This is a genomic window from Streptomyces sp. NPDC101110 (assembly GCF_044759525.1).
Lineage (GTDB): Bacteria > Actinomycetota > Actinomycetes > Streptomycetales > Streptomycetaceae > Streptomyces.
Genome location: NZ_JBIVZM010000012.1, coordinates 227,624 through 285,294, shown reverse-complemented (window position 1 = coordinate 285,294; position 57,671 = coordinate 227,624). Strand labels below are relative to the sequence as shown.

The window sequence follows — 57,671 nt, the reverse complement described above, 5'->3', positions numbered from 1 at the left end:
CCCCGGAGCCGGAGAACGGCGATCTGGAGAGCGGCGCCACCATGCGCTTCTCCGCCGTCGCCCTGAAGCGGGAGATCGAGGAGCATGCCGCCGCGGAGGCGGTCGCCAGTCTTGAAGCTCCCGAGGAGGCCGAGGCTCCTGAGGCGGTGGACTCCGACGGCGCTGTCGGCGCCGACAGCAGTGCCCGCGCCGACGTCACGGAGGATGACGGCCCCGGTGCGGAGGCAGACGACTCCGTCGGGGCTTCGGAGTACGCGCTGGACGCGGACGCCTTCACCGACGTGCCGCCGGTCGGGGAGACCGAGCCGGAGGACACCCGTCCGGAGCCCGAGGACGTGCGGCCCGAGGACGTGGCTCCCGAGGTCCCCCAGCCGGAGGTCGCCGCACCCGAGGCCACCGAGCCCGACGAGGCCGGGCCGGAAGCCGTCGAGTCCAAGGACGCAGAGGCCGACGGCACCGAGTCCGAGCAGGCAGAGCCCGAGAACGCCCGGCCCGAGGACAGCCGGCCCGAGGACAGCCAGCCCGAAGAAGCACTGCCCGAGGAAGCACTGCCCGAGGAAGCACTGCCCGAGGAAGCACTGCCCGAAGAGGCGCAGCCCGAAGAGGCGCAGCCCCACTCCGACGAGCCGGTGGACGCGGTGCCGGCCGGGGCCGGACACCAGGGTGAGGATTCGGCGGCCCCTGCTGCCGCGCCGGCTGACACGCCGCCCGCCGACACGCCCCCCACCGACAGCGCTCCCGCGCAGATCGAGCCGGAGGACGCCGTACCGGCTTCCCCCGAGGCCCCGCAGAGCACGGCGGCCGACTCCACTCCCCCGCCCCCGCAGGGGGTGCCGCCGCTGCCGCCGTCGTACCAGCCGGCCGCTCCGGCACCGGCGAGCGAGTGGCCCGCCCAGCCGCAGCAGCCCCCGGCGCAGCCGTCGGACCCGAACGCCGTACCCGCTCAGCCGCAGCCGACGGCCGCACAGGGGCAGCCCCCGGTGCCACCGCAGCCCCACATCCCGGCGCAGCAGCCGCCGTTCCAGCCGCAGGCGCCGCAGCCCGCGCCCGCCGCGTGGCACCAGCCCGCCGCACCGACGTCGCCCCACCAGCCGCCCGCCCAGCCCGCCCCGCGGCCCGGCGGCTACGGCTTCCCGCAGCAGGGCAACCCGCCCGCTGCACCGCCCGCCCCCCAGGGCGGCTACGCGTACCCGCACACCGCAGCCCCCGCCCCGAACGCCCAGCAGCCGCAGAGCCCGCCGGCTCCCACACCGAACGCGCAGGGCGGCTACGGCTTCCCGCAGCAAGGCAACGCGCCCGCCCCGCAGGCCGGCTACGGCTTCCCCCAGCCGGGCGCTCCGGCCCCGGACGCCCAGCAGCCCCCCGTCCAGCAGGCCCAGAACGCACCGGCCCCCGCGCCCGACGCCCAGGGCGGCTACGGCTTCCCGCACCCCGGCGCACCGGCCCCGGTCGCGCCCGGCCCTCAAGGTGGCTACGGCTTCCCGCACCCGGGCGCCCAGCCGCCGCACGCGCAGGCCCAGCCGCAGCCCCACATCCCGCCGCAGAGCCGGCCCCACCCCGAAGGCCGGTCCCCGCAGGCCGAGCAGCCCGGGCAGTCCGGCCCGGCGGCGCAGCAGCAGCAGCCCGGGCAACTCCCGCCGCAGCAGCAGCCCGTCGATCCCCGTACCGGAGCTGCCTGGCCGCAGCCCATCCAGCACGACCAGCGGCAGCCGACCAACCCCGGCGCCGCACCGCTCGGTTACACCGCTGCCGTCGAGCTGTCGTCGGACCGGCTGCTCAACAGCAAGAAGCAGAAGGCGAAGAGCAGCCGTCCGGCGGCCGGGGGCGGGCGCTTCAAGCTCGGCGGGAAGAAGGAGGAGGCCGAGCGGCAGCGGAAGCTCGACCTGATCCGCACGCCCGTGCTCTCCTGCTACCGGATCGCGGTGATCAGCCTCAAGGGCGGTGTCGGCAAGACGACCACGACCACCGCGCTGGGCTCCACGCTCGCCACCGAGCGGCAGGACAAGATCCTCGCGATCGACGCCAACCCGGACGCGGGCACCCTCGGACGCCGCGTGCGGCGTGAGACCGGGGCCACCATCCGTGACCTCGTCCAGGCGATCCCGTACCTCAACTCGTACATGGACATCAGGCGGTTCACGTCGCAGGCGTCCTCCGGGCTGGAGATCATCGCCAACGACGTCGACCCGGCCGTGTCCACGACGTTCAACGACGAGGACTACCGGCGCGCGATCGACGTGCTCGGCAAGCAGTATCCGGTGATCCTCACCGACTCGGGTACCGGTCTGCTGTACAGCGCCATGCGCGGTGTGCTGGACCTCGCCGACCAGCTCATCATCATCTCCACGCCGTCGGTGGACGGGGCGAGTAGTGCGAGCACGACCCTGGACTGGCTGTCGGCGCACGGGTACGCCGATCTCGTCTCGAGGTCCATCACCGTCATCTCCGGTGTGCGCGAGACCGGCAAGATGATCAAGGTCGAGGACATCGTGTCGCACTTCGAGACGCGCTGCCGTGGGGTCGTCGTCGTGCCCTTCGACGAGCACCTCGCCGCCGGTGCCGAGGTCGACCTCGACATGATGCGGCCGAAGGTGCGGGAGGCGTACTTCAACCTGGCCGCAATGGTCGCCGAGGACTTCGTCCGGCACCAGCAGTCGCACGGGCTGTGGACCTCCGACGGCAACCCGCCGCCGGTCGCGGCCCCGCCGATGCCGGGCCAGGCCGTGCCGGGCCAGCCCTACGCCCAGCCGGGACAGGCTCCGTACCCGCAGCAGCCGGCTCCCGGTCAGCCGGGCCCGTACCCGCAGCAGCCGCAGCCCCAGCCGGGCCAGCCGTACCCGCAGCCCGGTCAGCCCTATGCCCAGCCGGGCCGGCCCCCGGCCCAGCCCGGCCAGCCGTACCCGCAGGCCGCAGCCCAGCCGCCCTATCCGCAGCCCGGGCAGTCGGGTCAGCCGGAGCAGCCCGGTCAGCAGCCCGGTCAGCAGGCCGGGCCGCCGCAGGCCCACCCCGGACAGCCGTACGCCCAGCCCGGTCAGCCCTACCCGCAGCCCGTACAACCTCCGGCCGCTCCCCCGCAGCAGCCCGGCTACGGCTACCCCCAGCCCGGTGAGCCGGGTCAGCCCGGCCACTCGGCCCAGCCCGACGGGCAGACTCCGCCGCCCCCGCCTCCGACGCAGTAATCGCCTCACCCGATCGGCCCCTTCTCAGGGGCCGATCCCCGCCCGGCCCGCGCCGTTCCGACTCGGCGCGGGCCTCGGTGCGTTCAGGGGCGAATTCCGTTGCCAGGCCCTGGCCAGGGGCGCGTCAGTGGTCTCGACCAATGGGTGCGGAAAGCTCGCCAATTCGTTATTTCCGCAGGCCACAAGGGGTGAACGCGCCGTTGACGGGTGGAGACGGCCGCTGGTACACACACATCACGCATCTGACTGCTGATCAACCCGTCCTTCCCGTCCGAGCGATGACGCGAGGTCCGACCATGGGCACGAACGATCAGAAACGCAGCCTCCCGCACGGCCTCCGGCTCGTCGCCCTGGCCGGGGCCGCCGCGCTCACCCTCACCGCCGGCCTCGCGACGCCGCTGGCCCCGGCGCCCCAGCAGGCCCGGGCGGCCGACGACGGCAAGAAGGTGCTGACCGTCGCAGTGGCGCAGAGCGTGGACTCGCTCAGTCCGTTCCTGGCGGTCCGGCTGCTCAGCACGAGCATCCACCGGCTCATGTACGAGTACCTGACCAACTACGACCCCAAGGACAACCACGCCATCCCGGGCCTGGCGACCAAGTGGGAGCCGTCGGCGGACAAGCTGACGTGGACGTACACGATCCGCGACAACTCCACGTGGTCGGACGGCGAGCAGGCCACCGCCGAGGACGCGGCGTGGACCTTCAACAAGATGATGACCGACACCGGCGCGGCCACGGCGAACGGCAGCTACGTCGGCAACTTCCGGAAGGTGACGGCCCCGAGCCCCACCAAGCTCGTCATCGAGCTGAAGAAGCCGCAGGCCACGATGGCCGCGCTGGACGTGCCGATCGTGCCGAAGCACGTGTGGGAGAAGGTCTCGGACTTCTCCGAGTTCAACAACGACAAGAACTTCCCCGTCGTGGGGAACGGGCCGTTCGTGCTGAGCGGCTACAAGGCCGACAGCTACGTCCGGCTCAAGGCCAACAAGGACTTCTGGCGCGGGTCTCCCAAGTTCGACGAGCTGGTCTTCCGCTACTACAAGGACCAGGACGCGGCCGTGTCGGCGCTGCGCAAGGGCGAGGTGTCGTTCGTCGCCGGGTCGCCGTCCCTGACGCCCGCTCAGGCGGAGTCGTTGAAGGGCGCGGACGACATCCAGGTCAACGACGCCCCCGGCCGCCGCTTCTACGCCCTCGCCACCAACCCGGGCGCGAAGGCGAAGAACGGCGAGAAGTTCGGCGACGGCCACCCCTCCCTGCTGGACCAGCGGGTGCGCAACGCGCTGTTCCGGGCCGTCGACCGCGAGGCCATCATCGACAAGGTGTTCCGCGGCCACGCCGTCGAGGGCGAGGGCTACATCCCGCCGCGCTTCCAGGACTACTTCTGGAAGCCGTCCGCGGACCGGAAGCTGGCGTACGACCCGGCCGAGGCGGCCCGGCTGCTCGACCAGGCGGGGTACAAGAAGAACGGCGACGGCAAACGCGTCGGCAAGGACGGCAGGCCGATCACCTACCGCGTGCTGTGCCACGCCACCGACCCGAACGACAAGGCCGTCGGCAAGTACCTCCAGGAGTGGTGGGGCGACCTCGGCATCGGCGTGCAGCTCAACTGCCTGGACAACGTCACCGACCCGTGGCTGGCCGGCAAGTACGACCTGGCGTTCGACGGCTGGTCGGTCAACCCCGACCCGGACTTCGTGCTGTCGATCCACACCTGCGGCGCGCTCCCGGCGACCCCGAAGGACACCGGCGCGACGGACAACTTCATCTGTGACAAGAAGTACGACGAGCTGTACGCCCGCCAGCTCACCGAGTACGACCCCGCCAAACGGGCGGACATCGTCAAGCAGATGGAGTCGCGGCTGTACGACCTCGGGTACATGAACGTCATGGCGTACCCGAACGCGGTCGAGGCCTTCCGGACGGACCAGATCAAGTCGATCACGACCATGCCGGCGAAGGCGGGCAACATCTATGGGCAGGACGGTTACTGGAGCTGGTGGTCGGCGGTCCCGGCGGACTCCGGCGGCTCCTCGGACAACGCGTCGTCGACCGGGGTCGTGGTCGGGATCGTCGCGGGTGTCGTGATCCTCGCGGGGCTCGGCGCCTTCGCGGCGATGCGGCGGCGGGCCACCGCCGAGGAACGCGAGTAGGCGGCGAGCGGGTACTCATGACCGCTGACGCGACTCCCGCGCTGGTCGAGGACAAGCAGCGGACGGCGGCCGGGCCGCGGGTACGCAAGAGCTCCGCGTACCCGCGGTACCTGGCCGGCAAGGTGGCCGGGGCCGCCGTATCACTGCTGGCCGTCCTCGTGACCAGCTTCTTCCTCTTCCGGCTGATCCCCGGCGACCCGGTGAAGACCATGACCGGCGGCCGTCAGGTGTCCGCGGAGCAACTTGCCGCCTATCGTGAGGAATTCGGGCTCGGCCTGCCGCTGTGGCGGCAGTTCACCGACTACTGCGGCAAGGCGCTCACGGGTGACTTCGGGACCTCGTACCAGTTCCGCGCCCCCGTCGTCGACAAGATCACCGAGGCACTGCCGAACACCCTGCTGCTCACCGGGACCGCGTTCGTCCTCTACACGGCACTGGGCATCTTCCTCGGCACCCGGTCGGCCTGGCGGCACGGCAAGCTCGGCGACCGCCTGAACACGGGCCTCGCGCTGACGCTGTACTCCATCCCGTCCTTCTGGCTGGGACTGCTGCTGATCATCGTGCTGTCGGTGGGCATCGGCCCGCTGCCCGGCATGTTCCCGACCGGCGGCATGGAGTCGGGCGGCGAGGAGGGCTTCGCGTACGTCCTCGACGTGGCGCACCACCTGGTGCTGCCGGTGGTGACGCTGGTGGCCGTGGAGTACGGGCAGACTCTGCTGGTCACGCGGTCGGCGCTGCTGGACGAGATGGGCAGTGACTATCTGACGACCGCGCGGGCCAAGGGGCTGCGCGACGACCTCGTACGGCGCCGGCACGCGGTGCCGAACGCGCTGCTGCCGACGGTGACGCTGATCTTCATCAACCTCGGCCGGACGGTGGCGGGCGTGATCCTCGTGGAGACGGTGTTCTCCTGGCCCGGCCTCGGCGGGCTGTTCTACCAGGCGTTGAGCGTGCCGGACCTGCCCCTCGTGCAGGGGCTGTTCTTCGTGTTCGCCACCGCGGTGATCCTGATGAACACCCTCGCCGACCTGGTCTATCCGCTGCTTGACCCCCGGGTGGCCCGATGACGACGTCGACCGGAACGGCCCCGAGCCCGCGCTCCCTCGCCCGGCAGCGCCGCCGGGCGTCCGTCGCCCGCTTCTGGCGGCAGTACCGCGCCGAACGGGCGGGGCTGTACGGCCTGGCCGTGCTCGCCCTGTGCGCGTTGCTGGCGCTGTTCGCACCGCTGTTCGTCGGGTCCGACGTGAGCAGCGTGACCGACGCGCCGGGGCGTCCGATGCAGAGCCCGAGCGCCGAGTTCCCGCTCGGCACGGACCAGTTCGGGCGTGACCTGCTGGGCCTGGTGATCTGGGGGGCGCGGGTGTCGCTGCTGGTCGGGCTGCTCGCGGCCGTGCTGTCGGTGGCGATCGGCACCTTGATCGGTGTGACTGCGGGGCACTTCAAGGGCTGGTACGCGACGGTGATGATGCGGATCACCGACTGGTTCCTGGTCATGCCGACGCTGGTGCTGGCCATCGCGCTGGCGACCGTGATGTCCCGCTCGCTGACCACAACCGTCGTCGCGATCGGCGTCACCACGTGGCCCACCACAGCCCGGTTGGTGCGCGCGCAGACCCTCGCAGTGGAGACCCGGCCGTACATCGAGCGGGCGCAGGCGCTCGGCGGCGGGCACCGGCACATCATGTCCCGGCACGTCCTGCCCAATGTGATGCCGCTGGTGCTGGCCCAGACGACCCTGATCATCTCCTCGGCCATCCTCGCCGAGGCGACCCTCGCCTTCCTCGGCCTGGGCGACCCGACGGTCGTGTCGTGGGGCGGGCTGCTCCAGGACGCACGGGAAGCGGGCGCGGTCAGTGCCGGGGACTGGTGGTACCTGGTGCCGCCGGGCATCGCCATCGCCGTGGTGGCGCTGGCGTTCACGCTGTGCGGGCGGGCCGTGGAGTCCGTCCTCAACCCCAGGCTGGGGGTGTCGCGTTGACTCTGCTCGACGTCAGGAACCTGACCGTGACGTACGCGGGCGGGGCGGCCGCCGTGCGCGGGGTGGATCTGCGCCTGGACGCGGGCCGGAAGCTCGGCCTGGCCGGGGAGTCCGGCTGCGGCAAGTCCACGCTGGCGCTGGCCCTGCTGCGCCTGCTGCCTGCGGGCGCCCGGATCACCGGGGAGGTGCTCCTCGACGGCGAGGACGTGCTGGCCATGAAGTGGGGACGGGTCCGGGCGGTCCGCTGGGCCGGGGCCTCCGTCGTCTTCCAGGGCGCGATGCACTCCCTCAACGCCGTGCACCGCGTCGGCGACCAGATCGCCGAGCCGATCCTGCTGCACCGGAAGGCGACCGCAGCCGGGGCCAGGAAGAAGACCGGGGAGCTGCTGGAGCAGGTCGGCCTGCCGGCCGCGCGCGCGGACGCCTACCCGCACGAGCTGTCCGGCGGTCAGCGCCAGCGGGTCATGATCGCCATGGCCCTGGCCTGCGACCCGCGGCTGATCATCGCCGACGAGCCGACCACCGCGCTCGACGTGATGATCCAGGCGCAGATCCTCCGTCTCATCGAGCAGCTGGTCGCGGACCAGGACCTGGGCCTGATCATGATCAGTCACGACCTGGCGGTCCTGGCCGACACCTGCGACCGGCTGGCGGTGATGTACGCGGGCCGGGTGGTCGAGGAGGGGCCCGCCCGGCAGGTGTACGAGGACGCCCGGCACCCGTACGCCCGGGCCCTGTCGGCCGCGTTCCCGCGTATCGGCGACCCGGCGTCCCGGTTCGCCCCGCGGGGACTGGCCGGCGACCCGCCCGACCCGGCCGACCTGCCGTCCGGGTGCACGTTCCATCCGCGCTGTCCGGTGGCGCTGGACTCGTGCCCGGAGGAGGACCCGGTGCTGCGCGCGGCGGGGCCGGAACGGCGGGCGGCGTGTGTGCTGGCCGGACCTCCGGGAGCGGAAGCCGGTGCGAAGCGAGCGGCGGCGGACCAGGAGGCCCGGGGGAAGCCGGCCGGGGAACCGGGAGCCCCGGAGCAGCGGCCGGCCGGGGAGCCGGAAGCGCTGGAGGAAGCGAGGCCCAGTACGCCATGACGACGCCCCCCACGGCCCCCGAGGTCACCACGGCCCCGCTGCTGAGCGCCCAGGGCCTGCACGTCACGTTCCCCGGACGGCACGGCGGCCCCCGGGCCCGGGCCGTGGACGGTGTCGATCTCGACATCCGCCCCGGCGAGATCGTCGCGCTGGTCGGCGAGTCCGGGTGCGGCAAGACGACGCTGGCCCGCAGTCTGCTCGGGCTGGTCGAACCGACGGCGGGCCGGGTCACCTTCGACGGCCGCCCGCTGGAGTACTCCGGCCGGTCCCTCAAGGCCTATCGCAAACGCGTCCAGTTGGTCCTCCAGGACCCGAGCGGCTCCCTCAACCCCCGGCACACGGTGTACGACGCGGTCGCCGAGGGCCTGCGCATCCACGGCCACGGCGGCGACGAGCGCACCGCGGTCGCCGACGCCCTGTCCCGGGCCGGTCTGCGCCCCCCGGAGCGTTTCTTCCTGCGCTACCCGCACGAACTGTCCGGCGGGCAGCGCCAGCGGGTGGTCATTGCGGGCGCCCTGGTCCTGGAACCCGAACTCCTCGTCGCGGACGAGCCGGTGGCCTCACTCGACGCCTCGGTACGCGGCGAGATCCTCGCCCTGCTGCTCCGGCTGCGCACCGAACTGGGCCTGTCCGCTCTGGTGGTCACGCACGACCTGGGCCTGGCGTGGAACATCGCCGACCGGGTCGCCGTGATGTACCTGGGCCGGATCGTGGAGACGGGGCCGGTGGAGCAGGTCCTGACGGCACCCCGGCATCCCTATACGCAGGCACTGCTGTCCGTGCTGCCCGAGGCGCCCGGGGCACCGGTGGTCCTCACGGGCGAGCCCCCGGACCCGACCGGCGTCCCGTCGGGCTGCCGCTTCCATGCCCGCTGCCAGATCCTGGCCGGTGGAGAGGCGGAGGCAGCGGGCGTGGCGAGCGCGTGCAGAGGCCGGGACTTGCCGGTGCTGAACGGGGGCGGGGACGCGCAGGTGGCCTGCCACTGGGCAGGTGCACACGCACCTGAAAGGGGCGCGGGGAACTGCGCGACAAGCCCCGACGCACCCGCGGACGGCCGGCAAGAAGGCTAGCCGGCCCCTCAGCCGCCGGCCACCAACTCCCTGCACTTCTCGACGTCATGCCCCATCTGAACCAACAGCGCGTCCAGCGTCTCGAACTTCGCCTGCCCCCGCACGAACGCCAGGAAGTCGACCGCGACATGCAGCCCGTACAGGTCGAGCCCGACACGGTCGATGGCGTACGCCTCCACCGTCCGCTCGGTGCCCTCGAACTGCGGGTTCGTGCCGACGGAGATCGCCGCGGGCATCGCCTCGCCCTGGGCGTGCAGCCAGCCGGCGTACACGCCGTCGGCCGGAATGGCCGTGTGCGGCAGCGTCTCCACGTTCGCCGTGGGGAAACCGAGTTCGCGCCCGCGCTGGGCGCCCCGGACGACGACGCCCTCGACCCGGTGCGGCCGCCCCAGGATCTCCGCGGCGCCCCGGACGTCACCCTCGGCGACCAGCCGTCGCGTCAGGGTGGAGGAGAACGGCTCGCCGCCGCCCGCCTCGCCCGTCACGTACAGGTCGACGACCTCGACCTCGAAGTCGTAGGTCTTGCCCTGCGTGGACAGGAACTCCACATTGCCGGCGGCCTTGTGGCCGAAGCGGAAGTTGGGGCCCTCGACGACGGCCTTGGCGTGCAGCTTGTCGACCAGGACCTTGACGACGAAGTCGGCCGGGGACAGCTTCGAGAACTCGGTCGTGAAGGGGAGGATGAGCACCGCGTCCACGCCGAGGTCCGCCATGAGTTCGGCGCGGCGGTGGTGCGCGGCGAGCAGCGGCGGGTGGCTGCCGGGGCGGACGACCTCGCTCGGGTGCGGGTCGAAGGTGACGACGACGGCGGGCACGCCCAGTTCCCGGGCTCGGTCCACGGCATGCCGGATGATCAGCTGGTGTCCGCGGTGGACTCCGTCGTAGGAGCCGATGGTGACGACGCTGCGCCCCCAGTCCTGGGGGATGTCCTCCAAGCCACGCCAGCGCTGCACTGTGCCTGCTCCTTGTCGAAAGCTCGTCGAACCCGTGTCCGGTCGGTTGTCCGTGGTGCCTCGTACGCAGGTCTAAGGGTGCCATGCCGGGTGCTTCCCGCCCGCATCGGCATGGGGGCTGTGACCGGGCGCACGGCACCCGGCGGCGCGGGCCGTCGGGCCGGGGCGGTGCCGGGCCCGATCACCCCGGCCCCGCGCGGCCGGTCACACGGGCACGCCCGCGCCCGCCAGGTTCTCGATCGTCCGGTGGGAGCTGGGCCCGACCAGCGCCGCCCAGTCCCCCGGTGCGTCGGCCAGCCAGGCTGCGACGCGGGCGGCGAAGCCGGGCACGTGCCGGCCCAGGTCGACCAGGGCGCGGTCGAAGCGGGTGGCGCCCTGGGGGGTGCGTACGAGGAGCAGTCCGATCCGGTGGACGAGGTCGCGCAGGTCGTCGCCGCCGTTGCGGGCGGCGGCGTGCAGCAGCGCGTCCAGGACGTCCGTGTCGTGCTCGCGGGCCAGGAGAGCGTCGCGCAGTTCGCGGCGGAGCGGACGCGACGCGGGGATGCCGGGCGGGGTGAGGACCGCGGCGAGGGCGCAGCGCAGCCGCACGTCACCGTCCTCCAGCAGGCCGGTGACCAGGGGCAGGAGCGCGGGCCGGGCCGCGGGCCCCCGGTCGAGCCGCTGGTCCGCGTACGCCGCCACCTCCCCCGCGAGTTCCGGCCGCCCGCGTGCCGCCCGGCACAGCAGCGCGGCGATCCGCCGGGCCAGGCCCGGCGGCGCCGCGTCGGCGAGCGCCCGTAGCGCCTCCTCCGCGTCCGGTCGCTCCAGCCGCGCCGCGAAGGCCCCGAGGACCGGCTCGGGATCACTCAGCAGCGCTCCGGCCAGGGCGTCCGGCGCGAACCGGGGGTCGCCCGCCGCGAAGTGCTCCAGCGCGCGTGCGAGGTAGCGGGCCCGGGTGTGGGGGTCCTGGACGAGGAGGGCGAGTGCACCGCCGTGCAGGGCGCGGTCGGTGGGGCGGGCGAGCAGGGTGAGGGCCGCGTAGCGCAGCAGGGCACGGTCGCCCGCCGTGCCGGCGTGCGGCGCGACGCGCAGTGCGTGGGCCGCAGCGGCGCTCCGCCGTGCGGGGCGTTCGTCGCGCGCCCACCGGTCGGCGGCCCGGCACATCGCCGACGGCTCCTCCTCGGCGAGCACCGCGAGCAGTTCGTCGGCCCGTGGGTGCGCGCGGTCGACGAGCACATCCGTCAGTTCGTCCAGGGCACGGTGGCGGTGGGTGTGCAGCAGGACTTGCGCAGCCGTGGCCACGGTGGCGTCCGGTGTGGCGGGCAGCGGCTCCTCGTCGTCGAACCAGCGGACGAGCTGCGGTTGCACGGCGGTGGGGTCGGCGGCGAGGAGTTCGGCGACGGCGTCCAGGAATCTGGGACCGGCCGCGCACGGCGGCCCGTCGGCGTGGACGAGCCGCCGCAGCAGCGCACAGCGCGTGTCCAGCGGGAGCCGTACGGCGGTCCAGAAGGAGGGCCCGATCTCCTCCGGCAGGGGCCGCTCCTGCCGCCGCCAGGCCACGATCCGGTCGGCGAGCAGCCGCAGCACCTCGGTGTAAGGCGCTGCGTCGGGCAGCGCCGACAGTGTCCCGGCGAGCAGCCGGGCGGCCCACCAGGACCCTGGGTCGGCGTCCAGGGCGTGCACCAGGTCGGCCAGGCGGGAGGCCAGGGGACCGGCGCCGTGCTGGCGGCCGAGGTACAGCAGGGCCTGGACGACCGGTCCGATGCGGTGGTGCGGCACGGGGTCGGAGGGGGTGTCGGCGCCGCAGTGGACGAGGGCGTGCAGGGCTTCGTCGAGGTCGAGGTGCATGCCCTGGAGCCAGTCGGCGAGCCCGTCGTGGGCGAAACGGTAGCCGGGTCCGGCGGGCACGAGCAGGCCTTCGGCGAGCACGGCCGACGCCCAGCCCGTGCAGCCGCCGAGCCGCTGCGGGGCGGTCCCCCAGGGGAACACCGCCGCGAACGCCTCCCGGTCCAGGTCTCCCGGCCCGGGGCAGAGGCCGCGGCGGGCCGCCTCGTGCACCTGCCCCGCGGCCTTGGCCGCCAGCCGGCGTACGGCCGTGCCGCGCAGGCCGTTGCCGGCGGCCAGCCGGGTGGCGACGCGCAGCGCCATCAGGTCCAGGTAGGCGGAGAAGACCTGGTCCCGGTCGACGGGGCCGGTCGGCGGCATGGGTGTTTCGGCGGGGTCGGTGAACTCGTCCCTGATCTCGCCCAGGAGGCGCAGGGTGAGGGGGTGGCGGGCGTCGGCATCGCCGAGGGCGCCCTCGGCGATGCCGTACCGCAGCCGGGCCTCCCGGGCCTCATCCTCGGTGAGGTCGCCGAGGACGACGCATCGGGGACGGTGCAGCAGGCCCGACACCTCCTCCCAGTACTCCGGCCGGCAGGCCACCACCAGCCGCGCGCCCGTCTCGCCGAGCCACCGCACGGTCTCGTCCGTCCAGTCGGACAGGCGGCGGGCCACCGCGGGCGGCATCTCCTCGGGACCGTCCAACAGGAGCAGCAGGGGCCGGCCGAGGGAACCGGCGAGGCGGGCGAGGCGCTCGGGGGTCATGTCCCCCGGGCCGGCCGTGGAGGACGGTGAGAGCGGGGTGAGCGGGGAGTGCGGGGCCGTGGCCCGCGCGGCGGCCACGACGGGGGCGGCCCGAGTGAGTGCCCTGCGGACCGCGTCCGCCACCGACTTGTCGTCGTCCCGCAGATCGCAGCCACGCAGCCGGAGGGTGGGGTGCCCGCTGCGGCCGCGGCGCTCGGCGAGCGCGGCGAGTTCCGTCGTACGACCGCTGCCGGGCGCCCCGACGAGGCCGAGGACGGCCGCCTCGCCCGCCGCGAAGGCGTCGAACTCGGCTGCCACACCGGCCCGTTCGACCGGTTCCGGGACGTCGGTCCGGCCGGGCGGGCCGTCCGGGCCCCGCGATGTGCCGGTCAGTTCGAGCACTCCGGCGAGGTTCAGATCGGCACCGTAGGCGGGGACCGTCGCGGCGTTCTCGGCGAGCAGCCCGGCGAGGGGGCCCGCCGTTCCGGCGACCCGCGCCCGCAGCGGCACGGCGAACCCGACGTCGCGGTGGCCGGAGCTGAGGGCGGTGCCGAGGACTCCGACGACGGCGCCGGTCACGGCGTCGAGCACGGGGCCCCCGGCCGCTCCGCCGCCCGGCCGCAGCGCGTCCCGCCCTGCCGTGCCGACCGCCAGCTCCAGTGCGTCGTCGAGACGGTGGAGGCGGTCCGTGGCCGCGTAGGTCACACAGGCCGGGCCCAGCACCCGCGCCTCGCGCCAGCCACCGGCGGCGATCCGCACATATGCGCCGGTCACGGCCCCGTCCCGGACGGTGACGGGCAGCGGCGGCACGCCGAGCCCCTCGGTCCGTACGAGGGCCAGATCCAGCGCGGGCAGCGGGGTGACCGCGTCCGCGGCCACGACCAGGCGGCAGTCACCGGCCCCGCACAGCACGAGCCGGGACAGGCCGTCGACGGCCTCGTGGCTGGTGATCAGTGTGCCGTGGTGGTCGGCCAGGAAGCCGGTGCCTCGGGGGCGGCCGGCCAGATCCTGGATACGGACGAGACAGTCACCGGGGACCGCCCCCGCCCCGGACCAGGCCGTCCCGCGGTCGTCAAGGGCCGCCCGGCTCTCCTGCCCGGCCTTCCCGGGGTCGTCGAGAACCGCCCGGCTCTCCTGCCCGGCCGTCCCGAGGCCGGGGGCCGCCGTGCCCTGCTGCCCCGCTCTTCCTGGGCGGTCCGGGGAGTCCTGTGCGCTGCCGCCCGTCTCCCGGGACCGGTTCCGCGACGCCATCGTCGAGCCTCCCCGCCGTACACCCGTGCCCTTGTGTTCGACGGTAGGGGCGAGTTGATCAGCGGGACAGATCCCTTGGCGAAAGCGCCCCCTTCCGCTCCCCCGGTTCACTCCGAGCGCCCGCACGGACGGGTGAAGAAGCTGGGGCGGCTGGATACACCCTAGGGGTGGGGGAACCGAGGGGGGACCGTGGAGCGGCGGAAGTGGAGGTACCCCGTGGCCGCCGCTCCACGGGCGAACTCCCGCCCCTGGGAATGTCAGGCGAAAACGGCGAGGCTCCCGGCCTTGCCCCGCTGCTCCTTCACGGGCCCCCAGGGATGTCAGGCGAAGACGGCGAGGCTCTTCGCCTTGCCCCGCTGCTCCTCGACGAGCGCGAGGAAGCGGCCCTCGGGGTCGAAGACGGCGACGGGGCCGGAGCCCGCATACGTCTCGGGCATCTCCAGCCGCACGCCGTTGGTGATCAGCTTGGCTCGCCGGGCGTCGACGTCCCACCGGGGGAACGCGGCCGTGGCGGCCTCGGCCATCGGCATCACCGTCAGCTCCTGCTGGAGCTGGTCCAGCGTGCGGGCCGTGTCCAGCTTGTAGGGGCCGACGCGGGTGCGGCGCAGCGCGGTGAGGTGTCCGCCCACACCGAGGCCGGCGCCGAGGTCGCGGGCCAGGGCCCGGATGTAGGTGCCGGAGGAGCAGACGACCGAGACGACCAGGTCGAGCACGGCCGTGCCGTCGTCGGCGAGGGCGTCCCGGACGTCGTACACGCTGAATGAGGAGACCGTGACGGGCCGGGCCGGGATCTCGAACTCCTCGCCCTCGCGGGCCCGCTTGTAGGACCGCACGCCGTTGATCTTGATGGCGCTGACCTTGGACGGCACCTGCATGATGTCGCCGGTCAGCTCGGCGATGCCGGTGTCGATCGCGTCGCGGGTGACCTTGGAGGCGTCCGTGGAGGAGGTGATCTCCCCCTCGGCGTCGTCCGTGAGGGTGTTCTGCCCGAGCCGGATGGTGCCCAGGTACTCCTTCTCGGTCAGCGCGAGGTGGCCGAGGAGCTTGGTGGCCTTCTCGACGCCGAGGACGAGGACACCCGTCGCCATGGGGTCGAGGGTGCCGGCGTGCCCGACGCGTCGCGTTCTGGCGATGCCGCGCATCTTGGCGACCACGTCGTGCGAAGTGAAGCCCGACGGCTTGTCGACGATGACAAGGCCGTCGGGCGTGGTGTGCTTCTGGGTCATTCGGCGCCGTCGTCCGTCTCGTCGTCCTCGTCGGGCTTGCGGTACGGGTCGGCTTCGCCCGCGTACTTCGCGCCCGCGGACGCCTCGCGCACCTTCTCGTCGGACTGGCGCGCCTTGTCGAGGAGGTCCTCGATGGTGCGGGCGTTGTCCGGGAGGGCGTCCATGACGAAGGTCAGGGTCGGCGTGAACTTCACACCGGCCGCGCGGCCCACCTCGGAGCGCAGGACACCCTTGGCGCTCTCCAGGCCGGCGGCGGCCGCCGCGCGCTCCTCGTCGTCCCCGTAGACCGTGTAGAAGACGGTCGCCTCCCTGAGGTCACCCGTGACCCGGGTGTCCGTGATGGTGACGTGGGAGCCGAGCCGCGGGTCCTTGATCCCCCGCTGCAGCTTCTGGGCCACCACCTCTCGGATGAGGTCCGCCAGCCTTTTAGCCCGCGCGTTGTCGGCCACTGGTCCGTCTCCTTAAGTGCTTACTTGTTGCTTCAGTCTTCGTCGCTGTGGAGCCTGCGTCGAACCGAGAGCAGTTCGACCTCCGGCCGGCCGGCGACGAGCCGCTCACAGCGGTCCAGGACGTCGCTGAGGTGTCCTGTCTCCCCCGAGACCACCGCGAGCCCGATCTCGGCCCTGCGGTGGAGGTCCTGGTTACCCGTCTCGGCCGCGCTCACCCCGTACTTGCGCTGGAGTTCGGCCACGATCGGGCGGACGAGAGAGCGTTTCTCCTTGAGCGAGTGGACATCGCCGAGGAGCAGATCGAAGGACAGAGTCCCCACATACATGTGTGTATCCGGATGTCCCGCCGGTTCGGGGTACGGGCGCCACGCTTCGACGCCGATACGGGAACCGTACACGCAACGGCCGGGGCCGATCGACGGAATAAGTCCCGCCGACCGGCCCCGATCGTGACTCAGGTCAGACGCGCGGCTTCTCGCGCATCTCGTACGTCGCGATGACGTCGTCGACCTTGATGTCGTTGAAGTTGCCGAGGTTGATACCGCCCTCGAACCCTTCGCGGATCTCGGTGACGTCGTCCTTGAAGCGGCGCAGGCCCTCGATGTTGAGGTTCTCCGCGACCACCTTGCCGTCGCGGATGAGGCGCGCCTTGGTGTTGCGCTTGACCTCGCCGGAGCGGATGAGAACACCCGCGATGTTGCCCAGCTTGGACGACTTGAAGACCTCGCGGATCTCCGCCGTACCGAGCTCGACCTCTTCGTACTCCGGCTTGAGCATGCCCTTGAGGGCCGCCTCGATCTCCTCGATCGCCTGGTAGATGACCGAGTAGTACCGGACGTCGACACCCTCGCGCTCGGCCATCTGCTGCGCACGCCCGGCGGCGCGCACGTTGAAGCCGATGACGATGGCGTCGGAGCCCATGGCCAGGTCGATGTCGGACTCCGTGACCGCACCGACACCGCGGTGCAGGACGCGGATGTCGACCTCTTCGCCGACGTCCAGCTGGAGCAGCGAGGACTCGAGCGCCTCGACGGATCCGGAAGCGTCACCCTTGATGATCAGGTTCAGCTGCTGGACCTCGCCGGCCTTCAGCACCTTGTCCAGGTCCTCCAGCGACACGCGGCGCGTGCGCTTGGCGAACGCGGCGTTGCGCTCACGGGCGGCGCGCTTCTCGGCGATCTGACGGGCCGTACGGTCCTCGTCGACCACCAGGAAGTTGTCGCCCGCACCCGGGACGTTGGTCAGGCCGAGGACCTGGACCGGCGTCGAGGGACCGGCCTCGGCGACGCTGTTGCCGTTGTCGTCGTGCATCGCCCGGACGCGGCCGTACGCGTCGCCAACCACCATGGTGTCGCCGACCCGCAGCGTGCCTCGCTGGACGAGGACCGTCGACACGGCACCGCGGCCGCGGTCGAGGCGGGACTCGATCGAGATGCCCTGCGCGTCCTGGTTCGGGTTGGCCCGCAGGTCGAGCGAGGCGTCGGCGGTGAGGATCACGGCCTCCAGCAAGGAGTCGATGTGCAGCCCCTGCTTGGCGGAGATGTCGACGAACATCGTGTCGCCGCCGTACTCCTCGGCCACCAGGCCGTACTCGGTCAGCTGGCCGCGCACCTTGGTCGGGTCCGCACCCTCGACGTCGATCTTGTTGACCGCGACGACGATCGGGACCTCGGCCGCCTTGGCGTGGTTGAGCGCCTCGACCGTCTGCGGCATGACGCCGTCGTTGGCCGCGACGACCAGGATCGCGATGTCGGTCGACCGGGCACCACGGGCACGCATGGCGGTGAACGCCTCGTGACCCGGGGTGTCGATGAAGGTGATCTTGCGCTCTTCGTCGTTGACCTCGGTCGCGACCTGGTAGGCACCGATGTGCTGGGTGATGCCGCCGGCCTCGCCCGCGATGACGTTCGTCTTGCGGATGGCGTCGAGGAGCCGGGTCTTACCGTGGTCGACGTGACCCATGACGGTGACGACCGGCGGGCGGACCATCAGGTCCTCCTCGTCGCCCTCGTCCTCGCCGAACTCGATGTCGAAGGACTCGAGGAGCTCGCGGTCCTCCTCCTCCGGGCTGACGATCTGAACCGTGTAGTTCATCTCGTCGGCGAGGAGCTGCAGCGTCTCGTCGGAGACGGACTGCGTGGCCGTGACCATCTCGCCGAGGTTCATCATGACCGCGACGAGCGACGCCGGGTTGGCGTTGATCTTCTCCGCGAAGTCGGTGAGCGAGGCACCGCGCGACAGGCGAACGGTCTCGCCGTTGCCGCGAGGCAGCATCACACCGCCGACCGACGGGGCCTGCATGGCCTCGTACTCCTGGCGCCTCTGCCGCTTCGACTTGCGGCCACGACGCGCCGGACCGCCGGGACGGCCGAACGCACCCTGCGTGCCACCACGGCCACCGGGACCGCCGGGACGGCCACCGAAGCCGGGACGGCCGCCGCCGCCGGGACCACCGGGACGGCCGGCGAAACCGCCACCGCCGCCGCCGGGACCACCGGGACGACCGGCGAAACCGCCACCGCCGCCACCGGGACGACCGGCGAAACCGCCGCCCGGACGACCGCCGCCGCCCCCGGGGCGACCGCCGCCGCCGGGACCGCGGCCGCCGGGGCCACCGCCACCGGGACGCGGGCCGGCAGCCGGACGCTGCGGCATCATGCCGGGGTTCGGACGGGGACCGCCGCCGGGACGGGGGCCGCCGCCCTGCGGACGGGGCATGCCGCCCGGGGTCGGACGCGCGCCGCCCGGAGCCTGCGGACGAGGACCGCCGCCGGCACCCTGCGGGCGGGGACCGCCCTGGCCGCCCTGGCCCTGCGGACGCGGAGCACCACCGGGCGCACCGGGGCCGCCCGGACGCGGGGCACCACCCGGACGGGGCGCCTGCGGGCGCGCCATGCCGGTGGAGCCACCGGAGGTGAAGGGGTTGTTGCCCGGACGGGGACCCGCCGGACGGGCACCGGGACGCGGGGCACCGCCACCCGGACGCGGGGCGCCGGGACGGTCGCCGCGCTCACCACGGCCCTGGCCGCCCTGGCCGGGGCCACCCGGGCGCGGGGCACCCGGACGCGGGGTCTGGCCGGCCGGACGCGGGGCGCCCGGACGCGGGCCGGAGCCCTGGGGCGAGGACGGGGCGGCGGGAGCCGACGGCGGTGCCGTGAACTCGGGCGTCGTCGGCGCCGGGGACGCCGGGGCGGGCCGCGGCGCGGGCTTCGGGCCCGGGGTGGGACGGGGGCCGGGAGTGGCCGGCGCGGCGGGGGCCGCGGGCTTCTCGGCGGCCGGCTTGGGGGCCGGCGGGCGCGGGGCGGCCGGACGGGCGGCCTGCGCGGGAGAGGGGGCGCCCGGCTTCGCCGGGGCAGCCTTGCGGGCGGGGGCGGGCTTGCCGCCACCGCTGCCCTGCTGGAGGGCGTCCGTCAGCTTGCGTACAACGGGCGCTTCGATCGTCGAAGACGCCGAACGGACGAATTCACCGAGTTCCTGGAGCTTGGCCATGACGACCTTGCTCTCGACGCCGAACTCCTTGGCGAGTTCGTAGACCCGGACCTTAGCCACTTCGCTCCTTTGAGGTCCGGGTTGCGTCCGGACCGTCGCTAGTTCATGGGCGTACTCATCGCGTACTCATCGAGTGCTCATCGCAATCTCGACCTGCTTTCGACTCGCGAGGTACCTAGCCGCACGGGGTTCCGTACGGCACGTCTTACCGTGTTGCCTGCTCGGCAACTGTCGTCTGCTCGACGTACTGGCGCAACGCCTTTGTGTCGAGCGGTCCCGGGACGCGCAGTGCCCTCGGGAACGCCCGGCGGCGTACCGCCTGGTCGAGACAGACCGGTGCGGGGTGCACGTAAGCACCCCGGCCGGGCAGCGTACCGCGTGGATCAGGGACGCACGCGTCCTTGATCGCTACGATCCGCAGCAGTTCGGCCTTGGCCGCTCGCTCCCGACACCCCACACAGGTGCGTTCAGGGCATGCGCGGGCGCGCGTCCGGCCAGACACCGTTAAGTCTACCTCCCCGTAGGCGCCTCACCCCTTTGGGGCAGGATTCGAACAGTTCCGCGCACGAACCTGTCGTGATCTGAACGGCGCGCGGCTTGGATCTATTCCCCGGAGCCGTTCCCGGCCGGTTCCGTGTCCGGACGGATGTCGATCCGCCAGCCGGTCAGCCTTGCCGCGAGGCGGGCGTTCTGCCCCTCCTTGCCGATGGCCAGGGACAGCTGGTAGTCGGGCACGGTCACACGGGCCGACCGGGTCGCCATGTCCACGATCTCCACCTTGGAGACCCGGGCCGGGGACAGCGCGTTCGCCACCATCTCCCCCGGGTCCTCCGACCAGTCGACGATGTCGATCTTCTCGCCGTTCAGCTCGCCCATGACGTTGCGCACGCGGCCACCCATGGGGCCGATGCAGGCGCCCTTGGCGTTCAGGCCGGAGCGGGTGGACCGGACGGCGATCTTCGTGCGGTGACCGGCCTCACGGGCGATCGCGGCGATCTCCACCGAACCGTCGGCGATCTCCGGCACCTCCAGGGCGAAGAGCTTCTTCACCAGGCTGGGGTGCGTGCGCGAAAGGGTGACGGAGGGCCCGCGTACGCCCTTGGCCACGCGGACGACGTAGGAGCGCAGGCGCATGCCGTGCGGGTAGGTCTCCCCCGGCACCTGCTCCTGCACGGGCAGGATCGCCTCGAGCTTGCCGATGTCGACGAGCACGTTCTTCGGGTCGCGGCCCTGCTGGACCACACCGGTGACGATGTCGCCCTCACGGCCGGCGTACTCGCCGAGCGTCGCGTCGTCCTCGGCGTCGCGCAGGCGCTGCAGGATGACCTGCTTGGCCGTGGTGGCGGCGATACGGCCGAAGCCGGACGGGGTGTCGTCGAACTCGCGGGCCTCCTGGCCCTCCTCGAGGTCGTCGGGGTCCTCCTTCGCCCACACGGTCACATGGCCGGTCTCCCGGTTGAGCTCCACGCGCGCGTGGCGGCGGCTTCCCTCGGTGCGGTGGTAGGCGATGAGGAGGGCCGACTCGATCGCCTCGACCAGCAGGTCGAAGGAGATCTCCTTCTCCCGAACCAAGCCCCGCAGGGCGCTCATGTCGATGTCCACGGCTACGCCTCCTCTTCCTTCTTGTCCTTGCGGCTGAATTCGACCTGGACACGCGCCCGGACGATGTCGTCGAAGGCGATTCGGCGTGCGGTGGCCTTGCGGCCCTTCACTCCGGGCACCTCGGTGTCGACACCGTCGTCGTCGACCTTCAGGATCCTGGCGACCAGCTCACCGGTCTCGGCCAGCTGGAACTTCACCAGCCGGTCCGTGGCGCGGACGTAGTGCCGGTGTTCCGTGAGGGGGCGCTCCGCGCCCGGGGTGCCGACCTCGAGGGTGTACTCGCCCTCGCCCATCGCGTCCGTCTCGTCGAGCTTCGCCGAGAGCGCGCGGCTCACATCGGCGATCTGGTCCAGGTCGGCGCCCGTGTCCGAGTCGACGACGACGCGCAGCACACGCTTGCGTCCGACGGAGTCCACCTCGATCTCCTCGAGATCCAGGCCCTGGGAGCTGACGAGCGGTTCCAGTAGCTCTCGCAGCCTCTCGCTCTGGGTGGTGCTCATCCGGGTGACTCCTCGGCCGCGTGTGCTGTTGTGGGATGGGTCGCGTGTCTGGTCAAAGGGTATCCGGTCGCGGGGAGTGTTGCCGTCCACCCGGTCACGAACGGTGCCGCTGAGTGATGCCGGGCGGGGGCCCGGGTACCGTGATCACGGGCGTGCGGCCCTCGCAGTGCCGTTTTCCCGAACACCCCTCGCACGCCCCTCGACCACCTGTTGTACCCCTCCCCATCATTCGAGTCGTTCGCGAATGTTTCCCGCACGAGCCCCGAGGACGTCTGACGTGCCGTTCCCGCCATCGCCGCGTGCCCGCTCGGGGCCGCGCAGAAGGAGTCTGCTCGCCGTCACCCCGGCGGCCCTCGCCCTGACGGGCTGTACCGGCGGGGACTCCGGCGGCCCGGCCGGGGACGGCCCGTCGGCCGCCGACCGGGTACGCGCGCGTGCGGCCCGGGACAGCGAGGGGCTGGTGGAGCGCTACGACGCGGTGATCTCCGCCCGGCCGGGGCTCGCGGGCCGGCTGCGGCCGCTGCGCGAGGAGGTCGTGCGGCACGCGCAGGCGTTCGGCGGTGACCCGACGGCATCGCCTTCGGGGTCCCCTTCGGTGTCGCCGTCCGCATCCGCCTCTGGTTCGCCGTCCGCGTCCGCCTCGGGTTCCGCGACGGTCTCGCCGTCACCGGCCACGACGGTGCCGGGGAACGACAAGGACGCGCTCGCCGGGCTCGCCGCTGCGGAGCGGGACCTCGCCGACCGGCGGGTCAAGGCGCTGGGCGGGGTTCCGGGTGAGCTGGCGCGTTTGCTGGCGTCGGTTGCGGCGGCCGGGGCCGCGCACGTGTATCTGCTGACGGAGGGTGCCGCGTGAGCGAGCAGAAGGACCGGGAGCTGCGGGCCCTGCAGGCGGCGCTGGCGGCCGAGCACGCGGCGGTCTACGGGTACGGCGTCGTCGGCGGGAGGATCGGCGACGGCAAGCGTGGGGAGGCGGTCACGGCGTACGACGCGCACCGGGCGCGCAGGGACGCGCTGGTGCGTGAGGTGAAGGACCTGGGGGGCCGGCCGGTGGCCGCGTCCGCCGGTTACGCGCTGCCCTTCCCGGTGCCGGACTCCGCGGCGGCCGTGCGGCTCGCCGCCGAGCTCGAGGACAGGGTGGCCGGGGTGTACGCCGATCTGGTGCGCGCCGCGGGCGGCGGGCGCCGGGCCCTGGCGGTCGAAGCGCTGCGCGAGGCCGCGGTGCGGGCGGTGCGCTGGCGCGGCGAGAGCGTAGCCTTCCCTGGGCTCGCCGAGCGGGCCGGCACGGCCCCGCCCTCGGCGGCGCCGACGGCGTGACCCGCGCAGGGCGCGCACCGCGGACAGCATGAAGGGAACAACTCGCGCATGGTTTTCGAACCGCCGAAGCGTCTGGTCAGGGCGCTCGGTGAGACGGCGCCGGACGGTGACGACTGGCTGGAGAAGCTGCCCGAGGCGGCGCAGCGGGCCGTCGCGCTGAGCGAGTTGACCGTGGAGCGGGTGCAGGTGCCCGGCGGGCGCAGCAGCCTGGTGCTGCTGGTGCGAACGGCCGACGGGACACCCGCCGTGCTCAAGCTGGCGCCGGGCCGGGCCCGCCCCGAGGCGGAGCGCGCCGCACTCGCGCACTGGGCCGGGCGGGGTGCCGTGCAGCTGCTCGCGTCCTTGCCGACCGAGGGCGTGCTGCTGCTGGAGCGGCTGCACCCGGATGTGTCGGTGCGGTCGCTGCCGGAGGCGAAGGCGTTGCTGGAGGCCGCGGGGACGCTGCGGCGGCTGTGGGTGGAGCCGCCCGCCGGGTTCCCCTTCGAAACCGTGGCGGAGCGGACCGGGCGGCAGGCCGAGGCGATGCGCGCCCGGGCCAGGACCGAGCCCGAGGTGGCCCCGCTGGTGGACATGGCGCTCGCGGCGCGCGAGGAGCTGGTGGCGGCGCCGCCGGAGCACCGGCTGCTGCACGGCACGTTCCGGCAGAGCAAGGTGCTCGGCGGGGAGCGGATGCCGTGGCTGGCCGTGGGGCCCGACCCGGTGGTCGGCGAGTGCGCCTTCGATCTGGCCCGGCTGGTCCGGGACCGGGTGGAGGACCTGATCGCCCAGCCGTCCGGCGCGGCAACGACCCGGCGCCGGGTGAAGCGGCTCGCCGAGTCCCTGGACGTGGACCAGGAGCGGCTGCGGGGCTGGACGCTGTTCCGGGCCGTGGAGTCGGGCGTGCGGGCGGGACGGGTCGGGCGGCCGCGCGACGCGGAGCTGCTGCTGGAGTTCGCGACCTGGCTGTGAGCGCTCCGCCTGCGGAACGCTCACAGCGGCGTCGATGCCGGTCGCGGGCCGTTGCCGCACGGCAACGGCCCTTTCCCTGCTACGCCGTGAGGCGGGCGACGGCCTCCTCGACCGTCAGTTCCTCGCGCTCGCCGGTGCGGCGGTCCTTCAGCTCCACGACGCCGTCGGCCGCGCGCCGGCCCGCCACCAGGATCTGCGGTACGCCGATCAGCTCGGAGTCGGTGAACTTGACGCCCGGGGAGACGCCGGGGCGGTCGTCGACCAGGACGCGGACACCGGCGGCGGCCAGCTTCTGGGAGATGTCCAGGGCCAGTTCCGTCTGGAGGGCCTTGCCGGCGGCGACCACGTGGACGTCGGCCGGGGCGACCTCGGCGGGCCAGCACAGGCCCTTGTCGTCGGCGCTCTGCTCGGCGAGGGCGGCCACCGCGCGGGAGACGCCGATGCCGTAGGAGCCCATGGTGACGCGGACCGGCTTGCCGTTCTGGCCGAGGACGTCGAGCTTGAGGGCGTCGGCGTACTTGCGGCCCAGCTGGAAGATATGGCCGATCTCGATGGCCCGGTCGAGGACGAGGCCGGTGCCGCACTTGGGGCAGGGGTCGCCCTCCTGGACGACCACGACGTCGACGTACTCGTCGACCTCGAAGTCGCGGCCCGAGACAACGTTCCTGGTGTGCGTGCCGGCCTTGTTGGCGCCGGTGATCCAGGCCGTGCCCGGGGCGACGCGCGGGTCGGCGATGTACGTGACCTTGTCCAGGCCCTGCGGTCCCACGTAGCCGCGGACCAGGTCGGGGCGGGCGGCGAAGTCGGTCTCGGTGACCAGCTCGACGGCGGCCGGGGCGAAGTGCGCCTCGACCTTGTCCATGTCGACCTCGCGGTCCCCGGGGACGCCGACGGCGACGATCTCGCCGTCGACCTTCACGAGGAGGTTCTTCAGCGTGGCCGAGGCCGGGACGCCGAGGTGGGCGGCGAGCGTCTCGATGGTCGGGGTGTCGGGGGTGGGGATGTCCTCGGCGGCGGGCACGCCCGAGCCGTCGACGGGCTTCAGCTCGTACGTGATCGCCTCGGTGTTGGCGGCGAAGTCGCAGTTCGGGCAGTCGGCGAAGGTGTCCTCGCCGGCCTCGGCCGGGGCGAGGAACTCCTCGGACTTGGAGCCGCCCATCGCGCCGGCCGTGGCGGCGCAGATGCGGTAGTCGAGGCCGAGGCGCGCGAAGATCTTCTGGTACGCCTCGCGGTGCAGGGCGTAGGACTGGGCGAGGCCCTCGTCCTCGGTGTCGAAGGAGTAGGAGTCCTTCATCAGGAACTCGCGGCCGCGCAGGATGCCGGCGCGGGGGCGGGCCTCGTCGCGGTACTTGTTCTGGATCTGGTAGAGGATGACCGGCAGGTCCTTGTAGGAGGACGCCTGGTCCTTCACCAGGAGGGTGAAGATCTCCTCGTGGGTGGGGCCGAGGAGGTAGTCGCCGCCCTTGCGGTCCTGGAGGCGGAACAGCTCGGGGCCGTACTCCTCCCAGCGGCCGGTGACCTCGTAGGGCTCGCGCGGGAGGATGGCGGGGAGCAGGACCTCCTGGGCGCCGACGGCGTCCATCTCCTCACGGACGATCCGCTCGACGTTGGCGAGCACCTTCTTGCCGAGGGGCAGCCAGCTCCAGATGCCGGCGGCGGTGCGGCGCACGTAGCCGGCGCGGACGAGGAGCTTGTGGCTGAGGACCTCGGCGTCCGCCGGGTCGTCGCGCAACGTCTTCGCCAACAACTGGGACATGCGCTGGACCGGTGCGTTTGCCATGGTTCCTCTGCTCCTGCTGCTGGGTGTCCCCCCGCTCGAGCGGAGCCGAGAGCGGGGGAGGGTGATGGCAGGAGGTTATCCGGGGGGTGCGCGGGGGTGGAAATCGGTTAACGGCGCAGGAGCGGGAGCGGGGCTCCCATCACCGCGTACGGCTTGGGGGCGCTGGGGAAGAGGACCTGGCGGGCGAGGTCCTGGTAGCCGAGGGAGCGGTAGAGGGCGCGTGCGGGGCTCTCGGTGTCGATCGCGGAGAGGATCGAACGGGGTTCGTCGGCGCCGTCGGTGATCGTGGTGATCAGGGAGCGTCCGAGGCCGCGGTTCTGGTACGCGGGGTGGACGTGCAGCTCGGTGATCACGAAGGAGTCGTCGAGCCAGTGGTCGTTGTGCTGGGCGCGGAGGTAGGGCTCCACGACGGTGGACCACCAGTGGGTGCGGTCGTTGGGCATGCCGTAGACGAAGCCGACCAGGCGTTCGGCGGTGCTGGCGCCGAGGGCCCTCGCTCCTGGGTAGGTCATGTGGCGGAGGACGATCTGGCGGCGGACTGCGACTTCGTCGGGGCCGAGACCGAAGGCCACGGCTTGGACGGCCAGGGCCTCGTCGACGTGGGCGGAGAGGTCGAGTGGGCCGATCACGAGGTCCATGCGGGGAGCCTACAGGGGGATTTCGGTTATCAGCCGGGTGCGGGTTGTGCGGGGTTGCCCGCGCAGTTCCCCGCGCCCCTGAGAGTGCTTCAGAACAGGACGCTCATGAAGGCGCCGACCTCTTGGAAGCCCACGCGTGTGTACGCCCGCCTGGCCGCCGTGTTGAAGTCGTTGACGTACAGGCTGACGACCGGGGCGACGTCGGCGAGGGCGTAGCGCAGGACGGCCGCCATGCCGGGGGCCGCCATGCCGGTGCCGCGGTATTCGGGGGCCACCCACACGCCCTGGATCTGGCAGGCGCGGTCCGTCGCGGCGCCGATCTCGGCCTTGAAGACGACCTTGCCGTCGGAGTCGAAGCGGGCGAAGGCGCGGCCGGAGCCGACGAGTTCGGCGACGCGGGCCTGGTAGAGCAGGCCGCCGTCGCCGGCCAGCGGGGAGACGCCGACCTCTTCGGTGAACATCGCCACGCAGGCCGGCATGATCTTCTCCATCTCGTCCTTGCGGACGCGACGGACGTAGGGGTCCGGGGTGACGCCGTCCGGGAGCCGGTCGGTGATCATGAGCGGCTGGTGGCGGCGGATGTCGCGGGCCGGCCCCCACTGGGGTTCCAGCAGCCGCCACAGGTCGGAGGTGGGGCCGGAGGGGCCGACGATGGAGGAGCAGCGGCGACCGGCCCGGCGGGCGCGGTCGGCGAAGGCGCGGACGGCGCGCGGGCCGGCGCAGATCGGGACCAGGTTGGCACCGGCGTAGCAGAGGGAGGTGAGTATGCCGTCCTCGTACCAGCCCCACATCTCGCCGCCGAGCCGCCACGGGTCGAGGCCGGCGACCTGCACGCGGGACGTCACGAAGGCGTTCGCGACGGGCTCGCGGTCGAGGACGGCGAGCGCGGCGTCCAGGTCGCTCGGTTCGAGGACCCGTGAGGTGGTCTGCGTCAACACGTGCGGGGCCTCACGAACTGGGGTTGCTGGTCTCCGCACTATAGCTGCGCTGCCTGGGTGGGACGCCCCGGAGCTCGGGGCGTCCGGTTGCCGGGCGGGTGCGGGACGTCTGTGGCTGGTCGCCCGGTTCCCCGCACCCCTTGCGGGCGCGGGGAGCCGGCCTTCAGCCCGCGACCGCCACCGACGGTTCGCCCGAGGTCACGCCGTCCTTCTCCATCTGCTCGGCCAGCTTCATGGCCTCCTCGATGAGGGTCTCGACGATCTTGGACTCGGGGACGGTCTTGATGACCTCGCCCTTGACGAAGATCTGGCCCTTGCCGTTGCCGGAGGCGACGCCGAGGTCGGCCTCGCGGGCCTCGCCGGGGCCGTTGACGACGCAGCCCATGACGGCGACGCGCAGCGGCACGTCCATGCCGGTGAGGCCGGCCGTGACCTCTTCGGCGAGCTTGTAGACGTCGACCTGGGCGCGGCCGCAGGACGGGCAGGAAACGATCTCCAGGCCGCGCTCCTTGAGGTTCAGGGACTCCAGGATCTGGAGGCCGACCTTGACCTCCTCGGCGGGGGGCGCCGAGAGCGAGACCCGGATCGTGTCGCCGATGCCCTGGGAGAGGAGCGCGCCGAACGCGACCGCAGACTTGATGGTGCCCTGGAAGGCCGGGCCCGCCTCCGTGACGCCGAGGTGCAGCGGGTAGTCGCACTGGGCGGCGAGCTGCTTGTAGGCCTCGATCATGACGACCGGGTCGTTGTGCTTGACGGAGATCTTGATGTCGCGGAAGTCGTGCTCCTCGAAGAGGGACGCCTCCCACAGGGCCGATTCGACGAGGGCCTCGGGGGTGGCCTTGCCGTACTTCTGGAGCAGGCGCCGGTCGAGGGAGCCGGCGTTGACGCCGATGCGGATCGGGGTGCCGTGGTCGCGGGCCGCCTTGGCGATCTCCTTGACCTTGTCGTCGAACTGCTTGATGTTGCCCGGGTTGACGCGGACCGCCGCGCAGCCGGCCTCGATGGCCGCGAACACGTACTTCGGCTGGAAGTGGATGTCGGCGATGACCGGGATCTGCGACTTGCGGGCGATGGTCGCCAGCGCGTCGGCGTCGTCCTGGGTCGGGCAGGCGACGCGGACGATCTGGCAGCCGGACGCGGTCAGTTCGGCGATCTGCTGGAGGGTCGCGCCGATGTCCGAGGTGCGCGTCGTGGTCATCGACTGCACCGACACGGGGGCGTCCCCGCCGACGGCCACGGACCCGACCTGGATCTGGCGGCTCTTCCGGCGCTCGGCGAGCTTGGTCGGAACGGACGGCATGCCGAGAGAAATCGCAGTCATCTGCTGTGCAACCCCAAGTCGTGGATCAAGGTCCGGTCCCGTGAGCAGCGGGCTCCGAGCTTCGAGATTACGGCACGTGCCTCGGCGCGGGCACATCCCACCCGCCGTGCCACTCGATGGGACGCGGCCCGGCGGAAAGCATGCCGGGCCGCCGTGAACGCCGTATGACTAGGAGATTTTCACCGGGTTCACCACGTCGGCGATGAGGACCAGGATCGTGAAGCAGATGAAGATCCCGGCGACGACGTAGGCCACCGGCATGAGCTTCGCCACGTCGAAGGGGCCCGGGTCGGGCCGGCGCAGCACCTTGGCCGTGTTGCGGCGCAGCGACTCCCACAGCGCGCCCGCGATGTGGCCGCCGTCGAGCGGCAGCAGCGGGAGCATGTTGAACAGGAACAGGGAGAGGTTGAATCCCGCGACCAGCATCAGGGCCATGGCCAGCTGCTGGGTGGGCGGGATGTCGAGGGTGAAGATCTCACCGCCGACACGGGCCGCTCCGACCACGCCCATCGGGGAGTCCGCCTCGCGCGGGGCGCCGTCGAAGGCCGCGTTCCACAGGGCCGGGATCTTGCCGGGGAGTGCGGCGAGGGAGTCGACGGCCTCGCCGATGCGGTCGCCCATCCAGGTCACGGACTCGCCGAAGTCCTGCTTGACCACGCCGGTGGCGGCGCTGAAACCGAGGAATCCGGCCTGGACGTACTGCCCCTCGACGATCTGGCCGCCGGAGTCCTTCTTGGCGACCTGGTTGGTGGCGATCTTCGCTTGCAGGGTGACGTCCTTGCCGTCCCGCTCGACGACGATCGGCACCTCCTTGCCGGGGGTGGCGCGGATCAGGTCGGACAGCTTGTTCCAGTCGTCGGTCCGCGCCCCGTCGAAGGAGACGATCTTGTCGCCCGCCTTGAGGCCCGCCGCGGCGGCGGGGGCGGCCGGGTCGCCCTTCTCGCACTTGTCGCGGTTCTCGCTCTGCGCGATGACGCACTGGGAGACCGAGCTGACCGTGGTGGTCTGCTGGGTGATGCCGAAGCCCATCAGGACGGTGAGGAACAGCGCCACCGCCAGGATCAGGTTCATGAAGGGGCCCGCGAACATCACGATCACGCGCTTCCAGGGGGCGCGCGTGTAGAACATGCGGTTCTCGTCGCCCGGCTTGAGCTCTTCGTAGGCGGCGGTGCGGGCGTCCTCGATCATGCCGCGCCACGGGGAGGTGGAGCGGGCCTCCATCCGGCCGTCGGGGCCGGGCGGGAACATGCCGATCATGCGGATGTAGCCGCCGAACGGGATGGCCTTGATGCCGTACTCCGTCTCGCCCTTGTTGCGCGAGAAGAGGGTGGGGCCGAAGCCGACCATGTACTGCGGCACGCGGATGCCGAAGAGCTTGGCGGTCGAGAGGTGCCCCAGCTCGTGCCACGCGATCGAGACGAGCAGGCCGACCGCGAAGAGGAGTATGCCGAGGATGAACATCAGGGTCGTCATGCACGGGCCTCCGCCGTCTGTGCCGCCAGTTCCCGGGCCCGGGTCCGCGCCCAGGTCTCCGCTTCGAGGACGTCCGACACGGTGAGCGAGGTTCCCGTACGCGGGGTGCCGTGCTCCTCGACGACCCGGGTGACGGTGTCCATGATCCCGTCGAAGGGCAGCGCGCCCTGGCGGAACGCCTCCACGCACTCCTCGTTGGCCGCGTTGAACACGGCCGGGGCCGTGCCCGCGAGCTCACCCACGTGCCGGGCGAGGTTCACCGAGGGGAAGGCCTCGTTGTCGAGCGGGAAGAACTCCCAGGTCGAGGCCTTGCTCCAGTCGAAGGTGGGGGCGGCGTCGGGCACGCGCTCGGGCCAGCCGAGGCCGATGGCGATGGGCCCGCGCATGTCGGGCGGGGTCGCCTGGGCCAGTGTCGATCCATCCGTGAACTCAACCATCGAGTGGACATACGACTGGGGATGCACGACGACCTCAATGCGGTCGAAGGGAATGTCGTAGAGGAGGTGTGCCTCGATGACCTCCAGGCCCTTGTTGACGAGGGTCGCGGAGTTGATCGTGATGACCGGGCCCATGGCCCAGGTGGGGTGGGCGAGGGCGTCCTCGACGGTGACGCTCGCCAGCTCGGCCTTGCTGCGGCCGCGGAAGGGGCCGCCGGAGGCGGTGACGACCAGCTTGCGGACGTCGGCGCGGGTGCCGGCGGCCAGGGCCTGGAAGAGGGCGGCGTGCTCGGAGTCGACCGGGATGATCTGCCCGGGCTTGGCGAGTGCCTTGACCAGCGGGCCGCCGACGATGAGCGACTCCTTGTTGGCGAGCGCGAGGGTGCGGCCCGCCTCCAGGGCGGCCAGGGTCGGAGCGAGTCCGATGGAGCCGGTGATGCCGTTCAGGACGGTGTGGCAGTCGGACGCCGCGAGCCGGGTGGCCGCTTCCGGGCCGGCGAGGATCTCGGGGAGCGGCTCGCCCGTGCCGTACTGCGCGGTGAGCGCGTCGCGCAGGGCCGGCACGACGTCCTCGCGGGCGACCGCGACCGTCCGCACCCGCAGCCGGTACGCCTGCTCGGCCAGGAGGGCGACCCGGCCGCCGTTGGCCGACAGCCCGGTGACCCGGAACCGGTCGGGGTTGCGCAGCACGAGGTCGATGGCCTGGGTGCCGATGGACCCGGTGGAGCCGAGGATCACCACGTCCTTGGGGCCGTCGCCCGCGAGGGGGTCGTAGACGAGGTGCGGGTCGGCGAGGGGGGCTGGACTGTCGCTCATTGCTCCATTGTTGCCGCAAGGCCGGTGTGTGAGGACAGCGCATCCCCTTCATGGGGGCGCGCGCCTTGACTATGCACGCCCCCATGAGGGCCTCGGCTACCGGATCGGCCGGTGGACGTTCTCCTTCTGCGACGGTCCCGGTGTCGCGTCCGCGATCCAGGGGCCCTCGCCGGAGGGGTCCACGATGCCCTGCTCCAGCCACTCGTACGTGCCGGACAGGACGCCCTTGACGACCTTGCGGTCGAGGTCGTCGGTGTTGGTCCACAGCCGGGTGAAGAGTTCCTCGATCCGGATGCGGGCCTGGCGGCAGAAGACGTCGGCGAGCTGGTAGGCCTCGCGGCCGTGATCGCCCTGGCTGCGCAGCAGCTCGGCCCGCACACAGGACGCGCTCATGGCGAACAGCTCGGCGCCGATGTCGACGATCCGGCCGAGGAAGCCCTGCTTGGACTCCATCCGGCCCTGCCAGCGGGACATGGCGTAGAAGGTGGACCGGGCGAGCTTGCGGGCGGTCCGCTCGACGTACCGCAGATGGCCGGAGAGGTCCACTTCGTGCTTGAACTCGCCGTAGGAGGCCGGGAGCTGGCCGGGGCCGGCGACCAGTTTGGGCAGCCACTTGGCGTAGAAGACGCCCGCGTTCGCACCCGCCCTGGCCTTGTCGCCGAGGGACTTCTCGGGGTCGATGAGATCACCGGCGACCGAGAGGTGGGCGTCGACGGCCTCGCGCGCGATCAGCAGGTGCATGATCTCGGTCGAGCCCTCGAAGATGCGGTTGATGCGCAGGTCGCGCAGGAGCTGTTCGGCCGGGACGCCGCGCTCGCCGCGGGCCCGCAGGGAATCCGCCGTCTCGAAGCCGCGGCCGCCGCGGATCTGGACGAGCTCGTCGGCCATCGTCCACGCCATCTCGGAGGCGTACAGCTTGGCGAGTGCGCCTTCGATGCGGATGTCGTTGCGGTCCTCGTCGGCCATCTGCGAGGCCAGGTCCGTGACGGCCTCCAGGGCGAAGGTGGTGGCCGCGATGAAGGAGATCTTGGAGCCGACCGCCTCGTGGTGCGCGACGGGCTTGCCCCACTGCTCGCGGGCCGCCGACCACTCCCTGGCGATCTTCAGGCACCACTTGCCGGCCGCCACGCAGGAGGCCGGCAGCGACAGCCGCCCGGTGTTGAGGGTGGTCAGGGCGATCTTCAGGCCCTGGCCCTCCTCGCCGACTCGGTTGGCGGCGGGGACGCGGACCTGGTGGAAGCGGGTGACACCGTTCTCGATGCCGCGCAGACCCATGAAGGCGTTGCGGTTCTCGACCGTGACGCCCGGCGAGTTGGTCTCCACGACGAAGGCGGTGATGCCGCCGCGGTGGCCCTCGGACTTCGGCACCCGGGCCATGACCACCAGCAGGTCGGCGACGACGCCGTTGGTGGTCCAGAGCTTCACACCGTCGAGGACGTAGTCGTCCCCGTCGGGCACGGCCGTGGTGGCCAGGCGGGCCGGGTCGGAGCCGACGTCGGGCTCGGTGAGCAGGAAGGCGCTGATGTCCGTGCGGGCGCAGCGCGGCAGGAAGCGCTCCCGCTGCTCCTGGGTGCCGAACAGTTTCAGGGGCTGGGGCACGCCGATCGACTGGTGCGCGGAGAGCAGGACGCCGATGGCGGGGCTCGCGGAGCCGACCAGGGCGAGTGCCTTGTTGTAGTACACCTGCCCGAGCCCGAGACCGCCGTACTTGGTGTCGATCTTCATGCCGAAGGCGCCGAGCTCCTTGAGCCCGTCGATCACCTCGTCGGGGATCCGGGCCTCGCGCTCGATGAGGGCCCCGTCGACCTTCGTCTCGACGAAGTCGCGGAGCTTGGCGAGGAACTCCTCGCCGCGCTGGGCCGCCTCGTCGGCCGGGAGGGGGTGGGGGTGGATGAGGTCGAGCCGGAAGCGGCCGAGGAACAGCTCCTTGGCGAAGCTGGGCTTGCGCCAGTGCTGTTCCCGGGCGGCCTCCGCCACCTCACGGGCCTCCCGCTCGGTGACGGCGGGACGGGAAGAAGGGGTGGTTGAAGCGGACATGAGGGGCACCTCGCCGCAACTAGGAAGATGGCGGACCGTTTCGTTACCGACCAGTGCTACTGGATCGTTGGTACCCGAATCCGGACCCTCCCACCAGTCCTCGCGCGTCCGTTCGGCCGAAGGGGACGGAGCGTCCCCGATACTTGTCGGGCGCCTGACGAGGGGGGCGCATCGGGGCGCCCTCCCGGTGGTGGCCCGGCCTGAGAGCACTTCGGGAAATCCGCATCGAAGCGCTTCGACAACCTATGGACACCCACCCCTGCTGGGGCTACTGTCGAGCCACCCTCACCCACCCGTATCGGCTACGCGCATTGTCGAAGCGCTTCACAAGCTTGGAGAGCTGGATGGTCACCCTTGCCGAGGTCGCCCAGCACGCCGGAGTCTCGGCGAGCACGGTGAGCTATGTCCTCAGCGGCAAGCGGTCCATCTCCGCGAACACCCGGGAGCGGGTCGAGCGGAGCATCCGCGAGCTCGGGTACCACCCGAACGCCGGGGCCCGCGCCCTGGCCAGCAGCAAGTCGAACATCATCGCGCTCATGGTCCCGCTGCGCACGGACATGTACGTGCCGGTGATGATGGAGATCGCCATCGCCGTGGCGACCTCGGCCCGCGCCCACGGGTACGACGTGCTGCTGCTCACCGGTGAGGAGGGCCCCGACGCGGTGCGCCGGGTGGCGGGCAGCGGGCTCGCCGACGGAATGATCCTCATGGACGTCGAACTCGACGACGAGCGGCTGCCGTTGCTGCGCGCGTCGGACCAGCCGTCCGTGCTGATCGGTCTGCCCGCCGACACCGCGGGACTGACCTGCGTCGACCTGGACTTCCGGGCGACGGGCGCGCTGTGCGTGGAGCACCTGGCCGAGCAGGGGCACCGGGACGTCGCCGTCATCGGCGAGGCCCCGGCCGTCTACGAGCGGCACACGGGCTTCGCCGAGCGCACCCTCGACGGGCTCAGGTCCCGCTCCCGGGAGCTCGGCGTGCGGCTGCTGCACCGGCCGTGCGAGGGCGGATACGACGCGATGGCGGTCACCCTCGCCAGGATCCTCGACGAACGCCCGGGCACCTCGGGGCTCATCGTGCAGAACGAGTCGGCCGTCGAGCCGCTGCTCGCGCTGCTGCGGCAGCAGGGCCGGGCGGTGCCGGAGGACATGTCGGTGGTCGCGATCTGCCCCGATCAGGTCGCGCTGCAGGCCTCGGTGCGGCTCACGTCGGTGGCCATCCCCGCCCAGGAGATGGGCCGGCACGCCGTGGACCACCTGGTCGCCAAGCTCGGCGGACGCGGCAGCGACGAGGTCGTGCTGATCGCGCCCGAGCTGACGGTAAGGGGCAGCACGGGGCCGGCGCCGAGCCGGTCGTAGTCACCCGCCCGATGAACAACGCCCTTTCCGGGGCACCCCCATGTCTGCTTCCGCACAGGAGCCCGCCTCGTGAATCAGCCTGCTGAAACCCAGCCCCAGGTGAGTCTTGCGCAGTCCTCCCCTACCGTCGGCACGTTCCGCGAGCGGGGCCGTGCACTGGAGTGGAGCGGTCGCCAGGAGACCGTCCGGATCGAGCCCTGGGGGCCGGACGCGGTCCGGGTGCGGGCCCGGCTCGGCGGCCCCGTCCTCGAAGGGCTGCCGGGCGCCCTGCTCGACGAGGCTCCGGCGACGCCGGCCACGGTGAAGATCGAGGACGGCCGGGGACTGCTGACCGTCGGCGCCCTCACCGTCGAGGTGAACGCCGAGGGCCTGATCCGCTTCCTGCGCACCAAGGACTCGGCCGAGATCCTCGCCGAGGACCGCGCCCACTTCTGGTGGCCCGGCCCCCGCCTCTACACGGCCGTCGGCAACGGCCACCACCGCCTGGAGCAGCGCTTCACCGCCTACGACGACGAGAAGCTGTACGGCCTCGGCCAGCACCAGCACGGGCGGCTGGACCAGAAGGGCCTGGTGCTGGACCTGATCCAGCGCAACGCCGAGGTGGGCATCCCGGTGCTGACCTCCAGCCGCGGCTACACCCTGCTGTGGAACAACCCGGCGATCGGCCGGGTGGAGCTGGCGCACAACGGCACCCGGTGGGTCGCGGACTCGGCGCGGCAGATCGACTACTGGATCACGGCGGGCGATCCGGCCGGCGCCCAGCGCCGCTACAGCGCGGTGACCGGCCGCAGCCCGATGCTGCCGGAGTGGGCGGCGGGTTTCTGGCAGTGCAAGCTGCGCTACCGCACCCAGGACGAGCTGATGGCGGTGGCCCGGGAGTACAAGCGGCGGGGGCTGCCCATCTCGGCGATCGTCTGCGACTTCTTCCACTGGACGCACCTCGGCGACTGGAGGTTCGACCCGAAGCAGTGGCCGGACCCGGCGGCGATGGTGCGGGAGCTGGAGGAACTCGGCATCAAGCTGGTGGTGAGCGTCTGGCCGTCGGTGTCGCCGCTCAGCGAGAACCACCCGGTCCTGGAGCAGCGCGGCTGGTTCATCGGCACCCAGTACGGCCCGACGGCGCACGCCGACTGGCCCGACAAGGAGGTCGCCTCCACGGTCCAGGTGGCCTTCTACGACGCGACCAACCCGGAGGCCCGGGAGTTCGTGTGGTCGAAGGTGAAGGAGAACTACCTCGACCCGTACGGCATCACGGCGTTCTGGCTGGACGCCTGCGAGCCGGAGCTGAAGCCGGGCTTCCAGGAGAACCTTCGCTACTGGGCGGGTCCGGGCCTTGAGGTCGGCAACGCCTATCCGGCTGAGAACGCGCGCACGTTCTACGAGGGTCTGCTCGCGACCGGCGAGGAGGAGATCGTCACCCTCAACCGCTCGGCGTGGGCGGGCAGCCAGCGCTACGGCGCCGCCCTGTGGTCGGGTGACATCGGCACCGACTTCCCCACGCTGCGGCGGCAGATCGCGGCCGGGCTGAACACGGCCCTGTCGGGCATCCCGTGGTGGAACACGGACATCGGCGGCTTCCACGGCGGCGACCCGGACGACCCGGCGTACCGGGAGGTGATGGTCCGCTGGTTCCAGTTCGGCGCGCTGTCCCCGTTGATGCGGCTGCACGGTTTCCGCGACCCGGGCATGCCGCTGGGCCCGGAGATGACCGGCGGCCCCAACGAGGTGTGGTCGTACGGGGAGGAGGCCGGGGCCGTCCTGGAGAAGTACCTGCGGCTGCGCGAGCGGCTGAAGCCGTATGTGCTGGACGTCATGCGGGCCGCCCACGAGGAGGGGCTGCCGGTGATGCGGCCGCTGTTCCTGGAGTTCCCGGACGATCCGGCGGCCTGGACCGTCGACGACTCCTACCTCTTCGGCCCGGACCTGCTGGTCGCGCCGGTGCTGACGGCCGGCGCCACGGCCCGTACGGCGTATCTGCCGGCGGGGGCGTCGTGGACGGACGCGTGGACGGGTGAGACCTACGGGGGCGGCCGGGACGTGACGGTCGACGCCCCGCTGGACCGGATCCCGCTGTTCCTGAGGGACGGGGCGCGGCTGCCGGTGGCGGAGTAGCCGCGCCGAAGGGGACGGCCGGATCGACGGAGGTCCTCCGGCCGTCCCCTTCGGCCTGCTCGGCGGCCTTCGGCTCACCGTGGGTTCAGCGGCTGCCGACCGTCAGGTTGTTGGTGGTGAAGTCGAGCCCGCCGGAGGACGAGGTGATCTCGAAGCCGAACTGCACGTCACCGATGGTCTCGTTGCCCATCCACTTCTTGGTGTCCTTGATCCACTTCAGGATCGGCAGGATGTTCACGGTGCCGGCGCTGGAGTTGGAGGTGCGGATGAACGAGAACACCTCGTTGGCGCCGTTGGTGCCCTTGAAGACGTTCCAGGAGTGGCCGCCGAGGCTGACCGTGCCCTGCGAGGTGCCGAGCGGGCCCACGGCTCCGGTCTTGTTGACCCAGAGCATGATCTCGTAGTCGTGGTCCGTGTCCCAGATGTCGTACGACGTGTTGTACGCGCCGGACGACGGGACGCTGACGTTGTAGCTGCTGGTCAGCGAGGTCAGTGAGGTGATCGACTTGTTGATCGCCTTCGTCTGGTTCGGGTACGACTTGATGCCGCCGGTGTTGGGGTGGTTGGCCCAGACGCCCCAGTTCGTACCGGAGTTGGCCCAGATGCACTGGCTGCCGGCGCCGCCGCCCCAGATGTTGTTGTAGAGCGTGTAGCCGTTCAGGTCGGTCCGGCCCCACTGGTCGCAGGAGTTCCAGATGGCGGCGGAGGCGGGGGCGGAGGCGAGGCCGACGGTGGCGCCGAGCGCCAGGGCGGGGGCCAGCAGGGCCTTGGTGACCCTGCTCAGCGTGCTTGATGCCATGGTGTCCCTTCCATGGGTGGGGGTGGAGGAACTACCACGCCCTCAGGGTGAGGACGAGGTCTTCTCCGGCGACCAGGTGGAGGGATCTCGTGCCGGAGGAAGTCCGCAGTTCGACGCGGCGGGTGCGGCCGGGTCTGATGACGGCGGTGGCGCGCTCCCGCGTCCAGGTGAGGTCGAGTTCGGCTCCGAAGCGGGTGCGCACCCCGCGCAGGGCGCCCTCGGGGTGGGCCGCCGGCAGCGCGGGCAGCAGGACCAGCCGGTCGGGGGCCGACTGGACGAGCATCTCGATCAGTACGGCGGGCAGGGTGTGCGCGGCGTCGGCGTTGTAGACATCGCGGCCGGGGTAGTGCGCGCTCATCAGGGACGCGTGGAAGAAGTCGCCCTCCAGGACCCGGCCGAGGGCATGGGCGACGCGGTCCGCGTCGCGGAGCCGGGCCGCGATGAGGGCGTGGTGCAGATGGCCGTGCGCGGAGTCGTTCTCGGCGCCGCGCAGTTCGAGGGCCCGGTGGGCGGCTGTCGCGAGTCCGGGGGTGTCGTAGGGGTTGATCTCGTCGAGCGGCCAGACGCCGTAGAGGTGGCTGAGGTGGCGGTGGTCGTAGGAGTCGGTGAGGCCGGGCCGGGCCCATTCGGCCAGGGCTCCGTCCTCGTTGACCCGGTGCGGCGGCAGGCGGTCGGCGAGGGCGTGCCAGCGGGCGGCGTCCGGGATGCCCGGGTGGTGGGCGGCGGCCGTGCGCAGGGCGTGGCGGGCCGCGGAGAGGTCCATGGCGGCGTTGATCGTGCCCCAGCCGGCGTTCGCGGGCCGGTTCTCGGGCGAGTAGGAAGGCACGACCACGAGGTGGCCGTCCTCGTCGGTCCTGGTGAGGAAGTCCTCGTAGAACAGGGCGGCTTCGGCGAGGGCGGCGGCGGTGCGGGGATCGCGGGTGCCGTGGGTCTCGTCGTGGTCGACGAGCGGCTTGAGCAGCCAGTCGGCGCCGGCGGTCCACAGGTGCAGCGGGTACTCGCGGTTGAAGTGGTACGAGTGGCCGGACTCGCCGTCGGTGTGCGCGGGGGCGACGACGCCCCGGGTGCCGAAGATGGCGCGGGCGTTGTCGCGCCAGTCGGGGAGCAGGCGGTGGACCAGGTTCGCGTGCGCCTCGGTGACCTCGGGCAGGGCGGCGGCGGGAGCCGAGGAGATCTGGAGGTTGAGGTTGGCGTCGTTGGTGAACCCCCCGGACCAGGCGGTGTTCCAGTCGCCGGTCCACAGGCCGGACAGGCGGGGCGGGAAGAGCCCGCTGGCGGAGAGCAGGTGGTAGCGCCCGGCGGCGAAGAGGCGCTCCAGCAGGGCGGCGCTGTGCGGCCGCTTGAGCAACTCCGATCCCGGCAGGCTCCGTTCGCCGGGGTCTGCGGCGAGGTCGAGGGTGACGCGCTCGTAGGCGGTGCGGTGGAGGGCCGCGTGGCGGTCGAGGAGATCGTCGTAGGCGGTCGGCAGCTCGCGCAGGGCACGGCCCTCGGCGGCCACGTCGAGTTCGCCGTGGTGCCGGCGTACCCGGGTGAGGAGCAGTACGGACCGGGCGCCCTCGATGTGCAGGCCCGGCGGCGCGAGGGTGGTGGTGCCCCCGGTGACGACGACCTGGGTGACGCCGGTGCAGGCGCGGTCGCTGTCCGGGTAGCGGGCGCGCAGGCTGAGCAGGGCGCCCTCGGGGGTGAGGACCGCTCCGTGGCCGACGCCCAGTCCGGCGGGGGCGCCGGGCAGCCGGGGGTCCAGGTCGATGTCGAGGGTGAGGCCGGGTCCGTCGACGTGCTGGACGACGACGTGCTGGACGACGACGTGCTGGACGACGACGTCGTCGGCGCGGGAGACGAAGACGCGGGAGGTCCGGCCTGCGCAGGTGGTGCTCACCACTCCGGTGGTGAAGTCGACGTCCCGGCGGTAGTCGGCACCGCCGCCGGGGGGCCGGGCCACCCGGATCTGGAAGGCGGGGTGGAAGGGCTGCACCCACTGCAGCGGGCGGCCGTCGGTGAAGTCCTCGGCCGCCGTCGTGTCGCCCGCCAGGAGCCGGTCCTGGAGGGCGGGCAGTTCTCCGGCGAGCTGCGGGGGACGGTCGTCCCGGCCGTTGGGCCGTACGAGGGTGTGGTGCGTGACGACGACCCGCTCGGCGTGCGGATCGCCGAACACCAGGGCGCCGTGCCGGCCGTTGCCGCTGAGGAAGCCGTCCTCCCAGCGGGTTGCCGGACGCGGCTCCCAGGTTCCGTGGACGGGGGCGGAGGCGGTCATGGGCGCAGCACCGCCGCCCCGTGGCGGCCGAGGGTGAGCCGGTCGGTGACGTCCGTACCGGTCAGCAGGTCGCGGTGGGTGCCGGGCACCTCGACGGTCACCGGCTCACGGCCGTGGTTGAGCACGAACAGCAGCTCCCCCCGGCGTACGGCCTCCACCTGCTCGGGAAGGCCGTCGAGCACCGGCCGGACACCCACGCCGGCGGCGATCGACGCCAGCAGGCCGCGCAGGGCCCCGGGCTCGGGGAGCGTGGAGACGTACCAGGCGCGGTCCTTGCGCAGCACCGCGGGCAGGCCGTCCAGTTCGCCGCCCTTGTAGCAGGTCGTGCCGTCGGGATCGGCGGGCTCGATCTCCTCGGACCACAGGGTGCCCCGGAAGCCCTCGCAGGCCACGGTCTCCCCCGCCTCCAGCGGCCACCACTCGTGCAGGGTGCGGATGCCGAACAGCCACCGCAGCCGGGCGTCCATGCCGCCGGGACGCACCCGGTCGTCCTCGTCGGCGACCCCGGTGAGGAATCCGCAGACGAGGGTGCCGCCCTGTCGCACGTAGGCGAGGAGGTTGTCGATCGCGGCGTCCGTGAGGGCGTACAGCTGCGGTACGACGACCAGCGAGTACGGCGTCAGATCGTGCTCCGGGTGGGCGAAGTCGGTGGTGAGGTGGGCCTGCCACAGGGCCCGGTGCCAGGCGCGCAGTACGTCCGGGAGGTCCACCAGACGGGAGGGGCGGCCGTCCTGGGCCCCGGCCCACCAGGAGTGCCAGTCGTGCAGGACGGCCACGTTCGCGGTGAGGTGCCGTCCGGCCACCTCGGGCGCGATCCGCCGCAGGTCGGCGCCGAGCTGCTTGATCTCCCGGTACGTGCGGCCTTCCGTCCCGGCGTGGCTGACCATGCCGGAGTGGAACTTCTCCGCGCCCTGCCGGGACTGCCGCCACTGGAAGTAGCAGACGGCGTCGGCGCCCCGGGCGACGGCCTGGAGGGACCACAGGCGGTTGAGGCCGCGTGGCTTGGGGTGGTTCACGCCCCGCCAGTTGACCGGCCCGGCGGCCTGCTCCATCAGCATCCACGGGCCGCGCGCCTGCGAGCGGGTCATGTCCTGGACCAGGGCGCCGTGCTGGGCGCCGAGCGGGTCGCGCGGGTCGGGGTAGAGGTCGACGGAGACGACGTCCTCCTCCTCCGCCCAGCGCCACGCGTCCTGCCCGGACCACAGCGGCATGAAATTGCTGGTGACCGGGACATGGGGGGTGTGCCGCCGGACGATGTCCCGCTCGGCGGTGTAACACTCCAGGAGCATGTCGGAGGTGAACCGGCGGAAGTCCAGGACCTGGCCGGGGTTGCGCAGGTAGTGGGGCAGACGGGGCGGCAGGATGCCGTCCCAGGTGTCGTAGCCCTGGCTCCAGAAGGCGGTGCCCCAGGCGGTGTTGAGGGCGTCGAGGGTGCGGTACTTCTCGCGCAGCCAGCGGCGGAAGGCGGCCGCGGCCTGGTCTCCGTAGTCGTAGGTGCAGTACTCGTTGCTGATGTGCCACATGGTGAGGGCCGGATGGCCTCCATAGCGGGCGGCCAGGTCCTCGGTGATGGCGGCGGCGTAGCGCCGGTAGGTGGCGCTGGAGTGCGAGAAGTGCTGCCGGCCGCCCCACCACTCGATGCGGCCGTCCTCGGTGACGGGCAGGGTGTCGGGGTGCAGCCGGCCCATCCAGGGGGGCGGCGAGGAGGTGGGCGTGGCGAGGACGACACCGATGCCGTTGTCGTGCATCAGGTCCATCAGCGCGTCCATCCGGCCGAACTCCCGTGCTCCCGGCTCGGGTTCGAGAGTCGACCAGGAGAAGACGCCGAGGGTGACGGAGTTGACGCCGGCGTCCTTCATCAGCCGGACGTCCTCGCGCCAGGTCTCCTCCGGCCACTGTTCCGGGTTGTAGTCGCCGCCGTAGAGCAGCCTTCCCCGGGTCGCATCGCTCAGCTCGGGCATCAGGCGGGCTCCCCGTACTGCACTCCGCGTCCGTTGGTGGCGATGTAGACCCGGCCGTACACGCGCGGGTCACCGGTGACGGCCGCGCCGATCCAGCCCCACTGGTGCCGGTCGTCGTTGATCCGCGTCCAGGTGTCGGCCTCGTCGTCGGACCGGTACACGGCGGTTCCGCTCCCGGTGGAGCCGACCATGTAGACCGCCGAGTGGGAGGCGCCCTCGGCGGCCTTGCCGAAGCCGAGGGTGTAGGACGCCCGGCAGCTGCTCACCCTGGTGAACGTCGCGCCGCCGTCGGTGGAGCGGTACAGCCCGTTCCCCTTCAGGCTCAGCCACAGGTGCCCGGAGCGGCCGGGCGTGACGGCCAGCTGGAACTCGGTGTCGCCCGCGTTCAAGCCGGTGGCCCGGGCGGTGAAGGTCCGGCCGCCGTCGGTGCTGGCGAAGAGCGTGCCGGTGGTGGTGTCGAAGGCGTAGAACCGGGTCGGGTCGACCGGGTCGGCGACCGGTGTGGCGCCCTTCGGGAAGGAGGGGACCTCGGACCAGCCGGCGCCGTGGTCCGCCGAGCGGTAGCCCGGGTTGCCCGTGCCGAAGGACCACAGCAGCACGCTGCCGTCGGCGCTGGTGGCGATCGGGCCGGGCGCGGACGCGGCCACCTCGGGCTGGGCCTTGAACGGCGCCCAGGTCCTGCCGCCGTCGTCCGAGTGGGCACCGTTGCCGTGGTCCCCCCAGCCGGCCCGGACCACGTACGACGGTTTGGCCGCGGCCAGCGACAGGCCCGTCGCCGTGCCGAACACCGGGTTCGACGCCATGCCGCGCGACGGGGAGGCCGTGAGCCGCTCGTGGTACATCACGCCGATGTCCCCCGACCCGCTGAGCAGGTGTGCCTCTCCGGCAGGGGGTGAGACCAGCTGGCGGACGGACGCCTCCTCCAGGCCGCGGATCTGGGGGGCCCAGTGCTTGAGGTCACGCGTGCCGTAGAGCGTCGCGCCGGTGCCGTGGACGATGTGGCCGGAGTCGAACGGGTCGAGGGCGACCGCCTGGATCCACCAGCCGAACTTCGGCTTGTCGGCGCCCCACGTGAGATAGGGGGTCTCGGAGACGTCCAGGACGGCCTGGTCCTTCAGGGACGTCCATGTGCGGCCCCCGTCGGTGGTGCGGTACAGGGTGTCGACCAGCGCCCAGCGGTTGTTGGTGGAGACCACGACGGTGCCGGGACGGCGGGCGTCGACGGCGACACCGCCGTAGCCGAAGGAGTCCGTCCCGCCTTCGCTCGTCGTCCCGCCGGGTTTCACCGGGGTGACCTCGGTCCACTTCCCGCTCGTCGTCCGCAGCTTGTGGACACTGCCGTCGGACTGGCCGTTGGGTCCAGGGGCGTTGGCGTAGGTCACGTACAGCTCGCGGGTGTGCCGGTCGTACGCGGCCCGGACCGGCACCTTGGCGGCGGTGCCGCCGGGCTGCCCGGGGACGGCCTCCCAGGTGATGCCGTCGGTGGTTCGGTACAGGTTCGCCGAGGTGCCGTCGGAGTCGCCCCAGCCCGCGTAGACGCTGCGGCCCGCCGCGATCAGAAGGGTGATGCCCTGGCCTGTCGGGCCGGGCGCGGCCGGGAAGCCCACGTGCTGCCAACCGGCGCCCCGGTCGGTGGACTTGAGCAGTCCGTCGTGCCGGGTGCCCAGCCACAGGGTGTCGCTGTCCCGCGGGTCGACGAGCAGCCGCTCCCCGCATCCCCGCCCGTCCTCGTTGGCTCCGAGCTGCACGCCGAGGCCGGTGCGCTGCCAGGTGGCTCCCCGGTCCTCCGACCGCAGCACGGCCCCGTTGCCGGCCCAGGACTGCGCGTACGTCCCGAGGGCGAGGTACAGCCGGTTCGGATGCGCCGGGTCGACGGCCATGGCCTCCACGCCGAGCAGGTTCCAGTCGTCCCAGCCGATGTGGTCGGTCAGCGGGACCCACCGGTCGGTCCGGTCGTCCCAGCGGTAGGCGCCGCCGATGTCGGTACGGGCGTAGGCGAGGCCGCGGACCGAGGGGTGGAACAGCACGCCGGTGACGAACCCGGTGCCGCCCTGGACGGCGTTGCGCCAGCGGTACCGCGTCCCCGCGGGAGCGGCCTGCGCCCGGCCCTGCCCCGCCGGAAGCGCGGTGATCGCCGCGGCGGCGGTGGTCCCGGCCAGCACGGAACGTCTCGTGAGGTGAAACGCGCACATGACATACCTCGGTTCTGGCAAAAGAGGGGGGAGTTGAGGCGCCCAGGGGCAGGGCACTCCTTGAACTGCGCGACGGGCCGCAACGCGGCCGCGGACGACGACCAGCCCGCTGGATCAGCCCTTGACGGCGCCCGTGAGCATGCCTTTCCTGAAGTGCCGCTGGACGAAGGGGGACGCCACGGCGACGGGAATCAGTGCGAGGACCATGACGGCCATCTGCAGCCCCAGCGAGGAGAGCTGCCCGGTCCGCACCGCCTGCTGAAGCCCCGTCGGCGCCTCGGTGTTCTTCTGGACCAGCTGGATGAGCACGTTCTGCAGCGGCATCATCTGCTGGTCGGTGAGATAGATGGAGGCGTTGAACCAGGCGCTCCAGTACCCGACCGCGTAGAACAGCGAGATGACGGCCAGCACCGCCCGCGACAGCGGCATGACGATGGTCAGCAGGATTCGCAGGTCTCCGGCCCCGTCGATGCGGGCGGACTCGGTGAGTTCGGGTGAGATGCCCATGAAGAAGGCGCGCAGGACGAGGATGTTGAAGACACTGACCGCGCTCGGCAGGACCAGCGACAGATAGGTGTCGGTGAGGCCCAGCGACTGCACCAGGAGGTAGGTCGGGATGAGCCCGGCCCCGAAGAACATCGTGGCCATCATGGTCATCAGGAAGAACCGGTGGCCCAGACTGCCCGGCCGGGACAGCCCGTAGGCCGCGAGCACCGACACCGTCATCGAGAACAGGGTGCCGAAGAGCGTGACACCGACCGAGACCATGATGGCCCGGCTGACCTGGCCGCCGCTGAGCAGCTCGGTGTAGTTGACGAAGGTGATGCCCTGGGGGACCACCACGAGGCCGCCGACCCGGTCGATCACCGGCTTCGGGGAGAGGCTGGTGACGACCACGATCCACAGCGGGCCGAGGACCGCCAGGCAGCACAGGACCAAAAAGCCGCCCTTCGCGGTGAGTCCGGTCCTGCTGGGCGGCTCCTCCCACACGGGCCGCGCGGGGGCCTTGAGGCTGCGGATGAGCTGCGTGTTGAGGCTCATTTCCGGTACACCCCCTGCTCGCCGAGCAGATGCGCGACCTTGTTCGCGCCCAGGACGAGACACACTCCGATGACTCCCTTGACGAGGCCGACCGCGGCCGCGTAGCTGAAGTCGCCGTTCTGGATGCCCATGTTCCACACGTAGGTGTCGAGAACCTCGCTGGCCCCCACGCCGACCGCGTCCCGCTGCAGCAGGAACTGCTCGAAGCCAACACTCAGCGCGTCACCCACGCGCAGCACCAGCAGCAGCGCGATCACGGGGCGCAGCGCGGGCAGCGTCACGTGCCACATGCGCCGCCGGCGCCCCGCGCCGTCCATGGCGGCGGCCTCGTACAGATCGGTGCTGACGGCGGCGAGCGCCGCGAGGAAGACGATGATCCCCCAGCCGGCGTCCTTCCACACGGCCTGCGCGGTGACCAGGTACTTGAAGAGGCTCGCGTCGGTCATCAGGTCGAAGCCGGTCCACCCGTGCTCCTCCAGGGTCTGCGCGATGATGCCCGCGCCCCCGAGGACCTGCTGGAAGACGGTGACCACGAGGACCCACGAGAAGAAGTGCGGCAGATACATGATCGCCTGGGCCACGGCCCGTACCCGCGGCCGGATCACGCTGTTGATGAGCAGCGCGAGGGCGATGGGGACGGGGAAGAACAGCACCAGCTGGAGCACGAACAGGACGACGGTGTTCTTCGCCGCGCTCCAGAACAGCGGGTCGTCGGCCATCCGCGAGAACTGCTCCACCCCCACCCAGGGGCTGTGGAAGATCGCCGTGACGCCGTTGCTGGAGACGTACGGGTCGTAGTCCTGGAAGGCCACGACGTTACCGAGGAGCGGGACGTAGTTGAAGAGCAGGAGCAGCGCGATGACGGGCAGCGTCATCAGGATGAGCGTGCGGTCCCGGCGCAGCCGGATCCGCCAGTGGACCTTGCCGGCCCCGCTCGCCCCGCGCGGCACCCTTTTCTTCACCGCGACGGTGGCGACCGCGGCCGTCGGCTCCTCGACGGCCGCGGGGGGACGAGTCCCGTCGGGCCTGCTCCCGGCCGTGAGGGACATCAGTTGCCGCTGCCGTTCTTGTCGATGAGCTCCTTGTACCAGTCGCGCAGCTTGTCGCCGCCGGAGGACTTCCAGGTGGAGATGGCCTGCTGTACGTCGGACAGCTTCTTGTTGCCGCGCACGTAGTCGATCTCCAGCTGCTCGAACTGGCTGGAGAGGTTCGCGTAGCGGGACGGCTCGACGATGTTCATGCCGAACGTGGACGTCTTCTTCATGAAGGCGCCCATCCGCTGCTGCCACTCGACCTGCCCGCGGGCGACATCGGGGAGGTCGGGGTGGGCGTAGTAGGCGGCTGGGGCCGCCAGCATCACCCAGGCGTTGAGCACTTCGGAGTTGCCGAGGTCGTTCTTGACCGGGACGCCGTCCTTGACGGTGTAGTGGGTGCCTTCGACGCCGTAGTCGACGAGCATCCGCTCCTTGCTGCCGTAGGGCGCGGCCGCGAAATTCGCGGCGGCCAGCGCGTTCTCCACGGTCTCCTTGGAGGCGCCCTTGCGGATCAGCGACCAGATGGTGGCGGGCTGGGACGCGTACAGCCGCGGGTCACCGCCGTCCGCCCCGAAGATGTCCATGGCCTGGATCTTCAGGTCCGGGTTGGACTGGGCCTGTTCGGCGGTCTTGCCGTACCAGTCGGCGACGTTGGTGTTCCAGACCAGGATCTGGCCGGCGGTGAAGCGCTGGCCGGCTTCGCCCGAGCGCGCCTTGTCGTCGGGGTGGACGACGCCCGCCTCGAAGAGCTTGCGGACCCACTCCAGGGCCTCGAGGTATTCGGGCTGTTCGATGCGGTACGTCAGCTTGCCGTCGGACCCGATGTCCCAGCCGATCGTCCCGGAGCCGCGGACGCCGAAGATGTTCCACGCGGACCAGGTCATGTCACCGCAGGCCCACACCTTGGCCTTGGAGCTGGTGGCGTCCTTGGCCCAGCTCATGAATTCCTCGGGCGACTTGGGTACCGCGTAGCCCTTCTCGCCGAAGACGTCCTCGCGGTAGAGGGGCGCGATCCAGTTCGCGGTGGCGGTCGGCATCGGGATCCCGCGCAGCGCACCGCCGAAGATGCTCATGCGCCAGGCGTCGGAGGGGATGGCGGCCAGGTTGGGGTACTTCTTGACCTTGTCGCCGGCCAGGTGGGGGCCCAGGTCCATGAACTTCGCGGTGACCGCGTTCGCGATCTTGCCGACCAGTTCCCAGCCCGGCACGACCACCATGTCGGGTATGGAGCTGGAGGCGAGGACCGCGCCGAGCTTCTGGCCGTAGGTGTTGCCGTCCTGGTTCTGCCAGGTGACCTTGGTGCCCGCCGCGGCGTCGACCGCCTTGTAGTAGGCGCAGCCGGCCTTCGGCGGGGAGCCCCAGAACGGCGACATGATCTTGAAGGGCGCTCCGGTGCCGAGCTTGTCCGGGACCGACGTGGCGAGCGACGCGATGTCGACCTTGGCGGTGAAGCCGGCCGCGGAACCGTTCTTGGCCGGCAGGTCCGGCTTGGTGACCGTGCCGGCGACGAACGCCGGGAGCAGCTTGTCCGCGGCTTTGCCCGAGGTGGTGCCGTCCCGCGACCCGCCCTCCGACCCGCCGCACGCGGCGAGCAGCGGCATTCCGCCCGCCACGGCCGCGGTGACGGCCGCGGAGGAGGCGAGGAAGCTTCTCCGGCTCGGTCCGGAGGAGGTTGGGGCGGCGTTCGGCGTCATTGCGTCAACCCTTCGTGGCGCACCAGGACACCCGGCGGACGGCCGTCGGCTGTGGTGTCTCGAGTGGAACTGGCTGAGCGGAAGCGGGACTTCGACGAGCGGGGCTTCGACGAGCGGGGCTCTTGCCGTCGAAGCGCTTCGATGCTGCTGTGAGGTTAAGTGAACACCCCAGGGCGCACAAGACTCGTCCCCGAACTTCCTCATCGCCACCGATAAGGCCTGTTCCTCATGTCCGCCTTGAAGCGATGGACCCGATCCCTTGACACCCACCCGTACGGCGACCCAGCATCGAAGCGCTTCGAAAGTGCCTCGTCGATCCAGCGCAGGGGGATCCCCACGTGACCGCACACACGCCGTCCACCGCACCGTTCCGCGATCCGCGGCTGCCGCTCGCGAAGCGTGTCGACGACCTGCTGGGGCGGCTCACGCTCGACGAGAAGATCTCCTTCCTGCACCAGTTCGCCCCCGCCGTCGAGCGGCTCGGTGTCGCCGCCTTCCGCACCGGGCAGGAGGCCCTGCACGGCGTGGCGTGGATGGGCCCGGCCACGGTGTTCCCGCAGGCGGTCGGCCTGGGCGCCACCTGGAACCCGGAGCTCGTGCGGCGCGTGGGCGACGCGGTTTCCAAGGAGGTCCGCGCGATGCGCGCCAAGGACGACCGGGTCGGCCTGAACGTCTGGTCCCCGACGGTCAACCTGCTGCGCCACCCGCTGTGGGGCCGCAACGAGGAGGGCTACTCGGAGGACCCGAAGCTCACCTCGGCGATCGCCACGGCCTATACGCGCGGCCTGCGCGGCGACCACCCCGTCCACTGGCGCACCGCGCCCGTGCTGAAGCACTGGCTGGCTCACAACAACGAGACGGACCGCTCCACGACGTCGAGTTCGGTGCGCCCGCGCGTGCTGCACGAGTACGACCTGCGGGCCTTCCGCGACACCGTCGAGGCGGGCGCAGTGGCCGGGGTGATGCCGGCGTACAACCTGGTCAACGGCCGCCCGAATCACGTGTCCCCGTACCTGCGCGAGCACCTGCGGACCTGGACCGAGGAGGACCTGCTGGTCTGCTCGGACGCCGGAGCGCCGAGCAACCTGGTCGACTCCGAGCACTACTTCGACACCCACGAGGAGGCCACCGCCGCCTCTCTCCTCGCGGGTGTCGACAGCTTCACCGACCACGGCACCGACTCCTCGCAGATGACCGGGCGGCTGCGCGGCGCCCTGGAACGCGGCCTGCTGACGGAGGCCGACGTCGACACGGCCGTCCGCCGCCAGCTGTCGGTCCGCTTCCGGCTCGGCGAGTTCGACCCGGGAGACGACCCGCACGACGCGACCGCCGCGTTCGACACCCCGGCGCACCGCGACCTCGCACGGGAGGCGGCCGAGCAGGCGATCGTGCTGCTGAAGAACGACGGGGTGCTGCCGCTCGCGCCGGACACCCGGATCGCGGTGGTCGGGCCGCTCGCCGACGAGTGCAAGCTCGACTGGTACAGCGGCACGCTCATCCACCGCTCGACGCCGCTGGAGGGCCTGTACGAGCGGTTCGGCGCACAGCGGGTGGAGTTCGCCGAGGGTCTGGACCGGGTCCGGCTGAGAACGTCCGCGGGGGCGTTCCTGCACGTACCGCCGGCCGAGGGGGCCGCCGACGAGGTGCCTGTCGCCGCCGGCGCGTTGGACCCGGCGCTGCTCGCGGGCCGCACCGACCTGCCCGCCCTCACGACGGACGCCCACGGCACCGAACTGGCGCTCGCGGACTGGGGCGAGGGCGTGCTGACCCTGCGCGCTCCGGACGGCCGCTACCTGTCGGTCGCCGACGACGGGCGCCTGCGCGCCTCCGCCGACCAGCCGGGCGGCTGGGTCGTGCAGGAGACCTTCCGTCTGGAACCGCACGGGGACGGGCACCTCCTCAGGCACCAGGGGACGGGTCGCCACGTGTGTGTCTCCGCCGACGGCGTGAAGGTTGCCGACGAGGATCCCGAGGTCTTCGAACTGGTCGTCGCCGAGCGCGGCGAGGAGGCGGTGGCCCGGGCCGCCGCGGCGGCCGACGTGGTTGTGGTGGTCGCGGGCAACGACCCGCACATCAACGGCCGGGAGACCGAGGACCGTACGACGCTGTGCCTGCCCGCCCGGCAGGAGCGGTTGCTGCGGGCGGCCCGGGCGGCGAACCCGGCCACCGTGCTGGCGCTGGTCTCCGCGTACCCGTACGCCGTCGACCCGGCCGGGCTGCCCGCCGTGCTGTGGACCGCGCACGGCGGCCAGGCGGCCGGCACCGCACTGGCCCGCGTCCTGGCCGGCGACGTCTCCCCCGCCGGCCGCCTGCCGCAGACCTGGTACGCGGACGACGCCGACCTGCCGGGCCTGCTCGACTACGACGTGATCGGCTCCCGCCAGACGTACCTGTACTTCGAGGGGACCCCGCTGTTCCCCTTCGGGCACGGCCTGTCGTACACCTCCTTCGCGTACGGCGACCTGACGGCCCGTGTCGAGGGCGGGACGGTGCGCGTCTCCTTCTCCGTCACCAACACCGGGGACGTCACGGCCGACGAGGTGGCCCAGCTCTACACCCGGGCCGTCGACCCCTGCGTGCCGCGTCCGCGCCGCGAGCTGCTGGACCACCGCCGGGTCACTCTCGCCCCGGGGGCGACGGCCGGGCTCGACTTCGAGCTTCCGCTGTCCGCCTTCTCGTTCTGGGACGTCGCCCAGGACCGCCGGCGCGTGGAGCCTGGCGCGTACGAGCTGCTGGCCGGGGCGTCCTGCGAGGACGTCAGGCTGCGGACCACGGTCACGCTCGAGGGCGAGCCGACCCTGCCGCGCGCGGTCCTCACGGACGGCCTCCCGGCGGCCGGGTTCGACGAGCAGAGCGGCATCGAGATCGTCGACCGGACGAAGGCGGCGGGCGACGCGGTGACACCGGCGGGCGCCGGTGCGGGTGAACTGGTCTACCGCGCCTGCGACTTCGGGCGGGGCGTCTCCCAGGTGACGGTGGAGGTGGCCGGCGAGGGCACGGTGGAGCTCTCCCTGGACGGCGGCCCGGTCCTCGCGGCCCTGTCGCCCGCCGCGCCCACTTCGGGTCCGTACGACTACGTCCGGCTGAACACGCCCGTCGCTGCCGTGGGCGTCCACGACGTGCACGTCAGGCTGCGCGGCCCGCTGCGGCTCGCGCACGCCGGCTTCTCCGGTTGAGGGTCCGGAGGAAGCCGGCGCAAAGAAGGGGCCCGGCACCGGAAGGCAGCGGTGCCGGGCCTCTTCACAGAGCTTGTAGGAAAATGTTTTCCATAAGCCGGAGGGTGGGTCGGCGGCGGGTCAGAGGTCGATGCCGGTCAGGACCAGCACCCGCTCGTAGGTGTAATCCTCCATGGCGAACCGCACGCCCTCGCGGCCCACGCCGGACTGCTTGACGCCGCCGTAGGGCATCTGGTCGGCGCGGTAGGACGGCACGTCGCCGATGACCACGCCGCCGACCTCGAGGGCCCGGTGGGCGCGGAAGGCGGTCTGGAGGTCGTGGGTGAACACGCCCGCCTGAAGGCCGTACTTGGAGTCGTTGACGGCGGCGAAGGCCGCGGCCTCGCCGTCCGCCTTCTGCACCGTGAGGACCGGCCCGAAGACCTCTTCGCAGGAGATCGTGACGTCGGCCGGGACCTCCGCAAGGACGGTCGGCGCGTAGGAGGCGCCGTCGCGCTTGCCGCCGGTGAGCAGCTGCGCCCCGGCGTCCACGGCCTCCTGGACCCACGTCTCGACGCGCTGGGCGGCGTCCTCGCTGACCAGCGGGCCGACCTCGGTCCTGTCGTCGCTCGGGTCGCCGGTGACCTGGGCCTCGACGGCGGCCACGATGCGCGGCAGCAGCCGGTCGTAGACCGAGGCGTCGGCGATGACCCGCTGCACGGAGATGCAGGACTGGCCGCCCTGGTAGTTGGAGAAGGTGGCGATGCGGTTCGCCGCCCACTCCAGGTCCTCGTCGCTCGCCCAGTCGGCGAGGACGACGGCCGCGCCGTTGCCGCCCAGCTCCAGCGTGCAGTGCTTGCGCGGCACCGAGTCCATGATCGCGTAGCCGACCTTCTCGGAACCGGTGAAGGAGATCACGGGCAGGCGCTCGTCCTGCACGAGGGCGGGCATCTTGTCGTTGGCGACCGGCAGGATGCTCCAGGAGCCCGCGGGCAGCTCGGTCTCGGCCAGCAGATCACCGATGATCAGGCCGGACAGCGGGGTCGCCGGGGCCGGCTTCAGGATGATCGGGGCGCCGGCGGCGATGGCCGGGGCGATCTTGTGGGCGCAGAGGTTCAGCGGGAAGTTGAAGGGCGCGATACCGAGCACGACACCCTTCGGGAAGCGGCGGGTGAAGGCGAGCCGGCCCTGACCCCCGAGATCGGTGTCGAGCCGCTGCGCCTCGCCGCCGTTGAACCGCCGGGCCTCCTCGGCCGCGAAGCGGAACACGGACACGGCCCGGCCGACCTCGCCGCGCGCCCACTTCATGGGCTTGCCGTTCTCGGCGGAGATCAGCTGCGCGATCTCCTCGGTGCGCTCGGCCAGGCGCTTGCTGACGTGGTCGAGGGCGGCGGCCCGGACGTGCGCGGGGGTGGCGGCGAACTCGTCCAGGACGGCGTGCGCGGCGGCCACGGCCTCCTCGACCTGCGCGTCCGTCGGCACGCTCACGGTGCCGACGAGCCGTCCGTCCCACGGGGAGGTGACGTCGAAGGTGTCCTCGCCGGTGGCCTGGCGGCCGGCGAGCCAGAAGGCGTGGGTGGAGGTCATGTGGGTTCCGGCCCTTCGGCGTTGGGGGTGATCTGGTCCTACGGGACCAACGGTAGGGGCGAGGTGGCCGAAGGACGTTTGTCCGAGCCGTAGCAGTGGGGGAATCGGATACTACGGTTTGGCTATTCGCTGGAGGCCGCCTTCAGGGCCAGCCACAGTTCCATCCGGACGTCCGGGTCGTCCAGGGACCGGCCGAGGATCTCCTCGACCCGGCGCATGCGGTAGCGCAGGGTGTGCCGGTGGACGCCGAGCTCGGCCGCCGCCGCGTCCCACTGGCCGTGCTTGGACAGCCAGGCGTGCAGGGAGGAGACGAGGTCGCCGCGGCCCGTGGCGTCGTGCTCGTACAGCGGCCGCAGCATGCCGTCGGCGAAAGCCCGTACCGCGTCGTCCGCCAGCAGCGGCAGCACCGATCCGGCCGCCATCTGCTCGTGCTCCACGAGGACGCGCCCGCGCCGCCTCGCCACCGACAGCGCCTGCTCGGCCTGCTTGTAGGCGGCGGACGCGGCGATGGGCCCGGCCGGTGCAGACAGGCCGACGACCAGTTCGTCGTCCTCGCCGCCCGGCACCTTCTCGCGTATGCCGGCCCGGGCCGTCTCCAGGGCGGCCGCGTACTCCCCGCAGGCCGCGGCGGCGGCGCCGCGGTCCGCGGCCAGCACCACCAGCCGCTCCCCCTCCGGCACGACCAGCACGGCCTCTCCGGCCCGGGCCGCGGCGGACTCCACGACGTCGGCGAGCGCCGCCAGGGGGTCGCCGGCGGTGTCGGCCGCGGCCAGCGCGGCGGCCGAAGGCCGTTCGACGGGCGGAGCGCCCTTGTGCGCCTCGGCACGGGCCAGCGCGGCCGACGCCGACACCGGCACCCGTTCCGCGACCATCATCCGGAACGGCGCGTCCAGCAGCTCGCCGTACAGGTCCCCGGCGACCGCGCGCGCGTGGTCCGGCTCCCCGGCCAGCAGCATGCGCAGCACCGCCGCCCCGACGCGCTGCTCCGCCGCCTGGAGCGACCGGGAGCGTTCCGTGGTCAGGGTCAGCAGGGCGATGGCCGAGTGGACGGCGTAGCGCTCGGCGGTGCCCGGGGCGGCGGCGGTGCCCACCGCGAGGGCCGCCCGGGGGCGGCGGCCGGTGCCGATGGTGTGCAGCTCGACCCGGTCCTCGTTCTCCGGCCCGCCCACCACGGAGGAGGCGGGCGCGGGGCGGTCCCGCAGCTTCTGCACGTCACCGGTGAGCCGCGCCGCGCGCCGCCCCGCCCACTCGGGTGCCGTGGCGACGACGGCACCCGAGGCGTCGTACAGCGCCGCCCAGCCGTCGACCTGTGAGGCCAGGGCGGCCAGCAGCCCCTCCGGGCCGCCGGTCTGGGCCTGCCGGGTCAGCTCGCGCTGGGCGGCGAACCCGGCGGTGACGGCCCGGTACTGGTCGGCGGCGATCGCCGCGGACACGGCCTTGCTGATGGCGAGGAACGGCGTACGGCGCGGCACCTCCAGCAGCGGCAGCCCCTCCCCCTCGGCCGCGTCGACGAGCGCCTTGGGGATCTCCTCGTAGTTGACGCCGACGGCGAAGCCGAGCCCGACCACTCCGGCCCCGGACAGCCGCCGGACGTAGCGGCGCATGGCCTCCGGGTCCTCGGCGTCCAGCTTGAGCGCGGTGATCAGCAGCAGTTCCCCGCCCTCCATGTAGGGGACGGGGTCGGCGAGCTCGCTGACGTGCGCCCAGCGGACCGGCACGTCGAGGCGGTCTTCGCCCGCCCGCACGGTCAGTTTCAGCGCGGAGTGGTGGACGAGCGAGGCGAGCGTCGGGGGCATGAGGCCTTCTGCGTCAGGACTGTGTGATCTCTGTGGTCTTTTGGCCGCCGCGTATGAACGACCTGTGACGATTCTGCCTCACCGTACGGTGTCCGCGCGCCGGTAGGGGTGGGAAGGGGTCAGCTCCGCAGGTCGACCAGCAACGGTGGCGCGTGCTCGCCCTTGACGTCGGTCAGCGACAGCACCGCGTGCCCCGCCGGCACGGCGTGCGCCAGCTCGGAAGCCGACCAGCGTTCCCGCTCGACCTGGCGCACGGTCACCGCCCGCGCGGTCGGCGCCTTGCCGGTGATCACCCGGCGCAGCATGTGCACGGCCTTGCCCGCCGGGGTCTCCGCGATGATCTGCCGGTCGGTGACGTCCCGGGCCTCGGTCCACTCCTTGCCCCACACCTCGGCGAAGTCCTGGCCGTCCCAGGGTGTGAGCCCCGACAGCGCCATCCGGCAGCCGGTGGCTCCGAGCAGCGGCCCGCGCAGCGGCCGGGCGACGTCGTCCAGGGTCCGCAGGGTGAGCACGACCCCGGCGTTGCCGGACCGCAGCCGCTGGATGCCGCGCACCGCCTCGGGCGTCACCACACCGGTCGCGTCGTCCAGCAGCAGGCAGGCGAACAGCGACCGGTCCTCGCGTACGGCGACACTGGCCGTGAACTGGGCGAGCACGAGCCGGGCCAGCATCCTGGAGGCGTCGGCGTGCCCGCGCTGGGGCAGGTCGATGCGCACCCGCACCGGGTGGTCGAGGGCCTTGAGGGTGAAGGGCCGGGACTGCCCGGAGGTGTCGAAGAACCCGGCGAAGGCGGGCCGGTCGAGCAGCGCGACGCGATCGCCGAGCACCCCGCCGACGTCTCCGGGCTGCCCCATCTGCCGCTCCCGGGCGTCGAGTTCCCGCAGCAGCGAGTCCTGCCCGGCCTCCTGGAGTCCCTGCCGCAGCGCGGCGAACGGCCCCGGCGCGCCGTCCAGTAGCTGCCGCAGCTCCGGTACGGAGGGGAAACGCCCGTGCACGGCCCGGAACGGCCCGAGCAGCTGGGCGAGGACGGTGGTGGACCGGCGGCTGTCACTGCCGGGGTGCGGGTCGGCGAGATCCCCGACGAGCGCCTCGGCCAGCACGGCGGCCGCCTCGTCCGGGTCGCTGGTGCCGCCGTACAGATCGAGGTCGTACTCCGACTCCTGGTTCCCGATCCGTACGACCACGTCGTACGCGTCGGCCGGCCCGAGTCCCGCGCCGGCCGCCCCGACGACGACCACGGCGGCCCGCCCGGCGAGCGCGTGCAGGCAGAGCGACTCGGCGAGCGGCCGGACGACGGTCCCGGTCTTGCCGGATCCGGCGGGGCCGACGGCGACGAGCGAGGTGCCGAGCAGGTCGGGGCCCAGGGCCAAGCCGGTGCCACGGTAGGCATACGGGTTACGCGGATCGTCGGCGCTGGTGCCCAGCCGCACCTGTCCGGTGAGCAGATCGTGCCGGGCGAGCCGATTGGGCAGGTCGCGGGCGCCGGAGGGATGCAGACAAGCAGCTGCACCGTCCCGAAGCACCGCACCGCTGAACGTGGCCAGATCATGCCGACCGCTGCGCACCCCGTGCCAGGCGCGGGCGATCCGGGCGTGATCGACGTCCCGCATGACCCCGGACCGCGCATCGGCCGCGAGACGGTCGGCGGCGTCCACGGCGCCGGCGGCGCGCAGGTCCGGCCATTCGGCCGGATCGGCTTCGGGGGCGGGGGGCGTCCCGTTCTCCGCATTGCTGCGGCGCCATGCTTCGGGACCGTACCGGCGCCACAGCTCGGGCCAATGCCCGATCCTTCCGAAGACCGAGAAGACTGCGAGGAACACCAGACCCTCGTAAATGTACGAGGCGATTCCGCCCACGGCTCCGGCCTTGCCGAGGGTCCAGGAGTCCGGCGCAAGCACGAACCACGGCCAGAGCCAAAAGCCCCCGAGGTAGCCGTTGTAGAGCAGGGAACACAGTAGCCACCCGCAGAGGAACGCGATCACCGCACCGCCCACCAACTGGCGTGGCGGAATTTGCTCCGGCTCCACCTCCGGCCGCGGCCGGTGGCCGAACCGCCAGACTCCGGGCGGTGCCTCCGGGCGGGGAGTACGCAGCCATGTCAGAAAGGAAGACCCGTCCGGGATCGGCGGCACGCCAGGCGCCTGCATCGGCCGGGGCGGCGCGGTGAACCCGTCCGGCGGCACACCCGGCCTGGTGGCCGGCATCGCCGGCACCTCCGGCGGCCCCGCCGGGCGCGGTACGGGGCTCGCATGTGTACCCCGCGCCTCCTGCGTCCCGTCGCTGTCCATCGCCGTTGCCCCCTGACCAGCCGCTCCGTCCACCATCAGCGAGCCAATCTAACGCCCTACCCTGGGGAGTTCACCGCTTACACGGCCGGGCCGTGGGCACCGGTCCACGAGACTGCCATGTCCACCCCGGACAAGGCGCCCCGCCGACAACGCCCACATGGAGCATGCCCACCCCTCATCCCCCGCCCTAGCCTGCGAGAAAAGAACCCGAGCGTCCGCAAAGACCATCCGCACCACCCCAGGAGCCCCGCATGACCGCACTTCCGCAGGAGCGCCGCGTCGTCACCGCCATTCCCGGCCCGAAGTCGCAGGAGCTGCAGGCCCGCCGTACCGCCGCGGTCGCGCAGGGCGTGGGGTCCGTGCTGCCCGTGTTCACGGCGCGTGCCGGTGGCGGGATCATCGAGGACGTCGACGGCAACCGGCTGATCGACTTCGGGTCGGGCATCGCCGTGACGTCCGTGGGCGCCTCCGCCGAGGCCGTCGTACGGCGGGCGTCGGCGCAGCTCGCCGACTTCACCCACACCTGTTTCATGGTCACTCCCTACGAGGGCTACGTCGAGGTCGCCGAGGCCCTCGCCGAGCTGACCCCGGGTGAGCACGCCAAGAAGAGCGCCCTGTTCAACTCCGGTGCCGAGGCCGTCGAGAACGCGGTCAAGATCGCGCGGGCGTACACCAAGCGCCAGGCCGTCGTGGTGTTCGACCACGGCTACCACGGCCGCACCAACCTGACGATGGCGCTGACCGCGAAGAACATGCCGTACAAGCACGGCTTCGGCCCGTTCGCGCCCGAGGTGTACCGGGTGCCGGTGGCGTACGGCTACCGCTGGCCGACCGGCCCCGAGAACGCCGGCCCGGAGGCCGCCGCGCAGGCCATCGACCAGATCAGCAAGCAGGTCGGCGCGGAGAACGTCGCCGCGATCATCATCGAGCCGGTGCTCGGCGAGGGCGGTTTCATCGAGCCGGCCAAGGGCTTCCTGCCGGCGATCAGCAAGTTCGCCCAGGACAACGGCATCGTCTTCGTCGCCGACGAGATCCAGTCCGGCTTCTGCCGTACGGGCCAGTGGTTCGCCTGTGAGGACGAGGGCATCGTCCCGGACCTCATCACGACGGCGAAGGGCATCGCGGGCGGTCTGCCGCTCGCGGCGGTCACCGGTCGCGCCGAGATCATGGACGCCGCGCACGCCGGCGGCCTGGGCGGCACCTACGGCGGCAACCCGGTCGC

Annotated in this window: 39 protein-coding genes (2 of these 39 running past the window's edge); 13 read left to right on the top strand and 26 right to left on the bottom strand. The window is 72.3% G+C overall.

Features of this window, described 5'->3' with window-relative positions:
• From ACIQU3_RS27105 to ACIQU3_RS27080, 6 genes are all read left to right on the top strand, one after another.
• A protein-coding gene (locus tag ACIQU3_RS27105; RefSeq protein WP_403928137.1) for an AAA family ATPase crosses the window boundary here: on the top strand, positions 1-3,179 show its 3' portion. The gene continues 160 nt to the left of window position 1, outside the view; only the last 3,179 of its 3,339 coding nucleotides appear in the window; the start codon falls outside the window, past its left edge; its stop codon occupies positions 3,177-3,179.
• Between the two features lie 296 nt (positions 3,180-3,475).
• Positions 3,476-5,329, top strand: a complete 1,854-nt coding sequence (locus ACIQU3_RS27100) for an ABC transporter substrate-binding protein (protein ID WP_403736348.1) — start codon at positions 3,476-3,478, stop codon at positions 5,327-5,329.
• Between the two features lie 17 nt (positions 5,330-5,346).
• Complete coding sequence (locus ACIQU3_RS27095; protein ID WP_403736352.1) at positions 5,347-6,396, top strand: ABC transporter permease; 1,050 nt, start codon at positions 5,347-5,349, stop codon at positions 6,394-6,396.
• Positions 6,393-7,307, top strand: coding sequence for an ABC transporter permease (locus ACIQU3_RS27090; protein WP_403736355.1), 915 nt, complete (start codon positions 6,393-6,395; stop codon positions 7,305-7,307). Before ACIQU3_RS27095 ends, ACIQU3_RS27090 begins: the two co-directional genes overlap by 4 nt.
• A complete protein-coding gene (locus ACIQU3_RS27085) occupies positions 7,304-8,392 on the top strand; it encodes an ABC transporter ATP-binding protein (protein WP_403928124.1) in 1,089 nt (362 codons plus the stop codon). The genes ACIQU3_RS27090 and ACIQU3_RS27085 overlap by 4 nt, the downstream gene beginning before the upstream one ends.
• Complete coding sequence (locus ACIQU3_RS27080; RefSeq protein ID WP_403928121.1) at positions 8,389-9,462, top strand: ABC transporter ATP-binding protein; 1,074 nt, start codon at positions 8,389-8,391, stop codon at positions 9,460-9,462. The genes ACIQU3_RS27085 and ACIQU3_RS27080 overlap by 4 nt, the downstream gene beginning before the upstream one ends.
• A gap of 8 nt (positions 9,463-9,470) precedes the next feature.
• Here the strand turns inward: ACIQU3_RS27080 and ACIQU3_RS27075 are convergent, their stop codons facing one another.
• From ACIQU3_RS27075 to rimP, 9 genes are all read right to left on the bottom strand, one after another.
• The gene (locus tag ACIQU3_RS27075; protein WP_403736365.1) at positions 9,471-10,415 is read right to left on the bottom strand and encodes a bifunctional riboflavin kinase/FAD synthetase; all 945 of its coding nucleotides are present in this window, start codon (positions 10,413-10,415) and stop codon (positions 9,471-9,473) included.
• A 204-nt stretch (positions 10,416-10,619) separates the two neighbouring features.
• Positions 10,620-14,210, bottom strand: coding sequence for a trypsin-like peptidase domain-containing protein (locus tag ACIQU3_RS27070; protein ID WP_403736368.1), 3,591 nt, complete (start codon positions 14,208-14,210; stop codon positions 10,620-10,622).
• A 320-nt stretch (positions 14,211-14,530) separates the two neighbouring features.
• The gene (gene truB, locus ACIQU3_RS27065; RefSeq protein ID WP_403736374.1) at positions 14,531-15,436 is read right to left on the bottom strand and encodes a tRNA pseudouridine(55) synthase TruB; all 906 of its coding nucleotides are present in this window, start codon (positions 15,434-15,436) and stop codon (positions 14,531-14,533) included.
• A complete protein-coding gene (rbfA, locus tag ACIQU3_RS27060; RefSeq protein WP_403736377.1) occupies positions 15,433-15,885 on the bottom strand; it encodes a 30S ribosome-binding factor RbfA in 453 nt (150 codons plus the stop codon). Before rbfA ends, truB begins: the two co-directional genes overlap by 4 nt.
• Before the next feature lie 32 nt (positions 15,886-15,917).
• Entirely contained in the window at positions 15,918-16,211 is a 294-nt protein-coding gene (locus ACIQU3_RS27055) for a DUF503 domain-containing protein (RefSeq protein ID WP_184908403.1), read from the bottom strand.
• Positions 16,212-16,344: 133 nt separating this feature from the next.
• Positions 16,345-19,434 carry a translation initiation factor IF-2 gene (infB, locus tag ACIQU3_RS27050; protein WP_403736385.1) on the bottom strand — a complete coding sequence of 1,030 codons (3,090 nt, stop codon included), beginning with the start codon at positions 19,432-19,434 and terminating at the stop codon, positions 16,345-16,347.
• 145 nt (positions 19,435-19,579) lie between these two features.
• The gene (locus ACIQU3_RS27045; protein WP_078955822.1) at positions 19,580-19,876 is read right to left on the bottom strand and encodes a YlxR family protein; all 297 of its coding nucleotides are present in this window, start codon (positions 19,874-19,876) and stop codon (positions 19,580-19,582) included.
• Between the two features lie 101 nt (positions 19,877-19,977).
• Positions 19,978-20,976, bottom strand: coding sequence for a transcription termination factor NusA (nusA, locus tag ACIQU3_RS27040; RefSeq protein WP_403736389.1), 999 nt, complete (start codon positions 20,974-20,976; stop codon positions 19,978-19,980).
• Positions 20,977-20,978: 2 nt separating this feature from the next.
• A complete protein-coding gene (rimP, locus tag ACIQU3_RS27035) occupies positions 20,979-21,476 on the bottom strand; it encodes a ribosome maturation factor RimP (protein WP_403736392.1) in 498 nt (165 codons plus the stop codon).
• Positions 21,477-21,753: 277 nt separating this feature from the next.
• On the opposite strand from rimP, the gene ACIQU3_RS27030 reads away from it, so the two are divergent.
• From ACIQU3_RS27030 to ACIQU3_RS27020, 3 genes are read left to right on the top strand one after another with little or no spacing between them, the layout of a single operon-like run.
• Complete coding sequence (locus ACIQU3_RS27030) at positions 21,754-22,329, top strand: hypothetical protein (RefSeq protein ID WP_403736395.1); 576 nt, start codon at positions 21,754-21,756, stop codon at positions 22,327-22,329.
• Positions 22,326-22,790: a ferritin-like domain-containing protein gene (locus tag ACIQU3_RS27025; protein ID WP_403736398.1), complete on the top strand. Its 465-nt coding sequence runs from the start codon at positions 22,326-22,328 to the stop codon at positions 22,788-22,790. The genes ACIQU3_RS27030 and ACIQU3_RS27025 overlap by 4 nt, the downstream gene beginning before the upstream one ends.
• A gap of 48 nt (positions 22,791-22,838) precedes the next feature.
• The gene (locus ACIQU3_RS27020) at positions 22,839-23,738 is read left to right on the top strand and encodes an aminoglycoside phosphotransferase family protein (RefSeq protein ID WP_403736401.1); all 900 of its coding nucleotides are present in this window, start codon (positions 22,839-22,841) and stop codon (positions 23,736-23,738) included.
• Between the two features lie 79 nt (positions 23,739-23,817).
• On the opposite strand, the gene ACIQU3_RS27015 is transcribed toward ACIQU3_RS27020, so the two are convergent.
• The 7 genes from ACIQU3_RS27015 to ACIQU3_RS26985 form a co-directional block, all read right to left on the bottom strand.
• Positions 23,818-25,518, bottom strand: coding sequence for a proline--tRNA ligase (locus tag ACIQU3_RS27015; protein ID WP_403928119.1), 1,701 nt, complete (start codon positions 25,516-25,518; stop codon positions 23,818-23,820).
• 107 nt (positions 25,519-25,625) lie between these two features.
• Complete coding sequence (locus ACIQU3_RS27010) at positions 25,626-26,156, bottom strand: GNAT family N-acetyltransferase (protein ID WP_403736411.1); 531 nt, start codon at positions 26,154-26,156, stop codon at positions 25,626-25,628.
• Positions 26,157-26,245: 89 nt separating this feature from the next.
• Positions 26,246-27,094: a GNAT family N-acetyltransferase gene (locus ACIQU3_RS27005; protein WP_403736417.1), complete on the bottom strand. Its 849-nt coding sequence runs from the start codon at positions 27,092-27,094 to the stop codon at positions 26,246-26,248.
• Positions 27,095-27,257: 163 nt separating this feature from the next.
• Positions 27,258-28,415 (bottom strand): flavodoxin-dependent (E)-4-hydroxy-3-methylbut-2-enyl-diphosphate synthase, encoded by a 1,158-nt coding sequence (ispG, locus tag ACIQU3_RS27000; RefSeq protein WP_234849936.1) that lies wholly within the window; start codon positions 28,413-28,415, stop codon positions 27,258-27,260.
• 168 nt (positions 28,416-28,583) lie between these two features.
• Positions 28,584-29,876 carry a M50 family metallopeptidase gene (locus tag ACIQU3_RS26995; protein ID WP_403737090.1) on the bottom strand — a complete coding sequence of 431 codons (1,293 nt, stop codon included), beginning with the start codon at positions 29,874-29,876 and terminating at the stop codon, positions 28,584-28,586.
• An 8-nt stretch (positions 29,877-29,884) separates the two neighbouring features.
• Positions 29,885-31,141, bottom strand: a complete 1,257-nt coding sequence (gene dxr, locus ACIQU3_RS26990; protein ID WP_403736422.1) for a 1-deoxy-D-xylulose-5-phosphate reductoisomerase — start codon at positions 31,139-31,141, stop codon at positions 29,885-29,887.
• Positions 31,142-31,237: 96 nt separating this feature from the next.
• On the bottom strand, positions 31,238-33,178 hold the full coding sequence (locus tag ACIQU3_RS26985; RefSeq protein WP_403928116.1) for an acyl-CoA dehydrogenase family protein: 1,941 nt from the start codon (positions 33,176-33,178) through the stop codon (positions 31,238-31,240).
• 344 nt (positions 33,179-33,522) lie between these two features.
• Between ACIQU3_RS26985 and ACIQU3_RS26980 the strand changes: the two genes are divergently transcribed.
• Both ACIQU3_RS26980 and ACIQU3_RS26975 read left to right on the top strand, forming a co-directional pair.
• Complete coding sequence (locus ACIQU3_RS26980; RefSeq protein ID WP_403928114.1) at positions 33,523-34,536, top strand: LacI family DNA-binding transcriptional regulator; 1,014 nt, start codon at positions 33,523-33,525, stop codon at positions 34,534-34,536.
• 69 nt (positions 34,537-34,605) lie between these two features.
• Entirely contained in the window at positions 34,606-36,648 is a 2,043-nt protein-coding gene (locus tag ACIQU3_RS26975; RefSeq protein ID WP_403928112.1) for a TIM-barrel domain-containing protein, read from the top strand.
• Positions 36,649-36,733: 85 nt separating this feature from the next.
• Here ACIQU3_RS26975 and ACIQU3_RS26970 read toward each other — a convergent pair whose 3' ends face one another.
• From ACIQU3_RS26970 to ACIQU3_RS26940, 7 genes are all read right to left on the bottom strand, one after another.
• Positions 36,734-37,447, bottom strand: a complete 714-nt coding sequence (locus ACIQU3_RS26970) for a hypothetical protein (protein WP_403736433.1) — start codon at positions 37,445-37,447, stop codon at positions 36,734-36,736.
• Positions 37,448-37,478: 31 nt separating this feature from the next.
• Positions 37,479-39,701: a glycosyl hydrolase family 95 catalytic domain-containing protein gene (locus ACIQU3_RS26965; RefSeq protein ID WP_403928109.1), complete on the bottom strand. Its 2,223-nt coding sequence runs from the start codon at positions 39,699-39,701 to the stop codon at positions 37,479-37,481.
• A complete protein-coding gene (locus ACIQU3_RS26960; RefSeq protein WP_403928107.1) occupies positions 39,698-41,662 on the bottom strand; it encodes a beta-galactosidase in 1,965 nt (654 codons plus the stop codon). Before ACIQU3_RS26960 ends, ACIQU3_RS26965 begins: the two co-directional genes overlap by 4 nt.
• The gene (locus ACIQU3_RS26955) at positions 41,662-43,854 is read right to left on the bottom strand and encodes a 1,4-beta-glucanase (RefSeq protein ID WP_403736447.1); all 2,193 of its coding nucleotides are present in this window, start codon (positions 43,852-43,854) and stop codon (positions 41,662-41,664) included. The genes ACIQU3_RS26960 and ACIQU3_RS26955 overlap by 1 nt, the downstream gene beginning before the upstream one ends.
• Before the next feature lie 114 nt (positions 43,855-43,968).
• Positions 43,969-44,895, bottom strand: a complete 927-nt coding sequence (locus ACIQU3_RS26950; protein WP_403736450.1) for a carbohydrate ABC transporter permease — start codon at positions 44,893-44,895, stop codon at positions 43,969-43,971.
• On the bottom strand, positions 44,892-45,944 hold the full coding sequence (locus ACIQU3_RS26945; protein ID WP_403736455.1) for an ABC transporter permease: 1,053 nt from the start codon (positions 45,942-45,944) through the stop codon (positions 44,892-44,894). The genes ACIQU3_RS26950 and ACIQU3_RS26945 overlap by 4 nt, the downstream gene beginning before the upstream one ends.
• Positions 45,944-47,623 (bottom strand): extracellular solute-binding protein, encoded by a 1,680-nt coding sequence (locus ACIQU3_RS26940; RefSeq protein ID WP_403736458.1) that lies wholly within the window; start codon positions 47,621-47,623, stop codon positions 45,944-45,946. The genes ACIQU3_RS26945 and ACIQU3_RS26940 overlap by 1 nt, the downstream gene beginning before the upstream one ends.
• A 338-nt stretch (positions 47,624-47,961) precedes the next feature.
• On the opposite strand from ACIQU3_RS26940, the gene ACIQU3_RS26935 reads away from it, so the two are divergent.
• Positions 47,962-50,799, top strand: a complete 2,838-nt coding sequence (locus tag ACIQU3_RS26935) for a glycoside hydrolase family 3 C-terminal domain-containing protein (RefSeq protein ID WP_403736461.1) — start codon at positions 47,962-47,964, stop codon at positions 50,797-50,799.
• 120 nt (positions 50,800-50,919) lie between these two features.
• Here the strand turns inward: ACIQU3_RS26935 and ACIQU3_RS26930 are convergent, their stop codons facing one another.
• From ACIQU3_RS26930 to ACIQU3_RS26920, 3 genes are all read right to left on the bottom strand, one after another.
• Entirely contained in the window at positions 50,920-52,365 is a 1,446-nt protein-coding gene (locus ACIQU3_RS26930) for an aldehyde dehydrogenase family protein (RefSeq protein ID WP_403736464.1), read from the bottom strand.
• Positions 52,366-52,487: 122 nt separating this feature from the next.
• Positions 52,488-54,161 (bottom strand): PucR family transcriptional regulator, encoded by a 1,674-nt coding sequence (locus ACIQU3_RS26925; RefSeq protein ID WP_403736467.1) that lies wholly within the window; start codon positions 54,159-54,161, stop codon positions 52,488-52,490.
• A 119-nt stretch (positions 54,162-54,280) separates the two neighbouring features.
• Positions 54,281-56,449, bottom strand: coding sequence for an ATP-binding protein (locus ACIQU3_RS26920; RefSeq protein ID WP_403736472.1), 2,169 nt, complete (start codon positions 56,447-56,449; stop codon positions 54,281-54,283).
• 251 nt (positions 56,450-56,700) lie between these two features.
• Between ACIQU3_RS26920 and gabT the strand changes: the two genes are divergently transcribed.
• Positions 56,701-57,671 carry the 5' portion of a 4-aminobutyrate--2-oxoglutarate transaminase gene (gabT, locus tag ACIQU3_RS26915; RefSeq protein WP_403928105.1) on the top strand. It continues 364 nt past the right edge of the window, so 971 of the gene's 1,335 nt are visible here — the first part of the coding sequence; its start codon is at positions 56,701-56,703; its stop codon lies off the right edge, out of view.

Coding starts and splice junctions, on each gene's coding strand:
- ACIQU3_RS26925 (WP_403736467.1), bottom strand. CDS start 54,161: ATGCCCCCGACGCTCGCCTCGCTCGTCCACCACTCCGCGCTGAAACTG.
- ACIQU3_RS27015 (WP_403928119.1), bottom strand. CDS start 25,518: ATGGCAAACGCACCGGTCCAGCGCATGTCCCAGTTGTTGGCGAAGACG.
- ACIQU3_RS26955 (WP_403736447.1), bottom strand. CDS start 43,854: ATGTGCGCGTTTCACCTCACGAGACGTTCCGTGCTGGCCGGGACCACC.
- ACIQU3_RS26965 (WP_403928109.1), bottom strand. CDS start 39,701: ATGACCGCCTCCGCCCCCGTCCACGGAACCTGGGAGCCGCGTCCGGCA.
- ACIQU3_RS26995 (WP_403737090.1), bottom strand. CDS start 29,876: ATGTTCATCCTCGGCATACTCCTCTTCGCGGTCGGCCTGCTCGTCTCG.
- dxr (WP_403736422.1), bottom strand. CDS start 31,141: ATGAGCGACAGTCCAGCCCCCCTCGCCGACCCGCACCTCGTCTACGAC.
- ACIQU3_RS27090 (WP_403736355.1), top strand. CDS start 6,393: ATGACGACGTCGACCGGAACGGCCCCGAGCCCGCGCTCCCTCGCCCGG.
- ACIQU3_RS26930 (WP_403736464.1), bottom strand. CDS start 52,365: ATGACCTCCACCCACGCCTTCTGGCTCGCCGGCCGCCAGGCCACCGGC.
- ACIQU3_RS26985 (WP_403928116.1), bottom strand. CDS start 33,178: ATGTCCGCTTCAACCACCCCTTCTTCCCGTCCCGCCGTCACCGAGCGG.
- ACIQU3_RS26920 (WP_403736472.1), bottom strand. CDS start 56,449: ATGGACAGCGACGGGACGCAGGAGGCGCGGGGTACACATGCGAGCCCC.
- ACIQU3_RS27080 (WP_403928121.1), top strand. CDS start 8,389: ATGACGACGCCCCCCACGGCCCCCGAGGTCACCACGGCCCCGCTGCTG.
- ACIQU3_RS27055 (WP_184908403.1), bottom strand. CDS start 16,211: ATGTATGTGGGGACTCTGTCCTTCGATCTGCTCCTCGGCGATGTCCAC.
- ACIQU3_RS27070 (WP_403736368.1), bottom strand. CDS start 14,210: ATGGCGTCGCGGAACCGGTCCCGGGAGACGGGCGGCAGCGCACAGGAC.
- ACIQU3_RS26960 (WP_403928107.1), bottom strand. CDS start 41,662: ATGCCCGAGCTGAGCGATGCGACCCGGGGAAGGCTGCTCTACGGCGGC.
- ACIQU3_RS26940 (WP_403736458.1), bottom strand. CDS start 47,623: ATGACGCCGAACGCCGCCCCAACCTCCTCCGGACCGAGCCGGAGAAGC.
- truB (WP_403736374.1), bottom strand. CDS start 15,436: ATGACCCAGAAGCACACCACGCCCGACGGCCTTGTCATCGTCGACAAG.
- ACIQU3_RS26980 (WP_403928114.1), top strand. CDS start 33,523: ATGGTCACCCTTGCCGAGGTCGCCCAGCACGCCGGAGTCTCGGCGAGC.
- ACIQU3_RS26950 (WP_403736450.1), bottom strand. CDS start 44,895: ATGAGCCTCAACACGCAGCTCATCCGCAGCCTCAAGGCCCCCGCGCGG.
- ACIQU3_RS27020 (WP_403736401.1), top strand. CDS start 22,839: ATGGTTTTCGAACCGCCGAAGCGTCTGGTCAGGGCGCTCGGTGAGACG.
- rimP (WP_403736392.1), bottom strand. CDS start 21,476: ATGAGCACCACCCAGAGCGAGAGGCTGCGAGAGCTACTGGAACCGCTC.
- ispG (WP_234849936.1), bottom strand. CDS start 28,415: ATGACTGCGATTTCTCTCGGCATGCCGTCCGTTCCGACCAAGCTCGCC.
- ACIQU3_RS27095 (WP_403736352.1), top strand. CDS start 5,347: ATGACCGCTGACGCGACTCCCGCGCTGGTCGAGGACAAGCAGCGGACG.
- ACIQU3_RS27010 (WP_403736411.1), bottom strand. CDS start 26,156: ATGGACCTCGTGATCGGCCCACTCGACCTCTCCGCCCACGTCGACGAG.
- ACIQU3_RS26945 (WP_403736455.1), bottom strand. CDS start 45,944: ATGTCCCTCACGGCCGGGAGCAGGCCCGACGGGACTCGTCCCCCCGCG.
- ACIQU3_RS27100 (WP_403736348.1), top strand. CDS start 3,476: ATGGGCACGAACGATCAGAAACGCAGCCTCCCGCACGGCCTCCGGCTC.
- ACIQU3_RS26970 (WP_403736433.1), bottom strand. CDS start 37,447: ATGGCATCAAGCACGCTGAGCAGGGTCACCAAGGCCCTGCTGGCCCCC.